This window comes from Rathayibacter sp. VKM Ac-2759, assembly GCF_009834225.1.
Lineage (GTDB): Bacteria > Actinomycetota > Actinomycetes > Actinomycetales > Microbacteriaceae > Rathayibacter.
In genome coordinates, this window is record NZ_CP047176.1 from 2,501,306 (window position 1) to 2,557,726 (window position 56,421).

Here is a 56,421-nt window from a genome sequence, read left to right on the forward strand (position 1 = left end):
GATCGCGATCGCGACGGCGATCACCTCCTGGGACGTGACGGTCTCGTCGACCGACACGGCGACCGTGTCGGAGTCGACGAGGCGTACGTCGAACCCGGCGTCGCGGGCGCGGGTGACCGCCGCCTCCGCTCCGCCCGGCACCACGACGGCGACGGTGTCGAAGAAGTCGTCGTGCCGGAGGGTGAGGCCGGCGTCGGTCAGCAGGCGCGCGAGGAGCGCGGCCTGCGAGTGCACGCGCTCGGCGATCCGGGCGAGCCCGTCCGGTCCGTGGTAGACCGCGTACATCGCCGCCATGACGGCGAGGAGCACCTGCGCGGTGCAGATGTTCGAGGTGGCCTTCTCGCGGCGGATGTGCTGCTCGCGCGCCTGCAGCGAGAGGCGGTACGCGGGGTGGCCCGCCGCGTCCTGGCTGACGCCGACGAGCCGGCCGGGGAGCTGGCGCTCGAGTCCCTTGCGCACGGCGAGATAGCCCGCGTGCGGTCCGCCGAAGCCCATCGGGACTCCGAAGCGCTGGGAGGTGCCGACGGCGACGTCCGCGCCGAGCTCGCCCGGCGAGCGGACGAGGGTGAGGGCGAGCAGGTCGGCGGCGACGACCGCGAGGCCGCCGTGGGCCTTGACCGCGGCGAGCACCTCGGACGGGTCCCACAGGAGGCCGGAGGCCCCGGGGTACTGCACCAGGGCGCCGAACGCCTCCGGGACCTCGTCGGCCGGGGTCTCGGCCAGCGGCAGCTCGACGATGCGGATGCCCACCGCCTCCGCCCGGCCGCGCAGCAGTGCGAGCGTCTGCGGCAGGGCGTCGGAGTCGACGACGAAGACGTCGGTGCGCGCCTTCGAGGCCCGACGGGCCAGCAGCATCGCCTCGACGACGGCGGTGCCCTCGTCGAGCATCGAGGCGCCGGCGGTGTCGAGACCGGTGAGGTCGGAGACCATCGTCTGGAAGTTGATCAGCGCCTCGAGGCGGCCCTGCGAGATCTCGGGCTGGTACGGCGTGTAGGCCGTGTACCAGCTCGGGTTCTCGAGGACGTTGCGCTTGATCACGGCGGGCACGTGCGTGCCGTGGTAGCCGAGGCCGATGAGCGGGCGGCGCACCGTGTTGCGCGAGGCGAGCGCGCGCAGCTCGGCGAGCGCCTCCGTCTCGGTGGCGGGGGCGGGGAGGACGGGCTCGAGCTCGCGGACCTGGATCGAGTCGGGCACGGCGGCGGCGACCAGGTCGTCGACGGAGTCGTAGCCGAGGGCCGCGAGCATGGTGCGCTGCGCGTCGGCGTCGGTCCCGATGTGGCGCGACTCGAAGTCGCCGGGGGTGCGGGGGGTCGACATCTACTCTCCGACCAGCTCGCCGTAGGCAGCGGCGTCGAGGAGGCCGTCGGGGAGCGCGTCGAAGCGCACCTTGATCAGCCAGCCCTCGCCGAAGGGGTCGGAGTTGACGAGCTCGGGGCTGTCGACGACGCCGGTGTTGGCCTCGAGGACCTCGCCGTCGACGGGGGCGAAGAGCTCGCCCACCGACTTCGTCGACTCGATCTCGCCGACGACGCTGCCGCCCTCGACGCGGGTGCCCGCCTCGGGGAGCTCGACGAAGACGACGTCGCCCAGCTTGTCGGCGGCGTAGGCGGTGATGCCCACGATCGCGGTGTCACCGTCGACGCGGATCCACTCGTGATCGGAGGTGTACTGCAGCTCGGAGGGAACGGCCATGTCAGATCTTCTTTCTCGAGTAGAAGGGGAGCTCGGTGACGGTCATGGGGAGGCGGCTGCCGCGGATGTCGACGGACAGCGTCGTGCCGGGCTGCGCCTGGGTCGGGGCGACGTAGGCCATCGCGATCGGGACTCCCAGCGTGGGCGAGAGCACCCCGCTGGTGACGACTCCGATCGGGTCGGTCGCGTCGGCGGAGGCGTAGACGCCGTAGTCGGCGCGGGCGGCGCGCCGGCCCTCGCCGACGAGGCCGACGAGCACGGGCGCCTCGCCGGAGGGCCCCTCCTCGCTGGCGGCGCGGCCGACGAAGTCGATCGGCTTGCCGAGGGCGACGACCCGGCCCAGTCCGGCCTGCGCGGGGAAGATCTCGCGCGAGAGCTCGTGCCCGTAGAGGGGCATGCCCGCCTCGAGCCGGAGGGTGTCGCGCGCGGCGAGGCCGGCGGGGACGAGGCCCGCGCCGGCACCGGTCTCGGCGAGCGCCTCCCAGAGCGACGGAGCGGTCTCGGGGGCGACGTAGATCTCGAAGCCGTCCTCGCCGGTGTAGCCGGTGCGCGCGATCAGGATCGGGTGCGCCTCGAACGTGCCGGGGACGGCGCGGTAGTAACGGAGCTCCTCGAGGAGGCGGGCGGCGTCGTCCGTGTCGAGCACCGACTCCGCGCCGCGCTCGGTCTCGATCGCGAGGCCCTGCACGTTCTGCAGGATCTCGAGCGAGCGCGGGCCCTGGATCGCGATCAGCGCGACGTCGTCGCTCTCGTCGAAGAGCTCGCACTCGAACATCGCGGTGCGGTCGCGGAGCTGCTCGGCCACGACGTGGCGGTTCGAGGCGTTGGCGACGACCATGAAGCGGTCCTCGCCGGTGCGGTAGACGACGAGGTCGTCGATCACGCCCCCGGTGCGGTCGAGCAGGAGGGTGTACTTGGCGCGGCCGACGGGGACGGCGGAGAGATCGCTCGCGAGCGCGTAGTCGAGGGCGTCCACCGCCTCCGGGCCGACGACGAGGATCTCGCCCATGTGCGAGAGGTCGAAGAGGCCGGCCGCGGTGCGGACGGCGTGGTGCTCGGCGAGGTCGCCGGAGTAGCGCACCGGCATCTGCCAGCCGGCGAAGTCCGTGAAGGACGCGCCGGCGGCGACGTGCACCTCGTGGAGGGGCGAGTAGAGCGGCTCTGCGGCCTCGGCCACGGGGGTGGCGTCGGGAGACACGGCGCCTGCGTCGGCGGTGCTCTCGGCTGCGGTGGTCTCGCCGGCGGGGGTGTCGGACATGGGAGTTCTCCGTTTCGTCGCAGTGCCGTATCCGCGTCCGCGCTGGTCGGCGATGCGTGGCACAGCAGTGCCGTGGGAACTCCCCCTCTGTCGTGGTGCCTGAGAGATTCGCGGCGCCAGCTGAGGACGTCCGCTTTCACCATGGGCGGATCCGTCGGCGGATCGCTTTCCAGAGTGGCCAGTTCGACGCGGTACAAGACCTGAGAGATTGGCGGGGAGGCTTGCTCCTTCGGTGCCGACCGGAGTCGGCTCTCCCGCGTCGCGTATGCGGCCCGGTATTCGGTTGTGCGGTCAGCCTAGCGAAGGCGCGCACGCGGTGTCCCCCTCCGCCGGATGCCGCGTGAGGACGTCCCCGTCGGTGTGACGCGTGCGCAAGCGGCATCCGGCGAAGACCGCCTGAACGGTTTGGTGTTCGGGTCGAGATGACACTAAGCTCGTTCCAGCACTTAGGGTCACGACGACTTTTAGTAGGGACACCCCGTGGATCGAGACGATCAGCCGCAGCTCGCGGTGTCGACCGTGATCTTCGCGCTGCGCCCGCACCCCGAGACGGGGGCGAGCACGGTGTGGATCCCGGTCGTCCGCCGCATCCGCGAGCCGTTCGAGGGGCTCTGGGCACTGCCCGGCGGGCCGCTCCGTCCCGACGAGGACCTCGCGGAAGCGGCGCGCCGCACCCTGCGCGCCACCACCGGCCTCGCGCCCCGCTACCTCGAGCAGCTCTACGCGGTGGGCGGCACGGACCGCTCCCCCGGCGAGCGCCGCGTGGTCTCGATCGTCTACTGGGCGCTCGTGCGCACCTCCGAGGCCGACGAGGCGATCGACGACGAGAACGTCACCTGGCTCTGCACCGATCTGCCCCTCGAGCTCGCGTTCGACCACGGCGTGATCGTCGAGTACGCGCTCTGGCGCCTGCGCAACAAGATGGAGTACTCCCGCATCGCGCACGCGTTCCTCGGCGAGACGTTCACGCTCGCCCAGCTGCGCGAGGTGCACGAGGCCGTGCTCCAGAAGCCCCTCGATCCGGCGAACTTCCGCCGCACGATCGAGGCCTCCAAGACCGTGGTACCGACCGAGCAGCGGCTGACGGGCACCCGTCACCGCCCGCCCCGGCTGTACCGCTACGACGGGTCCGTGGCACTCGTCGACAACGGGCCGCTCCCCGTCTGAGCGCCCGTCAGTCCGCACCATCCGAGGAGACACCGTGACATCGGTCGACAGCACCATCCAGCTCATCGAGCGGGGAGCCCCCGGCGCGACCTGCGCCCCCGAGCTCGCCGACGCGCCGTGGTCGTTCGACCTCGGCCTCCCCGCCTACGGTCCCGGAGCGTCGCAGGCCGACCCGATCCCGGCCGAGGCGCCCGTGCAGGGCCGGCTGCCCGAGGAGTACACCTCGGCGAGCGCCGACGAGCTGCACCGCCGCATCCTGGCGGCGAAGGAGACCCTCGGCGACCGCGTCGTCGTGCTCGGCCACTTCTACCAGCGCGACGAGGTGGTGCAGTACGCCGACTTCGTGGGCGACTCGTTCCAGCTCGCGAAGGCGGCGAAGGGCCGCCCCGACGCCGAGGCCATCGTCTTCTGCGGCGTCCACTTCATGGCAGAGACCGCCGACATCCTGTCGCGTCCGGAGCAGGCCGTGATCCTCCCGAACCTCGCGGCCGGCTGCTCGATGGCCGACATGGCCGACATCGACTCCGTCGAGGACGCGTGGGCCGAGCTGACCGAGCTCTACGGCACCGAGCCCGATGCCGACGGCCGCGTGCCGCTCGTCCCGGTGACCTACATGAACTCCTCCGCCGCGCTCAAGGCGTTCTGCGGCCGCAACGGCGGTGTCGTCTGCACGTCCTCGAACGCCGCGACCGTGCTCGAGGACGCGTTCGCGCGCGGGCAGCGGGTCCTCTTCTTCCCCGACCAGCACCTGGGCCGCAACACCGCCAAGGCGATGGGCGTGCCGCTCGAGCGGATGCCGATGTGGAACCCGCGGAAGCCGCAGGGCGGCTCCGACGCGGCGACCCTGCTCGACGCGCAGGTGATCCTCTGGCACGGGTTCTGCTCGGTGCACAAGCGCTTCACCGTCGCGCAGATCGAGAAGGCCCGCGTCGAGCACCCGGGCGTGCGCGTGATCGTGCACCCGGAGTGCCCGATGGCGGTCGTCGACGCGGCCGACGAGTACGGCTCGACCGACTACATCGTGAAGGCCATCGAGGCGGCACCGGCCGGCAGCACCTTCGCGATCGGCACCGAGATCAACCTCGTGCAGCGCCTCGCCGCGCAGTACCCCGAGCACACGATCTTCTGCCTCGACGACGTCGTCTGCCCCTGCTCGACGATGTACCGCATCCACCCGGGCTACCTCGCCTGGGTGCTCGAGGGGCTCGTCGAGGGCCGCGTGCTCAACCGCATCAGCGTCGAGGAGTCCGTGCAGATCGAGGCCCGCGTGGCGCTCGAGCGGATGCTCGCCGCCGTCCCGCCCGCGGGCCCCGTCGCGGCGGCCTGACATGCGCCGCGTCGTCGTCGTCGGCAGCGGGATCGCCGGACTCGTCACCGCCCTGCTGGCCTCGCGCCGGCACGAGGTCGTGCTCGTCACCAAGGGCGAGCTCGCGGAGTCGAACACGCGCTACGCGCAGGGCGGGATCGCGGTCGTCGCCTCGCCCTCCGACTCCGTCGCCCTGCACGTCGAGGACACGCTGACCGCCGGGGCGGGGCTCTGCTCGCGCTCGGCGGTCGAGGTGCTCTGCGGGGAGGGCCCGGCGTCCGTCGCGGCCCTGCAGGCGTGGGGCGTCGGGTTCGACCGCGACGGCGGCGACCTGGCGCGCGGGCTCGAGGCGGCGCACTCGCGCCCCCGGATCCTGCACGCGGGAGGGGACGCGACCGGCGCCGCGATCGAGGAGGCGCTCGTCGCCGCGGTGCGCGCCGCCTCCGCCGTCACGGTGCTCGAGTGGACCGCGCTCGTCGACCTCGTGCGTCCCGCGGACGCGGTCACCGGGGTCGACGTCCTGCGCGGAGGCCGGGTCGAGCGGATCGACGCGGACGCGGTCGTGCTCGCGACCGGAGGCGCCGGGCGGCTCTACCGGCACACGACGAACCCGGCCGTCGCGACCGGCGACGGGCTCGCGGCGGCGATCCGCGCGGGCGCGCAGACGGCCGATCTCGAGTTCTACCAGTTCCACCCCACGGCGCTGGCGAGCGGGTTCCTCGTCTCGGAGGCGGTGCGCGGCGAGGGCGCTGTGCTGCGCGACGCCGCGGGCGAGCGCTTCATGGCGGCGGTCCACCCCGACGCCGAGCTGGCCCCGCGCGACGTCGTGGCGCGCGCGATCGCCGAGCGGATGCGACTCCAGGGCGGGCTGCCCGTGCACCTCGACGCGCGGGCGATCCCCGCGGAGGTGCTGGCGCGCCGGTTCCCGACGATCTCGGCCGCCTGCCGCGCGGGCGGACTGTCGCTCGCCCACGACCTCATCCCCGTCACTCCGGCTGCGCACTACTGGATGGGCGGGATCGCGACCGACCTCGACGGGCGGACGAGCCTCCCGGGCCTCCTCGCGGTCGGCGAGGCCGCGTGCACCGGCGTGCACGGGGCGAACCGACTCGCCTCGAACAGCCTGCTCGAGGGCGTGGTCTTCGCGCGGCGCGCGGCCGCGGCGCTCGATCGCGAGCCCGTCACCGCCTCCGCCGCCCCTGCCGCCCGGCCGGTGACGCCCCTGGCCCTCGACCGCGCGGCGCTGCAGGCCGCGATGTGGACGGGCGCCGGGCTCTCCCGCGACGCGGCAGGGCTCGAGGGGGCGCGCGACGCGCTCGGCGCCGGCACTCCCGCTCCCCTCACCCTCGAGACGCTCGAGGACGCGAACCTCCGCACCGCCGGTCTCGCGCTCGTCGACGCCGCGCTCGCCCGCGCCGAGTCGCGCGGAGCGCACCACCGCACCGACCACCCCTCCACCTCCGCGACGGCCTACCGCGTCGCCGGCACCAGAAAGGTCGCCGTCCCGTGCTGACCCGTCAGAGCATCGAACGCCTCGTCACCCTCGCCCTCGAGGAGGACGCCCCCTGGGGCGACCTCACCTCGGACACGCTGATCCCGCCGGACGCGACGGCGTCGGCGCAGCTCGTCGCCCGCGAGCCCGGCGTCTTCAGCGGCGGTGCCGTGCTGCTGGGCACGTTCCTGCAGGCCGACTCGCGGATCCGCGTCTCCGGCATCGCCGAGGACGGCGCGCGCTTCGACACCGGCACGGTGCTCGCCACGATCGACGGCCCCGCCGGCGGGGTGCTGCGCGGCGAGCGCGTGGCCCTCAACCTGGTGCAGCGGATGAGCGGCATCGCCACGCTCACCGCACGCTACGTCGCCGCGGTCGAGGGCACGCGGGCGCGCATCGTCGACACCCGCAAGACGACGCCGGGGCTGCGGGCTCTGGAGCGCCACGCGGTGCTCAGCGGCGGCGGGTACAACCACCGCTTCTCGCTCTCGGACGCGATCCTCGCCAAGGACAACCACCTCGCGATCCTCGCGGAGCGCGGGATCGATCTCACCACCGCTCTGCGCGCCGCGCGCGCGACGGTCTCGCACACGACGCACATCGAGGTCGAGGTAGACCGGCTCGACCAGGTCGAGGCGGCGCTCGCGGGCGGGGCCGACACGATCATGCTCGACAACTTCACGCCCGAGCAGCTGGCGCAGGGCGTCGCGCTCATCGGCGGCCGCGCGGTGGTCGAGGCGAGCGGAGGCGTGAACCTCGAGTCGGTCAGGGCCATCGCCGAGGCGGGGGTCGACGTGATCTCCGTCGGCGCGCTCACGCACAGCGTCCGCTCGCTCGACCTCGGGCTCGACATCGCCGTGTCCTCGGCTCCGGCGTGATCTACCTCGACCACGCGGCGTCCTCGCCCGTCCGCCGAGAGGTCCTCGAGGCGATGTGGCCGTTCCTCACCAGCGAGTACGGCAATCCGTCGAGCACGCACTCGCTGGGCGATGCGGCCGCACGGGCGCTGACCGAGGCGCGGAGTCGCGTCGCCGCTTTCCTGGGCGGGCGCGCCTCCGAGGTCCTCTTCACCTCGGGCGGGACGGAGTCGATCAACACGGCGGTCAAGGGCATCGCGCTCGGCGACCCGCGCGGGCGGCACCTGGTGATCTCGGCGATCGAGCACGAGGCGACGGTCGAGTCGGCCGACCACCTCCGGCGGCTGCACGGCGTCGAGGTCTCTGTCGCACCCGTCGACTCCTCGGGCCGGCTCGACCTCGCGGCCCTCGCGGCGCTCCTCCGGCCCGACACGACGCTCGTCTCGATCCTCGCCGCCAGCAACGAGATCGGCACCGTGCAGGATGTGCCGGCGGTCGCCGCGCTCTGCCGCGAGCACCGGATCCCGCTGCACGTCGATGCGGTGCAGGCCGCGGGCTGGCTCGATCTCACCGGGCTCGGCGCCGACGCGGTCTCGATCTCGGGGCACAAGCTGGGCGCACCGAAGGGGGTCGGGGCGCTGCTGCTGCGCAGCCGCACGGCGTTCGAGCCCCTGATCCACGGCGGCGGGCAGGAGCGCGAGCGGCGCTCGGGCACCGAGAACGTGGCCTTCGCCGTCGCCCTCGGAGCCGCCGTGGCGCTCGTCGACCCGGCGCGGGCGGCCCGGATCGCCGCGGTGCGCGACGCGTTCGCGGCGCGGGTCGCGACAGGGGCGCCCCGCGCGGTGCCGACCGGATCGGCGGAGCACCGCCTCCCGTCGATCGCCTCCTACGTCGTTCCCGGCCGCAGCGGCGAGTCGATCCTGCTCGCCCTGGAGGAGCGCGGCGTCGTCGTCTCGAGCGGCTCGGCCTGCGCCGCCGGCCGCGACGAGCCGTCGGCGGTGCTGCTGGCGCTCGGGCTGGAGCCCGCCCTCGCGCAGACGGCCGTGCGCTTCAGCTTCGGCGCCGAGTCGACGGTGGCGGAGGCGGAGAGCGCGGCGGACGCGTTCGCCGCGGTGCTCGCGGGCTGACCCGCGCCTCCGACACGCCGGATGCTCGACGGATGTCGGCCTTTCGGGAATGTCGGAGGTGCCCGGCAGTGTTCTGAGCCTCGTACCACCCGTCGCATCGACGTCACCCAGGCGATGCGCCCCTCACGACGATCCCCTTCACGACCGGAGACGCACCAGTGACCGAGCGCACCCTCACCGACACGCGGCCCGCCGCCTCCGAGCGGGCGACCGCACTCGACCCGCGGAGCCGGCTCGTCATCAGCCTCCTGCTGGTCTCGGCGTTCGTCGTGATCCTCAACGAGACGATCATGAGCGTCGCGCTGCCCGATCTGATGGCCGACTTCGGCATCGAGGCGCACGTGGGCCAGTGGCTCTCGACCGCGTTCATGCTCACCATGGCGGTCGTCATCCCGATCACCGGCTACCTGATCCAGCGGCTGAGCACCCGCACGCTGTTCGCGGCCGCAATGACGCTGTTCAGCATCGGCACGCTCTCGGCCGCGCTCGCCCCGAGCTTCGCCGTCCTGCTCGCCGCCCGCGTGGTGCAGGCCGGCGGCACGGCGATCATGATGCCGCTGCTGATGACCACCGTGATGACCCTCGTTCCGCCGGCGATCCGCGGCCGGATGATGGGCAACATCTCCATCGTCATCTCGGTCGCCCCGGCGGTCGGGCCCACCATCTCGGGCGTCATCCTCAACTTCCTCGGCTGGCGCTGGATGTTCTGGATCGTGCTGCCGATCGCGATCGGCGCGCTGCTGCTCGGCCTCCGCAAGGTCGAGAACGTGACGGAGCCGCGCTCCATCCCGATCGACGCGCTCTCGATCGTGCTGTCGGTCTTCGGCTTCGGCGGTCTCGTCTACGGGCTCAGCAGCCTGAGCGAGGGCGGCGAGGCGGTCGTCGCTCCGTGGGTGCCTTTCGTCGTGGCGGCCGTCGGACTCGTCGGCTTCGTGCTGCGCCAGCTGTCGCTGCAGAAGACCGACCGCGCCCTGCTCGATCTGCGCACCTTCACCTCGGCCAACTTCACGATCGTGATCGTGATGATGGCGATCAGCATGTCGGCCCTCTTCGGCACGCTCATCCTGCTGCCGCTCTACACCCAGAACGTGCTCGGGCTCACGCCGCTCGAGACCGGCCTCCTGCTGCTCCCCGGCGGCCTCCTGATGGGGCTCCTCGCTCCCTTCGTCGGGCGCGCCTTCGACCGCTTCGGCCCGCGCGTCCTGCTCGTGCCCGGATCGATCGTCGTCGCCGCCGCGCTGTGGGGCTTCACCACGCTCGACGAGGTGTCGACCTCGTGGATGATCCTCGGCCTGCACGTGCTGCTCAGCCTCGGCCTGGCGTTCGTCTTCACTCCGCTGTTCACGGCGGGCCTCGGCTCGGTGCGACCGAAGTTCTACTCGCACGGCAGCGCGATCATCGGCACGGTCCAGCAGCTCGGAGGCGCGGCCGGCACCGCCCTGTTCGTCACGGTGCTCTCGATCCAGTCGGCGGCACTGGCCCGCGACGGCGTAGACCAGGTCGTCGCCTCGGCCGGCGGCATCCACTCGGCCTTCGTCTGGGGCGCGTCGATCGCGAGCGTCGCGATCATCGCCGCCTTCTTCGTGCGACGCCCCGCGGAGACGGACGCCCCGCTCCCCGTCGGCCACTAGGCTGCGGTCGCGCTCGGCGCGGCACCGCCTGTTCACCTGCGCGACACCGGACAGCCCTACGGTGACGCCCCGGTCGCCGCGTGGGTCGCGCGGCCGGAACGGAGACGACACGTGGATGAGACGAGCACCGGGAATCCTCAGGACCTCCTCGACGCCGGACCCCTCGCGACACCTCCGCGGACCCTGGTGGACGTGCTGCGCGACACCGCCGAGCGCCACCCCGACGCCTCCGCACTCGAGGACCCGGCCGGTGCGCTGAGCTACCGCGAGCTGCTGGCGCGTGTGGTCGGGGCAGCAGGCGAGCTCACCGCCGCCGGTGTCCGCCGGGGCGACCGGGTCGGCGTCCGGATGGCGAGCGGCTCACGCGAGCTCTACATCGCCATCCTCTCGATCCTCGCCGCCGGAGCCGCCTACGTGCCCGTCGACGCGGACGACCCCGAGGAACGGGCGCAGCTCGTCTTCGGCGAGGCCGCCGTCCGCGGCGTGGTCACCGGCTCCGGGCGCTTCGAGCGGGGCGACGGCGAGCCCGCCCGCCTCTTCGCGGGATCCGCGCCGCACCCCAGCACCGCCTCGATCCCGCTCCTCCAGCCGCCCACGCTCGAGGACGACGCCTGGATCATCTTCACCTCGGGCTCCACCGGCACCCCGAAGGGCGTCGCGGTCACCCACCGCTCGGCCGCCGCGTTCGTCGACGCCGAGGCCCGCCTCTTCCTGCAGCAGGAGCCGCTCGGCCCCGGCGACCGCGTGCTCGCCGGGCTCTCGGTGGCGTTCGACGCCTCCTGCGAGGAGATGTGGCTCGCCTGGCGCCACGGCGCGTGCCTCGTGCCCGCCCCGCGCTCGCTCGTGCGCAGCGGCATGGACCTCGGCCCCTGGCTGACCACGCACGGCATCACCGTGGTCTCGACCGTCCCGACGCTCGCCGCGCTCTGGCCCGCCGAGTCGCTCGAGAACGTGCGCCTGCTCATCTTCGGCGGCGAGGCCTGCCCGCCCGAGCTCGGCGAGCGCCTCGCGGTCGACGGCCGCGAGGTCTGGAACACCTACGGTCCGACCGAGGCGACCGTCGTCGCCTGCGCCGCTCCGCTCGGCGGCGAGGGCCCGGTGCGGATCGGCCTCCCCCTCGACGGCTGGCGCCTCGCCGTCGTCGACGCGGCCGGCGAGCGCGTGGGCGAGGGCGAGGTCGGCGAGCTGGTGATCGGCGGGGTCGGACTGGCCCGCTACCTCGACGCCGCGAAGGACGCGGAGAAGTACGCCCCGGCGCCGACGCTCGGCTGGGATCGCGCCTACCGCTCGGGCGATCTGGTCCGCTTCGAGAGCGCGGGGCTGGTCTTCCAGGGCCGTGCCGACGACCAGGTCAAGCTCGGAGGGCGCCGCATCGAGCTCGGCGAGGTCGAGGCCGCCCTGCAGGCGCTGCCCGGAGTCGCCGGCGCCGCCGCTGCGGTCCGCACCACGAGCGCCGGCAACCAGGTCCTCGTCGGCTACCTCGCCCTGCCCGAGGGGCGCGAGCTCGACCGCGATGCTGCGCTCGCGCGCCTCCGCGAGGAGCTGCCCGCGGCCCTGGTCCCCCTCCTGGCGGTCGTCGCCGAGCTGCCGACGCGGGTCTCGGGCAAGGTCGACCGGGCCGCGCTGCCGTGGCCCCTCGAGGACGACACCGAGGAGGATCCCGCGCTCGACCCCGAGACGGCCTGGCTCGCCGCACGCTGGCGGGAGGTGCTCGGCGTGCCCGTGGACGAGAAGGCCAACTTCTTCGACCTCGGCGGCGGCTCCCTCGCGGCGGCCCAGCTCGTCGCCCGGATCCGCGAGCGCGACCCCGAGTTCACCGTCGCCGATGTCTACGCCCACCCCCGGCTCGCGGCGATGGCGTCCGAGATCGCGAGCCGCGCGACCGGTCTCACCGAGGTCTCCGAGCACCGCATCCTGCCGGTCCCGCGCCGCATGCGGGTGCTGCAGACGCTCCTCGGCGCTCCCCTGCTCGTCCTCGGCAGCGCCCGCTGGCTCACCGGCATCCTCACGGTGACCGCGCTCCTCGACCTGCTGCCGGGCTTCGACTGGCTGCCGACCGTCTGGCTCTGGGCGCTGATCCCCGCGTTCGCCCTGTTCTGCACGCCGTTCGGGCGGATGGGCCTCACCGTCGTCGCGGCCCGGCTGCTGCTGCGCGGGGTGCGGGCCGGCGACCACCCGCGCGGCGGCGGGGTGCACCTCCGACTCTGGCTCGCCGAGCAGATCGCGCACCAGCTCGGCGCGGTGAGCCTCGCCGGTGCCCCGTGGGTCGCCTACTACGCCCGCGCGCTCGGCGCCCGCATCGCCGACGACGTCGACCTGCACTCCCTGCCTCCGCTGACCGGCATGCTCACCCTCGGCCGCGGCGCCGCGATCGAGCCCGAGGTCGATCTCTCGGGCTACTGGATCGACGGCGACGTGGTCAGGATCGGCGCCGTGCGCGTCGGCGCCGGGAGCACGGTCGGGGCACGGAGCACGCTGCTCCCGGGTGCGCGGATCGGCAAGAACGCGCAGATCGAGCCCGGCTCGGCCGTCTTCGGCCGCGTGCCCGCCGGCCAGCGCTGGGGCGGCTCCCCCGCGCAGCGCCTCGGCAAGGCCAACGCCGGCTTCCCCGCCGAGCGCCCTCCGCGGCGCACCGCCTGGGTCTGGGCCTACGGCGTCTCGGCCGTCGGACTCGCGGCCGTCCCCGTCCTCGCCTTCGGCGCGGGCACGGGCGTCGTCGCGATCGCCACACAGGGCTCGAGCGGTCTGGCGGAGGCGGTGCCCCGCGCCCTCGCCGCCCTGGTCCCCGCGGTGGCCGTCACGGGCCTCGTCCTGGCCGCCCTCGTGGTCGCGTTCGTGCGTCTCCTGGGCCGGGGCGTCGACCGCGGCACCTACCCCGTGCGCGGTCGGATCGGCTGGCAGGTCTGGTCGACCGAGCGCCTGCTCGACCAGGCGCGCACGCTCCTCTTCCCCCTCTACTCCGGTCTGTTCACGCCGGTCTGGCTGCGGTTGCTCGGCGCGAAGGTCGGCCGCGACGTCGAGGCCTCGACCGTCCTCCTGCTGCCCGCGATGACGACCATCCGCGACGGCGCGTTCCTCGCCGACGACACCCTGGTCGCCTCCTACGCCCTCGGCGGCGGCTGGATGCGGTTGGCGCGCGCCGAGATCGGCGAGCGCGCCTTCCTCGGCAACTCGGGGATGGCCGCACCCGGGCACACGGTGCCGGCGGGCGGACTGGTCGCCGTGCTCTCCTCCGCCCCCCGCAAGTCGAAGGCCGGCTCGTCGTGGCTCGGCTCACCGCCCGTGCGGCTGCGGCGCACGGTGGTCGAGGCGGAGTCGGCGCGCACCTTCCGACCCGCCGCGCGGCTGCGCGTCGCTCGCATCGTGTGGGAGCTACTGCGGTTCGTACCGGTGGTCGTCTCGGTGGCGGTCGGCCTCGGAGTCGTGGCGAGCCTCCTCGCACTGGTGGAGGCGTTCGGCGCGATCATCGCCACCCTGCTCGGCGGCGTGGTGCTGCTGATCGCGGGCGCCGTGGCCGCGGCCGTCTCGACCGCCGCGAAGTGGCTGCTGATCCAGCGGGTGCGGCCGAGCGAGCATCCGCTCTGGTCGTCGTTCGTCTGGCGGAGCGAGCTCGCCGACACCTTCACCGAGATGGTCGCCGCGCCCTGGTTCGCGCACGCGGCCGCCGGCACCCCCGCTCTGGTCTGGTGGCTGCGCAGCCTCGGCGCGCGTATCGGGCGCGGCGTCTGGTGCGAGAGCTACTGGCTCCCGGAGGCGGATCTCGTCGATCTCGGCGACGGGGCGGCCGTGAACCGGGGCTGCGTCGTGCAGACCCACCTGTTCCATGATCGAATCATGAGCATGGATCTCGTGAGCCTCGACCCCGGTGCGACCCTCGGTCCGCACAGCGTGATCCTGCCGGCGGCGCGCATCGCCGCGCACGGCACGGTCGGCCCCGCCTCGCTCGTCATGCGGGGCGAGCTCGTGCCCGCCGGAAGCCGCTGGAGCGGCAACCCCATCGGCCCGTGGCGCGAGGTCCGCGTCGGCGACTACCACGCGCCCGTCGCGTGAGCCCCGCGCAGACAGGACTCGAGACGGCGGGCGACCCCTACCTCCCCGGGATCGGCAACACCGGCTACCGGGTCGAGTCGTACGACCTCGATCTCGACTACCGCGTCTCGACCAACCGGCTCGCCGCCCGCGCGGTGCTGCAGGTCGTCGCGCTCCAGCCGCTGCGCCGCTTCTCCCTCGACCTGAGCCGTCTGCGGGTCACCCGCGTGCGCGTGGCCGGGCGCAAGGCGCGCTCCGAGCAGACGGCGCACAAGCTCCGCATCACCCCCGCTGAGCCGCTCGCGGCGGGCGAGTCCTTCGTCCTCGAGATCGAGTACGGCGGGCACCCGGCCCCGCGCGCCAGCCACTGGGGCGAGCTGGGCTGGGAGGAGCTGACCGACGGCGTCCTGGTCGCCTCGCAGCCCTCCGGCGCCTCCACCTGGTTCCCCTGCAACGACGACGTCGCCGAGAAGGCGCCGTACCGGATCCGCATCACGGCCGAGGAGGGCTACTCGGCCCTCGCGAACGGCGTGCTCGTCGAGACCAGCGCGCGCTCGGGCCGGCGGACCTGGCTCTACGAGCAGCGCGAGCCGACGGCGACCTACCTCGCGTCGGTGCAGATCGGCCGCTACGTCCTCGAGGACCGCCTGCTCGCCGGCGTCGCGGTCACCCTCGCACGACCGGCCGGGCTGGCGCTGCGCGTCGCCCGCGACTTCGCTCCGCTCAGCGACATGATCACCCTGTTCGAGCGGCTCTTCGGCCCCTACCCGTTCGCCCGCTGCACGGTGGTGGTCACGGCCGATGTGCTCGAGATCCCGCTCGAGGCGCAGGGCATGGCGATCTTCGGCGCGAACCACGCCGACGGCCGGGGCGGCTCGGAGCGGCTGATCGCGCACGAGCTCGCCCACCAGTGGTTCGGCAACAGCGTCGGCGTCGCACGCTGGCGGCACATCTGGCTCAACGAGGGCTTCGCCTGCTACGCCGAGTGGCTGTGGTCGGAGGAGTCGGGCGGCCCCTCCGCCGACGCTCTCGCGCGTCGGCACCACGCGCTCCTGCGCGCCCAGCCGCAGGATCTCGTGCTCGGCGACCCCGGGCCGGTCGCTCTCTTCGACGACCGCGTCTACAAGCGCGGGGCGCTGACCCTGCACGCGCTGCGCCTCCGGATCGGCGATGCCGGGTTCTTCGCGCTGCTGCGCACGTGGACGGCGCGCCACGCCGCCGCAGCCGTCACGGACGAGGACTTCCGCGAGCTCTGCGCCGAGCTGACCGACGGCGTCGACGACCTGCTCGACGCCTGGCTGCTCGACGAGGCGCTGCCTCCGCTACCGAGCGCCCGCTGACGCGAGGGACTCGGCCAGCGCGTCGACGTGCTCCCGGCGCCAGCCGATGATCGGCCCGACGCTGCTGCCCGCGACCGGCCCGAGCGCGACGCTGACGCGGAAGGCCGGGTCGAGCTGCGGCTCGGCGAGCCGGTAGCGGGCCTGGTCGATGCGCGCCTCGGCGCTCAGCCGCGACTCGTGGATCCGCACGCGCCGCGGATCGACCTCGAGCCCGCGTCCGTCGGCCTTGAGCGCCGCCTCGACGCGCGTCCAGTGCAGGATCGGGTCGGCCGGCCGCATCGACCCCATCGAGAACGGAGCGCCGGCGATCTGCGTGATGCGCGCGCCGCGATCGGCCGGGCCGTCGACGGGCTCGATGTCGACGCCGACCGTCCCCGCGCTGCTGACCGCGACCACGACCGCTCCGGCGCAGTGCGCGATGCTGACCGACAGCCCCGCGAGCGCCTCGTCGGCCCCCTCGAGACGCGGGCGGCCGTGCGGTCCGCCGCAGCGCGCGCAGCGGGCGACGACGCTGATCGCCGCAGGGTCGCCGGCCGTCAGCTCGGCGGCGAGCATCCGGAGCAGCACCCGCCCGAAGACGAAGCGCTCGGCGGTCGCCGCGGCGGCCGTGCCCCGGTGGCGCTCGCGCTCGAGCGGCGTCAGGAGGGGCAGCAGCGCGGCGGAGTCGAGGCTCTGCTCCTCGAGCGCCAGCCAGCGCAGATGCACCCCCGGAAGGTCTCGGTACTCGTCGTCCATGTACTCCCCCTCGCCGCCCCCCGGCGGCTCTACCTGGCCGTCGCGGCGTGCTCGCCGCGCTCGTGGACGTCGGCCGCGGTGCCGACGATGAGCGGATCCGGGCCCGAGACGACCTCGTCGTCGCGTCCGTCGTAGTCGTAGAGGCTCAGCACGTAGCGCATCGCCTCGAGTCTCGCGCGCTTCTTGTCGTTGCTCTTGACGATCGTCCACGGCGCGTCCGAGGTGTCGGTCGCGGCCATCATCGCCTCCTTCGCGGCGGTGTAGTCGTCCCACTTGTCCAGGGAGGCGAGGTCCATCGGCGAGAGCTTCCACTGCCGCACCGGGTCGATCATCCGGATCGTGAACCGCGTGCGCTGCTCCTCCGCCGAGACCGAGAACCACAGCTTGACCAGATCGATCCCCTCGCCGACGAGCATGCTCTCGAACAGCGGGGTCTGCCGGATGAACTCGTCGTACTGCTCGGGAGTGCAGAACCCCATCACGCGCTCGACACCGGCGCGGTTGTACCAGGAGCGGTCGAACAGCACGATCTCGCCCGCGGCCGGCAGGTGCGAGACGTAGCGCTGGAAGTACCACTGGGTGCCCTCGCGCTCCGTCGGCTTCTCGAGCGCGACCACGCGGGCGCCGCGCGGGTTGAGGTGCTCGGTGAAGCGCTTGATGGTGCCGCCCTTGCCCGCGGCGTCGCGCCCCTCGAAGACGACCACGAGGCGGCGGCCGTGCTTCTTGATCCAGTTCTGCAGCTTCAGCAGCTCGATCTGCAGGAGGCGCTTGCCCGCCTCGTACTCCTCGCGCGACATCCGCTCGTCGTACGGGTAGCCCTCGCGCCAGGTGTCGATCTGCGTGCCGTCGCGGCGGAGCAGGACGGGGTCGTCGTCGTCCTCGTCGAGGACCACGAGATCGCGGGCGTCCTCGGGCGTGAGCGTGCGGAGGAGCTCGGGTGTGGGTACCGGCGACGCGGTCGCCGAAGGGAGCGTGGAGACCTGCTGCGGAGCGGAGTCGGGAGTGGCGGGCACGGAGGGACGCTAGAGCGCCCGTGCGACGCGCCGGTGAACGGAGGGTGTCCCTCGCGCGTGCGCGCACCCGGACGTACCCTCGTCGCATGTGCCGGAACATCCACACTCTCCACAACTTCGAGCCCGCCGCGAGCGATGAGGAGGTGCAGGCCGCCGCCCTCCAGTACGTCCGGAAGATCAGCGGCACCACCAGGCCGTCCAAGGCGAATCAGGAGGCGTTCGACCACGCCGTCGCCGAGATCGCCCACATCACCGGTCACCTCCTCGAGGACCTCGTGGCGACGGTGCCGCCGAAGGACCGCGAGGTCGAGGCCGCCAAGGCCCGCGAGCGCTCGGCGAAGCGCTTCGCGACGGTCTGAGCGTCAGAGCGCGTGCTGCCCGGCCACTAGCCGATGTAGTACACGAACCCACGACCTGACCGCCCGACCTCTGTCGCGAATCGCACTGCTCGGTTGAGGAAGTGGGAGACGTACTCCGCGTCGTCGTTCGTCGGATCTGCGACGTCGAACTCCCGCTGCAGCTCGACGAGGTCGTCGGCGATCACGGCGATCTCCTCGGGCACGAGGGCCCGTACCCACGGGATCCACCCGTACCCGTCCGGGGTCACCCGGCCTCGAACATCCGGTGGGCAGGGCGCGGACTTCCGCCAGGGGCGCGACCAGCCGTCAGCGCCTGCAGAGGTGCCCACGCCTTGTCGAGGTAGACCATGTCGCGCTCGGGCACGGACTGCACGAAGGTCGCCACGGCCGTCGAGACACCGTGGGGCATGCCCCAGGCGTCGGCCAGTGGATCATCGCTGATGATGCTCCTAGGGTCGGCCAGTGCCGCCTCGGTCCTGTCTGCGTTGAATGCGTATGCGTAGTACCTGATTCCCATGCGCCGATCCTCCCGACCTTCGACCAGCCGCACTGCGGAGAAGGCGTCGACGGGGGACGGAGCGGGAAGAACGGCCGGTGTGGAGGAGCCTGGAGCGGCCTCATCCTGGCGGAGGTTGGACGCGTCTCCCTCCTCAGGGCGGCGATCAGGTACGCACGATCGGAACGTCGTCCTCAGCTGCCTGCGAGTACGACTCCTCGCGCGCGTCAGAACGCAGCGGGCGGCAGGTCCGTCTCGCCGGCCTCGATCGCGTCCACGATGCGCACGGCCACCGACTCCGGGCTGTGTCCCGCGCCGAACCTCGGGGCCGAGCCCGCGAGCGGATGCGTCGACAGCTCCGTCTCGGTGTGCCCGGGCCGCGCATCGAGCAGGAGGACGCCCGCGCGCTTGTACTCCCGCGCCGAGGCCTTCACGAAGGAGTGCAGGGCGGCCTTCGACGCCGAGTACGCGGCCAGACCGGCGGTCGGCGCCTCGGCGACGACTCCACTGATCGTGACGGCGAACGGCGCGCGCCCCTCTCCCGCGGACTGCGACAGCGCCTCGAACGCGGCCGTCAGCAGCCGGATCGGCGCCAGGGCGTTCACCTCGACGAGCTCCTCGAGCACGGCCGGGTCGAGCTCGGCCGACGGGCCGAAGGCGACGACCCCGGAGGCGACGATCACGCCGTCGAGGCGGCCGTGCCTCGCGAGCACCTCCCCGATCACCCGCCGCGGAGCGTCCTCGCCGCGGAGGTCGGCCACCAGCGGCTCCGCGCCCAGCGCTGCGGAGTCGCGTCCGGAGCGGACCGCCTGCGCCCCGCGCGACTCCAGCTCGTCGGCGATCAGACGGCCGAGCCCGCCGGAGGCTCCGAGGACGAGGACGACGGCACCATCGAGTCGAGTCATGCTCCCGAGCCTAGGCGGGGGGTCTGGCGCGGATCGCCTCTACCCTCCCCGGTCCGGGGCACCTAGCCTGAGCGCCATGTCGACCCCTGAGACCCGCGCCACGCTCCGCCGTCTCTCCGAGGTCCTCGAGGATCCGGCCCCCATCAACCACGGCCACGCCCGCTACGTCCGCCGGCTGATCACCAGCGCCTCCCTCGCCGAGGCGCCGACGTGGAGCGGCTCGGGCGCCACCGAGCACATCGCGGCGATCGCCCCCGACGATGCGGCGGAGGATCCGGCGCTCTGAGGCCCACCACTCGTCCCGCGACCGCCTCGTAGACTCGATCGGCCGAGAGAACGGGGAGCCGGTGGACGAGGACGTGCGCGCTCCGGCGGGCTGGTACCCCGAGGGCGGCGCGATGCGCTGGTGGGACGGCGCACGCTGGACCGAGGACCGCATGTCCGCGAAGGACGGCTCGCCCGCAGACGTCCGACCGCCATCGCCCGCGCGCACTGTCCTGCGCCTCCCGAACGCCGACGGCACCCCGACCGTCGATGCGATCGACGAGGCCGAGCGGATCGAGGAGATCGCCGACGCCCTCGGCCGGCCGGTGCGCCCTGGCGAGGTCGTCGAGGAGTCGCTCGACGTCGAGCTCATCCCCGAGCCCGACCACCCCACCGGCGCGCCCGCCGTCTCGGTCCGCGCGCGCGGGCGGGTCATCGGCTACCTCCCCGACGCGGCGTCCTACCGGCCCGCCATCGACCGCATCGTCGCGAGCGGAGTCCTCCCCGTGACGGGCGCACGCCTCCGGGTGGAGCGTGGGGAGGAGGGGCTGCGCGCGTCCCTCCGCCTCGCACTGCCGTCGCCCGACCTCGTGGTGCCGCTGAACGCGCCCCCGACGTCGCCCTACTCCGTGCTGCCGTGGGGCCGCGGACTGCAGGTGCTGCGCGAGGACGAGCACTTCGCGCAGCTGACCGGCCTCGTCGAGGGCCGCGGCCTGGTGCTGGTGACGCTGCACCTGCTCCCGAGCGAGCTGGTCGAGGTGCGGCTGGACGGCGCCCGGGTCGGCGAGCTCTCGACCGGCACCTCCCCGCACTTCGCGCCCACCGTCCGTCACCTGGAGGGTCTCGGCCTCACGGCCACCGCCTACGCCGCGCTGCGCAGCTCGCCTCTGAAGGCCGAGCTGACGCTCCAGGCCGCGCGCGCCTCCGAGTTGCCCGCGCCCTGGGTCGACGGACCGGCCGTGACACTGCCCGCACTCGTGCCGACGGCCGCACGGTACGACGTGCCCGACGCCTACGTCCGTCCGCTGCGCCGCTCCTCCCGCACCTCGGAGGCGGTCACCCGCTCGACCCGCCGCGTCGTCGCCTGGGTCGTCTTCGGCGTCGCGACCCTCGTCGGCCTCTCGAGCTGGATCATCGGCGACGTGCTGAACTGAGTTCCGGCTCGCAGAAACAGGTTCGGCTCGCAGAATCCGCGAGATCCTGCGAGCCGAACGCGATTCGACGAGCCGAAGCTCGGCCGAAGCGACACCTACACGTTGAAGCGGAACTCCACGACGTCGCCGTCCTGCATCACGTAGTCCTTGCCCTCGATGCGGGCCTTGCCCTTCGCGCGGGCCTCGGCGATCGAGCCCGTCTCGACGAGGTCGTCGAACGAGATGATCTCGGCCTTGATGAAGCCCTTCTGGAAGTCGGTGTGGATCACGCCGGCCGCCTGCGGAGCGGTCCAGCCCTTCCCGATCGTCCAGGCGCGCGTCTCCTTCGGGCCGGCCGTCAGGTACGTCTGCAGCCCGAGGGTGTCGAATCCGATGGTCGCGAGCTGGTTCAGGCCCGACTCGGTCTGACCGGTCGACTCGAGCATCTCGGCGGCGTCGGCGGCGTCGAGGTCGATGAGCTCCGACTCCAGCTTCGCGTCGAGGAAGATCGCCTGCGCGGGAGCGACGAGCGCGGCCAGCTCGGCCTTGCGCGCGTCGTCCGTCAGCACGGCCTCGTCCACGTTGAACACGTAGATGAAGGGCTTCGCGGTCAGCAGCCCGAGCTCGCGGATCGGGTCGAGGTCGATCGAGGACGCCGACAGCGGCTTGCCCTGGTCGAGGAACTCGCGGGCCTTCTTGGCCGTCTCGACGACGATCGGCTCGATCTTGCGGCCCTTCAGCTCCTTCTCGTACCGGGCCTCGGCCTTCTCGAGGGTCTGCAGGTCGGCCAGCACCAGCTCGGTGTTGATCGTCTCCATGTCGCTCGCGGCGTCGACCTTGCCGTCGACGTGCACGACGTCCGAGTCCTCGAAGCCGCGGATGACCTGGGCGATCGCGTCGGCCTCGCGGATGTTGGCGAGGAACTTGTTGCCGAGCCCCTCGCCCTCGGACGCGCCGCGCACGATGCCGGCGATGTCGACGAAGGAGACGGGGGCGGGCAGGATGCGCTCGGAGCCGAAGATGCCGGCGAGCACCTCGAGGCGGGCGTCGGGCAGGTTCACGACTCCGACGTTGGGCTCGATCGTCGCGAACGGGTAGTTCGCGGCGAGCACCGTGTTCTTGGTCAGCGCGTTGAAGAGCGTCGACTTGCCGACGTTGGGGAGTCCGACGATTGCGATAGTGAGAGCCACGGGCGACCATCCTACGCGGGGCCGCGTGCCGCGGGCGGCGGTGTCGGAGGTGCATGAGAGGGTGAGGCGTGCCCATCGACTTCACCGCCATCGACTTCGAGACCGCCAACTCCCACGGGGCCTCGGCCTGCTCGGTCGGGCTCGTGAAGGTCAGGAACGGCCACATCGTCGACCGCGCCGGCTGGCTCATCCGCCCGCCCTACGGCTTCGACGACTTCCTCGAGTGGAACACGCGCATCCACGGCATCCGCAAGCACGACGTGCACGGCGCCGCGTCCTGGAGCGAGCAGTTCGCCGATCTGGTCGCCTTCGCCGGCGAGGACGTCTTCGTGGCCCACAACGCCGGGTTCGACATGGGCGTCATCCGCGCCGCCTGCGCCGCGACCTCCCTCGCGCATCCCGAGTACGACTACCTCTGCTCGCTGCAGCTCGCCCGCAAGACCTACGAGCTCGACTCCTACCGCCTGCCCGCCGTGGCGATGGCCGCCGGCTTCGAGGACTTCCGCCACCACGACGCGTCGGCCGACGCCGAGGCGTGCGCCGCGATCGTCGTGCACGCCGCGCAGCGCCACGGTGCGGGCAGCATGGCCGAGCTCGGCGACCTCGCCGGTGTCACCGTCAAGCGCCTCCGTCCCAAGGCTCCCGTCGCCGCCTGAGCCGCGCGCTCACTCCCCCGCGCGCGGGTCGCCGAACCAGTTGCTGAAGATGCGCCAGAAGTTGCGGTTGCCGTAGGCAGAGCAGGCGTCGCCCTCGCCGTAGAGGTTCTCGAGCGCCGCCGCGTTCGGCTGGTACGGCGTGTAGTAGTAGAGCCCCGCCGTGGCCGCGTTCTCGATCAGCACGGGAGCCGTCCCGCAGGCCGCGTCGGGCGAGTACTGGATCTCGCTGGTCTCGCCGACCGGGTACCAGTCGAAGCTGCTGTCCGGGTTCCGGTACCGCTGGAACTGCCACGCGGCTCCGTAGACCTGCCCGAAGAAGCCGAAGTAGTCGCTGTCGCAGTCGGCCGTGTCCGGACAGCCGTAGCCGGTCGCGCTGCGGAACTGCCGCTCGCTCGGCGACGGGTCGGTCACGAGCGACTGCTCCTTCTGCAGCAGGACGAGCAGCACGGCGGGACTCACCTCGCACGCGACGGCCACCGAGCCGATGATCTCGGCGGCGGAGCGGTCCGGCCCTCCCCGGTAGGCCGCGCACTGCTCGTCGGCCGCGACGTCCGCGGTGTCCTCCGCGTAGTCGCGCAGGCACGGCACCTCCGCGCCCTTGCACTCCGGGACCCGCGCGTCGAGGAACGCCTGGATCGTCAGGGGGCCCAGGGCGTCACCGTCGAAGAAGACCTCGTCCGACACGATGTCGCCCGGGTCGAAGCCGGAGCCGTCCACTCCGCCGGCCAGGTCCGTCCACATCCGGATGCTGACGGGCTCCGGGTCCGGCGCTGCCGTCGCGGTGAGATCGGTCGCCCCCGCGAGCAGCAGGGCCACGACGACCGCCACGAGAACGCAGAGGCCTCCCCGCCGGCGCCGGGCGTCGGTCGGGGAGGCGCTCATCCGTCCACGCTAGCGGCAGACGGCGAGGCGATCAGCCGCAGGACTCGAGGCGCGCCACCGAGTCGGACAGCGTCCCGGTGCCGCCGAGCAGCACGACCTTCTTGGCTCCGAGGGCGCTGATGTCGTCGAGCACGGCCTGCGGGACGCAGGTCGGCGGGACGGCGAAGAGCGGGCTCTTCGTGAATCCGGCGGCGGTCGCTCCCGCGAGGGCGTCGGGGAAGTTCTCGCCCGTCGCGAGGTAGACGGTGCCCGCCGTGCGGAACGCGGCGCGGTTGAGCTTCTCGGAGGTGTCGTAGCGGTCGGCCCCGCCGATCCGCGTGACGGAGGCGACGGGCACCGAGCCCGCGATGCCGTCGCTGACCGAGAGGGCGCTGCCCGCGATGGTGAGCGTCTTCACTCCGAGCCCCGACAGGATGCTCTTCGTGGTGGCGTCGGCCGTCGGCAGCCCGCCGTTGACGAGCACCACGGGAGCCCGCACCGATCCGGCGGCCGCACTGGCTCCCAGGGCGTCGGGGAACTTCTCGCCGGTCGCGAGCCACGCCTTCGACGATCCCTGCGGGAACGCGTACTGGATGATCTGCTTCGACGTGTCGTAGCGGTCGACGCCGCCGATGCGCTGGATCGACCGCGTGTACTGCGCGAGGTCGTTCTTCAGCGCGTCGCTGACGCTGAGCGCCGAGCCGACGACGATGATCTTCGCGGGCTTGAGGCGGGTCAGCTCGTCGCGCACCGACTGCGCCATCGAGTCGCGGTCGACGAGCAGGAGCGGACCGCCCTGCTTCGCGGCGGCGGGGGCGGCGCTCAGGGCGTCGGGGAAGTTGCCGCCCGTGGCGACGTAGGCGACCGGCACGTTCGCGCCGAAGGTCGCCTTCGAGATCTCGACGGCGGTGCCCTGGCGGTCGCTGCCGGCGAGGCGGCTCACGGCCACCGAGCCGTTGCTCGAGCCGTTGCTCACGCTCGAGCAGCCGAGGTCCTTCGACCCCGGAGCCTTCGAGTCGCCCGAGCCGGTCCAGAGGTTCCAGGCGACGGAGGCGGCGCTCACGCACACGGTGTACGTGCCGAGAGCCGAGGCGGGCACCGTCGCCGTGAAGCCGTGCGCGCGGCCGGCAGCGGGGTACTCGCCGGGGATGTCGCCGCGGTCGCCGCCGGCATTCTGGGTGCGCACCGCCTTCGAGCCGTCGGGAGCGGTGACGGTCACCGTGGTCGAGATCGCGGTCTGCTGCGTGGTCGGGTCGACGGCCCAGCCGGACGCGGTCAGCGTGCCGCCCGAGATGCGCGGCGCGTCCACGCGACCGGCAGGAGCGACGCCGGCGTTCGCGAGCGTGCCGTTCCAGTCGCTGAAGATGTACCAGAAGTTGATGTTGCCGTAGGTGGCGCAGGCCTGGTTGCCGCTGTTGGTGAGCGCGTAGTCGTTGGGCTGGTACGGCGTGTAGTAGTAGAGGTTCGCCGTGGCCTGGTTGCGGATGGTCACGGGCGACGAGCCGCACGAGGTGTCGGGGTTGTAGAGGATGCTCGGCGTCGTGTCCTTGGCGTACGCGGTGAAGTTCGAGCCCGATCCGGGCGGGTTCGCGTACTTCTTGAACTGGCGCGCCGCCCCGTAGACCTGGGTGAAGAACCCGGCGGAGCCGTTGTCGCAGCCGGTCGAGTCGGGGCAGTTGAAGCCCGTGGCGCGGTTGTAGAGGCGCTCGGTGGGGCTGGTCGTCGAGACCAGGCTCGTCTCCTTCTGCACCAGCACGGCGAGGACCAGCGGGTTGATGCCGCACGCCAGGCCGACGCGGGTGAAGATCGACGCCGCGGACTCCTGCGAGCTGCCGCGGTACTCGGTGCACATCGCGTCGGCGGCCTTGGTCGGCGTCTGCTGGCTGAACGCCTTGAGGCACGGGACCCCGTTGGGGGTGCCGGAGCAGTTGCGGCCCTTGTCGTCGAGGACCGCCTGCATCTGCGAGACGGTGCGCGAGTCGCTGTCGAAGAAGTTCGCGTCGCTGAAGATGTACCCGGCTCGGAAGCTCTTCGTGCTGCTCGCCTCGTACTGCACCTTCTGGTCGGGCAGACCGGTCCCGTCGTCGATCTGGAGAGACGACCCCGCCGTCCCCGGGTCGACGAGGACGGACGCCGGCGGCGCGACGTCCTCCGCCGCGGAGGCGGACGAGATCGGGACGAGAGCGGTGCCGAGCCCGACGGCGACGGCGAGCGCGGCGGTGAGCAGGCGCGATGATCGGCGGTGATTCCCCATGATCGGGAAGCCTACGGGGAAGCACCGACACCACCGCTCCCCGGCCGTCACACCCTTCCGAGGGGCAGGACGGCCGATGTCGGAGGTCCGTGATGTCATCGGCGGCATGGACACCTCCTTCGTCATCGGCCTCGCGGTCGGCGCCCTCCTCGCCTCGATCGCGGCGTTCCTCCTCGTGCGCTCGCGCACGCCGGATGCCGCTCTCTCCCTCGAGCTCGCCACCGCGCGCGCCCGTGCCGAGGGGATGGAGGAGCGGCACGAGGCCGTCGTCGAGCAGCACCGCGAGCACCTGGGGTCGGCCCGCGATCAGATCCGCGAGCTCCAGGAGCAGCTGCGCGTCGTCGCCGAGCGCGAGCGGCACGACGCGCGGATCCTGCAGACTCTCTCCCCCGTCGCCGAGAGCCTGCGCGGCATGCAGGAGTCGGTGCGCCGGCTCGAGAGCGAGCGCGCGGCGCAGTTCGGCGCGATCACCGAGCAGCTCGAGGGTCAGCGCGCGGCCGGCGAGCGGCTGCGCTCGACGACCGAGACACTCGCCTCGGCGCTGCGCTCCAGCGCCAGCCGCGGTGCCTGGGGCGAGACGCAGCTGCGGAACGTCGTCGAGGCGGCCGGTCTCACGCAGCGGGTCGACTTCGACGTGCAGTTCGGCCTCGAGGGCGAGGCCGGGAGGGGCCGTGCCGACATGGTCGTCCGCCTGCCGGGAGGCAAGGCCCTCGCCGTCGACGCGAAGGTCCCGTTCGACTCGTACCTCGAGGCGAGCGCCATCCCCGCCGGGGCGGGCAGCGACGAGGAGGCGCGCCGCACCGGGCTCCTCCGCGCCCACGTCCGCGCGCTCCGCGGTCACATCGACGCCCTCGCCGGGCGCGAGTACTGGAGCGGTCTGCCCGCCAGCCCGGAGTTCGTGATCGCCTTCATCCCGAGCGAGCCGCTGCTCGCCAGCGCACTCGACGCCGACCCGAGCCTGCTCGAGTACGCGTTCCGCAAGCGCGTGGCGCTCGCCTCCCCGGTCACCCTCTGGTCGGTGCTGAAGACCGTCGCGTACACGTGGCAGCAGGACGTCCTGACCGACGACGCGAAGCGACTCCTCGATCTCGGCAAGACCCTCTACGCGCGGCTCGGCACACTCGCCGACCACGCGGAGGGGCTGCGCCGCTCGCTCGAGAAGACCGTCGACTCCTACAACGCCTTCGCCGGCTCGCTCGAGAGCCGCGTGCTGGTGACCGCGCGCCAGTTCGACTCGCTCGACGAGTCGCGGGTCATCGCCCCGCTCGGAGGCGTCACCACGTCGCCGCGCCGCCTCACCGCCGTCGAGCTGCTCGACACCGCCGCCCTAGACGACGAGCGCAGCGCCTGAGACCGGTCCGCGTCACCGGGACGCCGGTCCCCGGCCGAGCCGCCACGTTCTCCGTGGCGTCTCGGCGGGCGGACCGGCGTCTCGCTCCGGATGCCGAGCTTCCCCGCTAGAGCCACTTCTCCGCGAGGTGCTGCGCGGTCACGCGGCGGATGGTGCCCGAGCGCGAGCGCAGGACGATCGACTCCGTCGTGATGATGTGCCCCTCCTTGCGCACGCCCTTCACGAGCCCGCCGTTCGTGACGCCCGTCGCGACGAAGTAGGTGTTGTCGCTGCGGACGAGGTCGTTCGCGTGCAGCACGCGGTCGAGGTCGTGCCCGGCGTCGATCGCCCGCTGCCGCTCGTCGTCGTCCTTGGGACGGAGGATCCCCTGGATCACTCCGCCGAGCGCGCGGATGGCGCACGCCGTGATGATGCCCTCGGGGGTGCCTCCCGTGCCGACGCACATGTCGACCCGCGAGTCGTGCCGGGCGGCGTTGATGCCGCCCGCCACGTCGCCGTCGAGCAGCAGCCGGGTCCCGGCGCCGGCGGCCCGGATGTCCTCGATCAGCCGGGTGTGCCGGGGCCGGTCGAGGACCGCGATCCGCATCTCGTCGACCGGCTTGCGCTTGGCACGCGCGAGGGCGCGGATGTTCTCGCCGATCGGCCGCTGGATGTCGATGATCCCGATGCCCTCTGGCCCGGTGACGATCTTCTCCATGTAGAAGACCGCCGACGGGTCGAACATCGCCCCGCGGTCGGCGACGGCGATCATCGAGAGGGCGTTCTGGCGGCCGGCGGCGGTCAGCGAGGTCCCGTCGATCGGGTCCACCGCGATGTCGGCGGCGGGCCCGGAGCCGTTGCCCACGTGCTCGCCGTTGTAGAGCATGGGCGCGTTGTCCTTCTCGCCCTCGCCGATCACGACGACCCCGTCGAAGTTCACGGTGCCGAGGAACGTGCGCATCGCGTCGACGGCGGCACCGTCGGCGGCGTTCTTGTCGCCCTTGCCGATGAAGGGCACGGCGCGGATCGCCGCGGCCTCGGTGGCGCGGACGAGCTCCATTCCGAGGTTCCGGTCCGGGTGGAGATACAGAGAGTCGTTGTCGGTCACAGCGCGGAGTCCTTCGCATTCGATTCGTGCAGACGGCGTCGTCGCAGGACCCGCTGTCGCGGATCCCCATCCCGGGTCGAAGCCTACCGGAGGCGTCCCTCGCGCCCCCGGGGACGCCGCAGCCCCGCCTCGCTAGACTCGTCGGCGGCGCGGGCCTCGCCCGACCCCTCCCGTTCATCCGTCAAAGGAGATGCCATGCCCGTCGCTACCCCGGATCAGTACGCAGAGATGCTCGACAAGGCGAAGGCCGGCGGATACGCCTACCCCGCCTTCAACGTCTCGTCCTCGCAGACCATCAACGCCGTCCTCCAGGGGCTCACCGAGTCCGGCTCCGACGGCATCATCCAGGTCACCACGGGCGGCGCCGACTACTTCGCCGGTCACACCGTGAAGAACCGTGCGGCCGGAGCGATCGCCTTCGCGAAGTTCGCCACCGAGGTCGCCAAGAACTACCCGGTGACCGTCGCGCTGCACACCGACCACTGCCCGCAGAACGCGCTCGAGGGCTTCGTCTACCCGCTGATCGCCGCCTCCGAGGAGGAGGTCAAGGCCGGTCGCGAGCCGCTGTTCCAGTCGCACATGTGGGACGGCTCCGCGGTGCCCCTCGACGAGAACCTCGCCATCGCGAAGGAGATCCTCCCCCGCGTCAAGAACATCAACGCGATCCTCGAGGTCGAGATCGGCGTCGTCGGCGGCGAGGAGGACGGTGTCTCGCACGACATCAACGAGCACCTCTACACGACGCTCGACGACGCGATCGCGACCGTCGAGGCCCTCGGCTTCGGCGAGCAGGGCCGCTACATGGCCGCGCTGACCTTCGGCAACGTGCACGGCGTCTACAAGCCGGGCAACGTGCGCCTGCGCCCCGAGCTGCTCCGCGAGATCCAGGACGGCCTGCAGCAGAAGTACGGCACCGCCGCCCTGCCGCTGGACCTTGTCTTCCACGGCGGCTCCGGCTCGACCGACGAGGAGATCGCCGAGGCGGTCCGCAACGGCGTCGTGAAGATGAACATCGACACCGACACGCAGTACGCGTTCAGCCGCTCCATCGCCGACACCGTCCTCAAGAACTACGACGGCTTCCTCAAGGTCGACGGCGAGGTCGGCAACAAGAAGATCTACGACCCGCGCGCCTGGGGCAAGATCGCCGAGACCGCCATGGCCGCCCGCGTGGCCGAGGCGACCCGCCAGCTCGGTTCCGCCGGGCACTCCGGAAAGTAGGACACCACTCCGTGACGAACGCCGACGACCAGCCGGGCCGCGCCGAGCGCCCGAAGCCCCAGTACGGCGAGTACGCACCGCCCGGCTGGTCGTGGCAGCCCGCGGAGGACGCGGTCGTCGTCCCGGACCCGCGCGGCTCCGACTCGGAGCCCCGACCGGCCAAGACGCCGGCCCGGCCGGCGGCGGCGCACCCCGTCGACCGTCTGCTCACGATCGTGCTGCTGGCGCTCGGCGTCTTCTTCGCCGTGCCGACCCTCCTCGACCCGTCGAGCTTCGCGACGACGCTCGAGGAGCTGTACCGGAGCCAGGGCATCGGCACCTACGCCTCCCCCGACCTCGCCCGGGCCCTCGGTGTCGTCCTCGCCCTCGCGCAGTCGCTGATCGTCGCGTTCGCCGTCTGGATCTCGATCCGTCGGCTCCGCGCCGGCAAGCGCACCGTGCTGGTGCCGATCCTCGGGATCGTCGCGACCGTGGTGCTCTCGATGGTCGTCGCCGCGATCGCGATCCTCGGAGACCCGACCTTCGGCGAGTACGTCAACCAGATGTCCGCGCAGGGCTCCGCCGGTCTCGACACCTGAGCGATCGCCCACGCGAAGAGGCCGCCCTCCCTCGGGAGTGGCGGCCTCTTCGCGTGCGGGGTGCGGGAGTCAGCTCGCGGCGCTGATGCGTCCGCCGACGCCGCGGGCGTCGCGCTTGCCGGCGACGTCCTTCCGCAGCTCCTTGGGGAGCGAGAACATCAGGTCCTCCTCCGCCGTCTTGACCTCTTCGACATCGCTGTAGCCGGCGGCGGCGAGATCATCGAGCACCTCGCGCACGAGCACCTCGGGCACCGAGGCGCCGCTGGTGACGCCGACGGTGCGGATGCCGTCGAGCCACTCCTGCTTGATCTCGCTCGCGTAGTCGATGCGGTACGACGCCTTCGCGCCGTACTCGAGCGCGACCTCGACGAGGCGGACGGAGTTCGACGAGTTCGCCGAGCCGACCACGATCACGAGCTCGGCGCTCGCGGCCACCTTCTTGATGGCGACCTGGCGGTTCTGGGTGGCGTAGCAGATGTCGTCGCTCGGCGGGTCCTGCAGGTTCGGGAAGCGCTCGCGGAGGCGGCGCACCGTCTCCATCGTCTCGTCGACCGAGAGCGTGGTCTGCGAGAGCCAGACGACCTTGTCCGGGTCCTTCACGTGGATGTTGGGGACGTCGTCGGGGCTGCCGACGAGCGTGACGTGATCGGGAGCCTCGCCCGCGGTGCCCTCGACCTCCTCGTGTCCCTCGTGGCCGATCAGGAGGATCTCGAAGTCGTCGCGCGCGAAGCGGACCGCCTCGCGGTGCACCTTGGTGACGAGCGGGCAGGTCGCGTCGATGGCCTGCAGGTGGCGGTCGGCCGCTCCCTGCACGACGGCCGGCGAGACTCCGTGGGCGCTGAACACGATGTGCGAGCCCTCGGGGACCTCGTCGACCTCGTCGACGAAGATCGCGCCCTGGCTCTCGAGGGTCGAGACGACGTGCACGTTGTGCACGATCTGCTTGCGCACGTAGACGGGGGCGCCGTAGTGCTCGATGGCCTTCTCGACGGCGACCACCGCACGGTCGACTCCGGCGCAGTAGCCGCGCGGGGCGGCGAGCAGGACGCGCTTCGGCCCGTCGACGGGGACGTCGCGCAGACGTCCTGCGGCGCGGGGCATGCGCGGCATGGGCAGACTGATCGAGGCTTCACTCACCCCACGATCCTACGGGCCGGATCCTGTGCGGAGCCGACTCGTGCAGAACAGCCGCCTCCTCCACAGGTGGCGTCCGGTCGGCCGTCGGCGCGGCCGCTCGCTCGGGCGGCCACGGTGTCGGAGGCATCCCGTACCGTGGTCGGCGCGGGCCGGCCCCGCGCTCCCCCGCCCGATCCAGCGAAGGCACCGATGACAGACGCCCCTCCCACCGCCGACGCCCCGTGGCCGGTCGGTCTGCTCGCGAGCAAGATCAAGGGCTGGATCGAGCGCCTGGGCACCGCGTGGGTCGAGGGAGAGATCACGCAGTGGGGCGTCTCGGGCGGCAACGTCTACGGCAAGCTCAAGGACCTCTCGGGCGATGCCACGGTCGGGTTCACCGTGTGGTCCTCCGTGCGCTCGCGCCTGCCGGCCGATCTCGCGCAGGGCGACCGCGTGATCGCGCTCGTGAAGCCCAACTACTGGGTCAAGGGCGGCACCCTCTCGATGCAGGTCTTCGAGATGCGGCACGTCGGGCTGGGCGACCTCCTCGAGAAGCTCGAGCGGCTGCGCAGGCAGCTCGCGTCGGAGGGGCTCTTCGAGGCGGGCCGCAAGAAGCCGCTCCCCTTCCTCCCGCACGGCGTCGGCCTCATCACGGGCAAGGACTCCGACGCCGAGAAGGACGTCCTCCGCAACGCCCAGCTGCGCTGGCCGGCCGTGAGGTTCCGCGTGGTGCACGCCGCGGTGCAGGGCGATCGCACGGTGCCCGAGGTGCTCTCGGCCCTCCGCACCCTGGAGGCGGACGAGGGCATCGACGTGATCGTGATCGCCCGCGGCGGAGGCGACTTCCAGAACCTCCTCGGCTTCAGCGACGAGCGGCTCGTGCGCGCCGTCGCCGCCTGCTCGACTCCCGTCGTGAGCGCGATCGGCCACGAGGCCGACCGCCCGCTCCTCGATGACGTGGCCGATCTGCGCGCCTCCACGCCGACCGACGCGGCCAAGCGCGTCGTCCCCGACGTCTCCGACGAGCTGCTGCGCGTGCAGCAGGCGAGGCTCCGGATGACCAGCCGGGTGAGCGGGCTCGTCTCGCACGAGGTCGACCGGCTGTCGCAGCTGCGCACCCGTCCGGTCCTCGCGCAGCCGCACGTCCTGGTCGATCGCCACTCCGAGGAGCTGACCCGCTGGGTCGCGCGCGGAGCCGAGCTCGTCGAGCGGCGGATCGAGCGCGCCCACCTCGAGGTCGAGCGCCTCCACGGCCACCTCCGCGCGCTCTCTCCCCAGCACACGCTCGACCGCGGCTACGCGATCGTGCAGAACGCCTCCGGGCACGTGGTCCGCGCACCCAGCGATGCGGCGGCGGGCGAGTCCCTCGTCCTCACCCTCGCCGAGGGCGCCGTGTCGGCCCGCTCCGAGGGCGCGGCCGCCGACCCCGCCGGGCGCGGCTGACGCCGCAGACGCCGAGTCACCCTCCAGCACCGATCGATAGGATCATCCCCATGCCCGACGCCCGCACCGACTCCTCCGCCTCGGAGGGCACCGACCCCGGCGCCTCGTCGGCCGGCACCGCCGACCTCAGCTACGAGCAGGCCCGCGACGAGCTCGTCCGCGTCGTGTCCGAGCTCGAGCAGGGCAACTCGACCCTCGAGCGCTCCCTCGCGCTCTGGGAGCGCGGCGAGGCGCTCGCCGCCCGCTGCGAGGAGTGGCTGATCGGGGCCCGCGCGCGCCTGGACGCGGCCCGGTCCGGCGGATCGAGCGCCGGATGAGCCGCCAGAAGCCGCCCCGCGTCGTCGCCGAGCTCGGCCGCCCCGAGACACCGGCCGAGATCGCGGCCCGCAAGGCCGAGAACTCCCGGCTCTACCGCCAGCGCAAGACCGTCAACAACCTCGTCTTCTCGCTTCTCGCCACCGTCGGCGTCGTCGCCCTCATCGTGCTGGTCGTCCCGCGCGGCGACGGCACGGAGCGACCCGCTGTCGACGTGCCCCTCGTCGCCTCCCAGCTGCAGCTCGGCGAGACCGAGACGCTCGTGGTCCCCGAGATGCCCGAAGGCTGGTCGGCCAACGCCGCCGAGCTGCGCACCGACGGAGGGGTCGACTACTGGTACGTCGGCCTGCTGACCCCGAAGGCGGGCTACATCGGCGTGAGCCAGGGCTTCGACGCCGACGAGAACTGGGTGGGCTCGCAGCTCGACCGCGCCGCCGCGACGGGCGTCGAGCAGATCGACGGCCGCGAGTGGACGGTCTACGACCGCCGCGACTCCGGAGCCGACACGGGCAACACCCCGTACGCTCTCGAGACGACGGAGGGGTCGAGCACCTACCTCGTCTACGGCACCGCGGCGACCGACGAGATCCGCGAGGTCGTCGACGCCATCGCCCCGCAGATCGGCCAGGAGGAGACACGATGAGCCACGACCTGAGCGACCAGGACGCACCCCAGACCATCCCCGTCCCGCGCGAGTCGCGCCCGCCCGCGTGGGTGTGGAAGGAGATGCTGCGGGGCAACCAGCGCTTCGTCGCCGGAGAGCCCCGGCACCCGCGGCAGAACGTCGAGCGCCGCGCCGAGCTCGCCGCCGAGCAGAAGCCGCTCGCCGCCCTCTTCGGCTGCAGCGACTCGCGCCTGGCCGCCGAGATCATCTTCGATCTGGGCCTCGGCGATCTCTTCGTCGTCCGCAACGCCGGTCAGGTCATCGCCGACTCGATCATCGGCTCGCTCGAGTACGGCGTCGCCGTGCTCGGGGTGAAGCTGATCCTGGTGCTCGGCCACGACGAGTGCGGCGCCGTGAAGGCGGCGATCGCGTCCCAGGCGGCCGACGCCGAGCGCCTCCCGCCGCACATCGAGCACCTCATCGAGCCGATCATCCCCGCGGTCCGGCGCATCGTGGGCCCGCAGCCCGACGGCCGGGTCCTCGTCGATCCGTCGGCGACCGATGCCCTCGCCGTCGGCCGGGAGCACCTGCGCGACACCGTCGCCGAGCTGCTCCAGCGCTCCCCGCTCATCGCCGACGCGGTCGCCGCGGGCGAGCTGGCGGTCGTCGGCGCGAACTACCGCCTCTCGGACGGCACCGTGATCTCGGACGTGGTGCTCGGCATCGACCCGCCGCAGCTGAGCCCCTACCGCTCGGAGCAGGAGCGGACGCTCACCCCCCTCCAGACGGTGGCACCCGACGACACCCCCGTCCCCTAGACAGACCGACAGCCCGACGAGACACAGAGCAAAGGACGAGCACAGCGTGGTGGACAACTCCCCGACCGATTCCGATTTCCGCATCGAGCACGACACGATGGGCGAGGTGCGGGTCCCGCGCTCGGCGCTCTACGCGGCGCAGACGCAGCGTGCGGTCGAGAACTTCCCGATCTCGGGAGCCGGCCTCGAGCCCGCGCAGATCGCCGCCCTGGCCCGGATCAAGAAGGCCGCGGCCCTCGCGAACGCCGAGCTCGGAGTCCTCGACGCCGACATCGCCGGTGCCATCGCGGACGCGGCCGACCTGATCGTCGCCGGCGGCTACGACGAGCACTTCCCGATCGACGTCTACCAGACCGGATCCGGGACCTCCTCGAACATGAACATGAACGAGGTGCTCAGCACGCTGGCCACCACCGCGCTCGGCCGCACCGTGCACCCGAACGACCACGTCAACGCCTCCCAGTCCTCCAACGACGTCTTCCCGACGTCGGTGCACGTGGCCGTCACCGGCGCGCTGATCGAGAGCCTCATCCCCTCGCTCGAGCACCTCGCCGAGGCGCTCGAGGCGAAGGCCGAGCTGTGGTCCGAGGCCGTGAAGTCGGGCCGCACCCACCTGATGGACGCCACTCCCGTGACGCTCGGACAGGAGTTCGGCGGCTACGCCATGCAGATCCGGCTCGGCATCGAGCGCGTCCGCTCGGCGCTCCCCCGTGTCGCGGAGGTCCCGCTCGGCGGCACGGCCGTCGGCACCGGCATCAACACGCCCGCCGGCTTCCCGCAGAAGGTCATCGCCCGCCTCGCGGAGGAGACGGGCCTGCCCGTCACCGAGGCGCGCAACCACTTCGAGGCGCAGGGCGCCCGCGACTCCCTGGTCGAGGCCTCCGGCGCGCTCCGCGTGCTGGCCGTCAGCCTCACCAAGATCAACAACGACCTGCGCTGGATGGGCTCCGGCCCCAACACCGGGCTGGGCGAGCTGCACATCCCCGACCTGCAGCCGGGCTCGTCGATCATGCCCGGCAAGGTCAACCCGGTCATTCCGGAGGCGGTCCTCATGGTCTGCGCCCGCGTCATCGGCAACGACGCCACCATCGCCTGGGCCGGCGCCTCGGGTGCCTTCGAGCTCAACGTCGCCATCCCGGTGATGGGTACGGCGCTGCTCGAGTCGATCCGCCTGCTGGCGACCTCGGCGACCCTCCTCGCCGACAAGACCGTCGTCGGCCTCGAGGCCAACCTCGAGCGTGCGCGCGCCCTCGCGGAGTCGTCGCCGTCGATCGTCACCCCGCTCAACAAGGTCATCGGCTACGAGGCCGCCGCCAAGGTCGCGAAGAACTCGGTCGCGAAGGGCATCACCGTCCGCGAATCGGTCGTCGACCTCGGTTTCGTCGAACGCGGCGAGGTGACGGAGGAGCAGCTGGACGCGGCCCTCGACGTCATGTCGATGACGCACCCGGGGTGAGTCGTCTGGTCCTGTCTGCGCGAGCGCAGACAGGACCGCGGTCGGCGGAGCGCATGGAGGATTCCGCAGAGCGTGGTGCGAACGGCTGGGCGCTCTGACCGCTGATCGATCAGCCCTCGCAGAGGGCGTATCGAGATCCCGCGGGATCACGACGCAGGGCGGCGGGACCAGCCGGGCGCGCGCTCGGGGCGCGGGCCCACCCCGACGAGGAGGGCGGGGAAGACCGCCAGGGCGGGCAGCGCGCGCAGGAGCACGACGAGCGGGCGCGGCGGGCCGGACAGGCGGCCGCTCAGCGCCGGCATGATCAGGCGCGCGTGCAGCACCCGCTGCAGCGCCTGGACCAGTGCGGCCGGAACAGCGCGGCGGTGCTGCACGCGGGCGAGCAGACCATCGCCTCCGCACTCGAAGACGCCCCTGCTCAGCGGGCCGGCGAGCAGTCGCGCGGTCGCGACCGCGTCCTGCACGGCGAGGTTGATGCCGACTCCTCCGACCGGGGACATCGCGTGCGCCGCGTCGCCGATGCAGAGCACCCCGGGTGCCGACCAGCGGCGGAGGCGGTCCAGCCGGACGTCGAGGTGCTTCACCTCCTCCATCGAGGCGATCGACTTCACATCACCCGCGACCTCGGGGAGCAGCGCCGCCGCCTCCGCTCGGAACGACTCGATCCCCCGACCGCGCACCCGGGCGTCGGTGCCCTTCGCTCCGAGCCGCGCGACCTGGAGGTAGCCCCTCCGCGGGATCGCGATCGCCACCCGTCCCGCCGCCAGGCGCGGCAGCAGCGACTCGCCCACGTCGCGCCGCGTCGGGATCCGATACCACCAGACGTCGAAGCCCACCGCGGCCTCGCGCGCCACGAGCCCGACCGACCGGCGCACGGCCGACCACCGTCCGTCGCACGCCACGGTGAGATCGGCGAGCAGCCGCCCCGGCCCCGACTCCGCCGTGTACTCCACGCCGACGACGCGATCGCCCTCACGGACGACCCCGGTCACCTCGTGCTCGGTCAGCAGGGTGAAGGACGGCTCGGTCGCGGCCTCCTCCGCCAGCAGGGCGAGCAGGTCCCACTGCGGCACCATCGCGATGAAGGGATGGCGCACTGGGAGCCGCGAGAAGTCCGCCACGACCATCGGCGCACCTCCGGTCGGCACGCTCACCCGCTGGATCCTCGAGTGAGGCAGCGCGTCGAAGCGGGGGAAGAGCCCGAGGTCGTCGAGCAGACCCAGCGTGGTCGGGTGCACCGTGTCGCCGCGGAAGTCGCGGAGGAAGTCGGCGTGCTTCTCGAGGACCGTCACCGCGACCCCGGCGCGGGCGAGGAGCAGCCCCAGCACGAGCCCGGCCGGCCCGGCCCCGACGATCGCACAGGTCGTCCGCGTCTCCCGAACCATCGGACCCTCCTCCCGCGACCGCCGACTTCCGGTCTAGCACCGCGTGCCCCGACGGGCCAGAGTCTCATCCGGCTGCGAGGACGATCCAGAACGCGGCGAGCTGGAAGGGGCCGAACGCGATCCGGGAGCGATCACCCGCGAGGACCAGGGGCAGCGCCCAGAGCCCCGCCAGCAGGAAGGCCAGGCCCGCTCCCGCGATCGTCTGCTCCGCGCCGAGCGGGAAGGCCAGCCCGACTCCGAGCTTGACGTCGCCCATCCCGAGCCCACCGGCCAGGTGCAGCGCACCGAGCCCCAGCGCCACCGCCGCGGCGACGGGCACCTGCTCGGGCTGCTGCACGATCCCGACGACCAGGATCGGCACGGTGAGCATGTTCGGCAGCAGGCGCCTCCGGACGTCCGCGAGCACGAGCGGCACCGTCAGCACCGCGATCACGAGCGCCGCCCCACCCGCCCCTCGGTGCCCGACGAGAACGACCAGGGCACCCGCGCCGAGCACGACGGCGACCGCATCGAGTGCCGCGCCCTGTCGCATCCGGCGACCCTAGACCGCCCCGGCCGCCCGCCGCCGGAGTTGTCCACAGCCTCAGTCCCGAGGAGGCAGAGGCCCCAGCCAGGCGTTCGCGAAGGTCGAGTGCGCCGACTCGTCGTCGGAGGGGTGGAAGAGCCCGGCGAGCACGTCGCGGTAGAGCCGCGACAGCTCCGAGCGGCGCGAGTAGGCCGAGCCTCCGGAGGCGCGCACCGCGCTCTCGACGATGCGCAGCGCCGCCTCCGTGGTGCGGATCTTGACGCCGACCAGCGACGGGAACCAGCGGGCGCCCCGGTCGACGAGCCCGTCGACATCGGCGGCGGCCGAGCGCAGCGGCGCCTCGAGTCCGTCGAGCAGGATCGCCGCATCGGCGATGCGCCAGCGGATGTCCGGATCCTCGGACAGCGGCCGCCCGCCCGCCTTGAGCGACGTGCGACGTCGCGCCGCCTCCACCGCGAGCGTCAGCGCCCGCTGCGCGATCCCGAGGTACACGGAGGCGATCAGCAGCTCGAAGTTCGCGAAGATCGCGAAGACGAGCGGGTCCGCGGAGGGGCCGACGGGCAGCGAGCGGAACATCCGCGCCGCGGGCACCTCCACACCGTCCAGCACCGTCGTCCGGCTCTGGGTGGCGCGCATGCCGAGCGTGTCCCAGTCGTCGTGGACCCGGAGACCCGCGACGGGTGACCCCGGTGTCTCGCGATCGATGAACCCGTGCACGAGGCGCGGCTCGGGCCCGCTGTCGTCGCGCCCGAAGACGCCCAACCGGGTCCAGGCCGGCGAGAGCGAGGTGAAGATCTTGGTGCCGGTGAAGCGGTGGGAGCCGTCGGGCTGCGGCTCGGCCCGCGTCAGCGAGTCGAAGAGGACGAGGTCGTTGCCCGCCTCGCTGTTGCCGAAGGCGAAGACGTGCCCGTCCGCCGCATCCCGCAGCACGTGCGTCAGCGAGTCGTCGCCCCGCTCGCGCAGGACGCGCGCCACGCCCGTCCAGACGAGGTGCATGTTGATCGCCAGGGCGGTCGCCGGCGCAGCGGTCGCCAGCCGGGTCTGCTCGGCCGCGACCTGCTCGAGGCCGAGTCCCGCGCCGCCGAGCTCCTCCGGCACGAACAGCGCCAGGTAGCCGATCGCCCGCAGCTCCTCCAGATCCTCGGCGAAGAAGACGTTGCGCTCGTCGTAGTCGGCCGCGCGGAGTCGGAAGCGCTCGAGGAGCGCGTCATCGAGGATGCTCACCGTCCCACGGTACGCCGCGCGGGGCACCACGGAGCTGCGGAGTCCCGGGGCACCGGACCCGATCACCTCGAGGGAGCCCCACCGTCGTCGCGGCGTCCCCGGGCTCAGGCGGACGACGAGACGACCGCGACTCCGATGACCACGGCGAGGAGGAGGGCTGTCGACCCGAACCCGACGAGCAGCGCGAACGTCGTCGGGCGGGTCTCGCGGAAGCTCATCGTCCCCGGGATCAGCTCGTCGACCTGCCTGGCGCTGAGCACCTCCCACGGAGGGGTCGTCCCGTCGGCGACGGAGGGAGAAGCGGCTTCCGCGCCCGTCGCCTGCCGACGACGATCGGGGCGGCGTCCGCCGGCCGAGGACGGGAGTCGCGGACCAGCGGCGCCGACCACCGCCTCGAGCGCGTCGATCTCCCACTCCGCACCACGGAGCCGGATCGAACGAGTCCGATCCGACAGGAACAGGATCAGCGAGGGAGGGAGGCGGACCGCCTCGCTGTTCGGACCGGGTGCCACCCATGCGAGAAGCGCCCTCAACGACGGGTCGGCGCGGTCGAAGGCGGTGACCCCTCCTCGAGCGTTCGTGTACTCGATGGTCTGAGGCGAGATCCGGAGGATCGCTGCGGAGTGGAATCGCCGGTTCCGGACCAGGAGGACACCGACGACGATCGCCGAGACGACCGCGGCGACGCCGAGGAGGCCCAGGTAGGCGAACAGCGCACCGCGTCTGTCGTCGGCCATCAGGACGCCCCCCGCCGCACCTGCCAGGAGGACCACGGCGGGGAGCACCGCGGCCGGCCTCAGACGCACCGACTCCTGCTTCTGCCGGGCCCTGGACGGCCGGAACTCCTGGAGGGGTCCGGGTACCGGGCGACCCGCGTCGCGAGACCCCATCAGACCGAGCACACAGGGCCGTCGGGGGTCCGGCCGGCTCCTTCGAGGACGTCGTCGGAGATGCCGCGCATGGGGCGATGCTACTGCCGACGGTCCCGTCCGCAGCGGGCGAGGGACCTCGGGAGGACCGCGGGGAGGATCCGGAGCGGATCACTCCCCGCGCGTCACGCCTACGCCAGCTCGTTCGACTCCAGCATCTCGGTGACGAGAGCCGCGATCGCCGAGCGCTCCGACCGCGTCAGCGTGACGTGCGCGAAGAGCGGGTGCCCCTTGAGCGTCTCGATGACGGAGGCGACGCCGTCGTGCCGCCCGACGCGCAGGTTGTCGCGCTGGGCGACGTCGTGCGTCAGCACCACGCGCGAGTTCTGGCCCACGCGCGAGAGCACGGTGAGGAGCACGTTCCGCTCGAGCGACTGCGCCTCGTCGACGATCACGAACGCGTCGTGGAGCGACCGCCCGCGGATGTGCGTCAGCGGCAGCACCTCGAGCATCCCGCGCTCGATCACCTCGTCGAGCACGTTCTGCGAGACGAGGGCCCCGAGGGTGTCGAAGACCGCCTGGGCCCAGGGGTTCATCTTCTCCGCCGCGTCGCCGGGCAGGAAGCCGAGGTCCTGGCCGCCGACCGCGTAGAGCGGGCGGAAGACCATGATCTTCTTGTGCTGGCGCTTCTCGAGCACGGCCTCGAGGCCGGCGCAGAGCGCCAGCGCCGACTTGCCGGTGCCGGCGCGGCCGCCCAGCGAGACGATGCCCACCTCCTGGTCGAGGAGCAGGTCGATCGCGAGCCGCTGCTCCGCCGAGCGCCCGTGCAGGCCGAACACGTCGCGGTCGCCGCGGACCAGCGTGATCTGGCGCTTGCCGGTCACGCGGGCGAGCGCCGAGCCGCGGTCGGAGTGGACGACGAGGCCGGTGTTGACCGGGATCTCGGCGACCTCGTCGGTGAACAGGCGCTCGCGATCGTAGAGCTCGCTCATCGCGTCTCCGGCCAGGGTGATGTCGTCCATCCCCGTCCAGCCCGACTCGGGGGCGAGCTCGGCCAGGTACTCCTCGGCAGCGATGCCGATGGAGGCGGCCTTCACGCGCATCGGCATGTCCTTCGACACGACGGTCACGAGGGCGCCCTCGGTCTGCAGGTTCATCGCGACGGCGAGGATCCGCGCGTCGTTGTCGCCGAGCTGCAGACCGCTCGGCAGCACCGACATGTTCGAGTGGTTGAGCTCGACCCGCAGGGTTCCGCCGTTGCCGACGGCGATCGGGAAGTCGAGCCGCTCGTGCTTGATGCGCAGCTCGTCGAGGTGGCGCAGGGCCTGCCGGGCGAAGTAGCCGATCTCGGGATCGTTGCGCTTGCCCTCGAGCTCGCTGATCACCACGACCGGCAGCACGACGGCGTGCTCCGCGAAGCGGAACATCGAGGACGGATCGGACAGCAGCACCGACGTGTCGAGGACGTAGGTGCGCTGGAGCTGATCCGTCGGAGCCGCGGAGTCGCGCTGCGCTCGGCGGTGGAGGCCGCCCTGCGCTGCGGTCTGCGGATCCATGCCCTGGGGAACTGTCACGTCGACTCTCCACACTCGGGGGCGCGGGCCCCCGACTCATGCTGCGAGCCGGCCCCTTGGGTGCAACTGGTGCACCGCGCAGTTCCCTTCGGTGGTCTGCGCGATATCGAGCCGTACTTGTGTGGCCGTCTCGACCAGGCGCTGTACCTGATGTCTCGAACCTAACCCCGCGAATGACAGCCGTGTGCTTTCTTGCGCTACGAACGTGTAACCAGTATGTGAACGGGCGTCGGCGGACGAGCCGTCAGTACTCCACCACGGTCGCCGCCGAGATGAGCGCCGACCGCAGGACGGCCAGGGTCTCGTCGGAGGTGCTCGCGTGCGCGCTGAAGCGCACGGTCGTGGGCCGGAGCCGCGCCGTGACTCCGTGCGCCGCGAGCGACGCCGTGAGCGGGGCGAGCTCCTCCGGTGCGGGCTCGACGACCACGATGCCGGCGCGACTGCGCTCGTCGCGCGAGCCGACGACGGCCAGGCCGAACTCGTCGGCGAGGTCGATGACCGCGCTCACCCGGTCGGCGACGCGGGCGGCGACGACGGGGACGCCCACCGCCGCGATGTCCTCGAGCGCGGCGGCGAAGCGGGCCTGCGCGATCGGGTCGGGGTTCGTGATGCTGAACGCGCCCGCACCCGATCGCGGCGCGGTGACCTCGTCCCACGGCTCAGGAGCATCGGCGCCGGTCCACCCCGAGAGCACCGGGTCGAGGCGGGTCAGCGCGCGGTCGCCGAGCGCGAGGAACCCCGTCCCCCAGCCGGCGCGCACCCACTTCTGGCCGCCCGAGACGACGACGTCGGCGAGCTCGTAGGCCGCGTCGACGACTCCGAAGCCCTGGATCGCGTCGACGATCAGGAGGCGGTCGCCGATGACATCGCGGATCCCCTCGAGGTCGGCGACATGACCGGTGCGCGAGTCGACCAGGCTGAGGGCGACGGCGGCGACCTCGGGCGCGAGCTGCTCCCGGACGCCCTCGGGCGTCACGTGCCCCGGAGTCCCCTCGAGCCACACCGGCCCTGCAGCGCCCCGCAGTGCGGCTGCGCGCGCCGCGGCGAACGGCAGGCTCGGGAACTCGCCCGGCGACAGCAGGACCGCCCCCGGCACTCCGAGCAGCGCGTGCATCAGCCCGGTCGAGGTGTTCGGCTGGAAGACGACCTGCTCGGCCGGGAACCGCAGGAGGGCGGCGACGGCCTCGCGCACCCGCGCGTCCTGCTCGGACAGCGTGTCGAGAGTCCCGGCCCGCGCCCGGGCGAGCAGCTCGGAGGCGGCGCTCTGCTCGGCCGCGGCGGTCGCCGAGATCGGCCCCACCCGCGCGAAGTCGAGGTAGCCGGTCTCCTCGCCGAAGGTGTCGAGGTAGGCCGCGAGTGCGGGATCGTGCACGGTCATGCGGGCCCTTCCGGTGTGGTCGATCAGCTGCCGAAGCGGCGGTGGCGTCCGGCGTAGTCGCGCAGGGCCCGGAGGAAGTCGACCTCGCGGATGTCGGGCCCGAGCGCCTCCATGAAGTAGAACTCGCTGTGCGCGCTCTGCCAGAGCATGAAGTCCGAGAGGCGCTGCTCGCCGGAGGTGCGGATCACCAGATCCGGATCCGGCTGCCCGCTCGTGTACAGGTGCTCGCCGATCAGCTCCGGGGTCAGCAGGCCGGCGACGTCCTCGATCGACGAGCCGCGCTTGCCGTGCTCGTCGAGGATGCTCCGCACGGCCTGGGCGATCTCGTGCCGACCGCCGTAGCCGACGGCGAGGTTGACGTGCAGCCCGGTGTGCGTGGCGGTGCGCTCCTCCGCGCTGTCGAGCGCCGCCACGAGCGAGGCCGGCAGGCCGTCGTCGGAGCCGACGTGCTGCACCCGCCAGTCGGGCTGCTGCGACACCTCCTCGGCGAGATCGGCGATGATCGCGATCAGCTCGGTGAGCTCGGAGGTCTCGCGGCCGACGAGGTTGTCCTGCGAGAGCAGGTAGAGCGTGACGTGGCGGATGCCGAGCTCGTCGCACCACTGCAGGAACTCGTGCACCTTCGCGGCGCCGGCCCGGTGCCCGTGCGCGGCCGTCTCGAGGGCGCGCTGGCGAGCCCAGCGGCGGTTGCCGTCGATGATCATCGCGACGTGGTTCGGCAGCGACCCGGGAGCGAAGCTCGACCGCAGGCGCTTCTTGTAGACGCCGTAGAGGAGGTCCCTCCCCACAGGCAGTCTCGACTTCGGCACAGGGACACGGTAGTCGATGGGGGCGACCGCTCAGGCACCGCGGGCCCACCGGGAGCACGACGTATCCTGTGCCGTATGACCGCGACGCCCCCCTCCCCCGAACCCGCCGAGGCGGAGGCGCGCGCCGCCGATCGCGCCGTGGCGCGGGACGACGCCGCGGGCCCCGACCTCCCGAACCTGCCGCTCGTCGAGGACGAGATCGAGCACGGCACCGCCTCCGAGGCGAAGCCGACCTGGCGCGGCTGGATCCACGCCGGGCTCTTCCCGCTCGCGATCGTCGCCGGCGTCGTGCTGATCACGGTGGCCGAGGGCACGACCGCGAAGTGGGCCGCCGCCGTCTTCACGACGACGTCCCTGCTGCTGTTCGGCAACTCCGCGCTCTACCACCGGTTCGACTGGGCGCCGCGGACGAAGGTGATCCTGAAGCGGATCGACCACGCCAACATCTTCCTGCTGATCGCGGGCACCTACACTCCGCTGGCGGCGCTGGCCCTTCCGCCCTCGCAGGGCACGCTCCTGCTGGTGCTCGTCTGGGCCGGGGCGCTGCTGGGGATCGGCTTCCGCGTGTTCTGGATCTCGGCACCGCGCTGGCTCTACGTGCCGCTCTACCTGCTGCTGGGCTGGGCCGCCGTGATGTACCTCGGCCCGCTGTTCGAGGCGAGCGCCGCGATGATGGTCCTCGTGCTGGTCGGCGGGCTCTGCTACACCGTCGGCGCCATCGTCTACGGGATCAAGAAGCCGAACCCGATCCCCGGGGTCTTCGGATTCCACGAGATCTTCCACGCGCTCACGGCGATCGCGTTCGTCTGCCACTGGACGGCAGCGCTGCTCGTGTGCCTCGACCCCGCCTACAACGCGGGCTAGCCTCAGCGCTCGGAGGCGTCGCGGTCCCGCTCCTCGGCGTCGAGCCGCTCGGCCACCTGGGCGCGGTACGTGGTGCGCCGGACGCGCCGGACCATGTCGAGCGCGAGGAGGACCGCCGCCCCGGCGATGACGAACATCACGAGGAAGCCGAAGAGGCCCGGCGTCACCGTGTCCTCGTTGAACTCCGGTCCCGGAGTCGGCATCGGGGTCGCCTCGGACGCCCTGACGAGCGCCGAGGCGACGGCGTCGAGTCCGGAGGAGAGCGCCGCGGGGATCATGCGTTCGCTCCGGTGCTCGTGCCGAGGTCGATTCCCGCGAACAGATCGGTCTCGGGGGTCGGCGCCTCGACGCGGCTCTCGATGAGCTGGAAGTCGTCGGTCGGCCAGGCGGCGTCGATCGCCTCGTGCGGGAGGAAGAAGAAGGCGTTGTCGGGAGCGACCTGGCTGGCGTGGGCGCGCAGCGCCGCGTCACGGCGGTCGTGGTAGCCCGAGATCGTGATCTGCGTCGTGGCGAGGTAGGGCGTCTCGTCGCCCCAGCGCTTCATCTCCTCGAAGGTCGCGAGCCGCGGATCCTCCGGGTCGAGCGAGCGCAGGTGCTCGGCGATCGCGTGCAGCTTCTGGCTGCTGAACACGCGGTCGTAGTACAGCTTCGACACGGTCCACGGCTCGCCCAGATCCGGGTACTCCTCGGCGATGCCGGCGGCCCGGAACGCCTCGACGGCGACCTGGTGCGCGCGGATGTGATCGGGGTGCGGGTAGCCGCCGTTCTCGTCGTAGCTGATGATCACGTGCGGGCGGAAGCGGCGGACGAGGCGCACGAGCGGCGCGGCGGCGATCCGCAGCGGCAGGCCCGCGAACGAGGAGGCGTCGACGGCGCCGTCCTCGGGCATCCCCGAGTCGACGAAGCCGAGCCAGGTGTGCTCGATGCCGAGCGCCTCCTGAGCGGCGGCCATCTCGTACCGGCGGAGCCCGCCGATGTCGCGCTCCGCGTGAGCGCGGGCCGGGAGCGCCTCGTTGAGGATCGAGCCGGCCTCGCCTCCCGTGCACGAGACCACCATGACCTCGGCGCCGCGATCGGCGTAGGCGGCGAGCGTCGCCGCGCCCTTGCTCGACTCGTCGTCGGGATGGGCGTGAACGGCGAGGAGGCGCGGAGCGTCCCGCACCTCCGAATCGACGGTGACCTCGACGGCCTGGGACACGATCGCTCGATTCCTCGGGGTTTAATGGGATCGACGCGGCAGCCCGCGCCATCCGTCCAGAGTAGACGCAACACCCGGGGAGTTCCGTGGCCGCCCGCACGTCCGAGACCGCCGAGCTGAGCGACGACGCGACGCTCGATCCGGACGAGGTCCGCGCAGCAGGACCGCTCGCCTCCCGCTACGGACGCACCGGTCGCACCCGGCGCGGCAACCGCTGGCTCTTCGGCGGCGTCGCCCTCGCCTTCGTCGCCGTCTTCGCCGCCTGGGTGATCTGGGCGGGGCTCGACGGAGCGCGTGACGGCGTCGATGTGCAGGACACGGCCCACACGGTGGTCGACGACCGCACCGTCGAGGTCTCCTTCGATCTGACCGCTCCGACCGGCACCGAGGTCGCCTGCGCGGTCCAGGCGCTCAACGAGCAGTCGGCCGTCGTCGGCTGGCTGGTCGTGGAGTACCCGGCCTCGACCGAGCGCTTCCGCTCGTACACCGAGACCGTCCGCACGACCGAGCTCGCGACGACAGGTTTGATCTCGTCCTGCTGGCTCCCGTAGGGTTGCCGGGTGCCCTGACGGACTCGTCGGGGCCTTGTCTTTTCCACCGCCGCCGGAACATCGGTCGACACGGCTGCCGGGCGCGGATGCGCTCAGCGGTACCGTGCGGCCCCGCGAACGCGGCCGTCATGTGAGGAGCCCACCGTGGCAGACCAGCCTCAGGTCACCTGGATGACCCAGGAGTCGTACGACCGCCTCCAGGCGGAGCTCACCGAGCTGTCCACCGCCGGACGCGAGGAGATCGCGAAGCGGATCGAGGTCGCCCGGGAAGAGGGCGATCTGAAGGAGAACGGCGGCTACCACGCCGCCAAGGACGAGCAGGGGAAGATGGAGGCGCGGATCCGCCAGCTCACCGCCCTGCTGCGCGACGCCGAGATCGGCACGCCGCCCGAGAGCCACGGAGTCGTCGAGGCGGGCACCATCATCACCGCCGAGATCGCGGGCGACGAGTCGCGCTTCCTCCTCGGCAACCGCGAGATGGCCGGCGAGAGCGACCTCGACGTCTACAGCCCGCAGAGCCCGCTGGGCGCCGCGATCATGGGCCTCGCCGTCGGCGACTCCACGAGCTTCACCGCCCCGACCGGCCGCGAGATCACGGTCAAGGTCGTCGACGTCGAGACCTGGAACGGCCACTGATCGCGTCCTGGTGGTCCGTCCGCGGCGTCGTCGTCGGGCGCGATGGACCACCCGGGCCGCGAACAGGGAGCGCCTGTCCCGCCCGCTCGCTGGTCGAGTAGCCGCCGCAGGCGGCGTATCGAGACCCACCGGCTCCAGCAGATCGGCGGTCCGATGACCCTTCTGACGCTGGCGGATCTCGATACGCCCGCTGCGCGGGCTACTCGATCAGCGGGCACTGCGACGAGCGCTGGGGCAGACGTGGACCGCACACTCGATCAGCGAGCAGCGACAATCCCGCGGGCGGGCGAGCACGCCGGGATCAGGCTCCCGACAGCCTCGGGTGGTAGCCGGCCTCGGTCAGCACCTGGAGGACGCGGTCGGCGTGCTCGGGGCCGCGCGTCTCGACGCTGATCTCGAGCTCGACCTCGCTGATCTGCAGACCGCGGCCGTGACGGGTGTGCAGCACCTCGACGACATTGGCGTTCGCCTCCGAGATCAGCTCGGCGATGCGCGCGAGCTGGCCGGGGCGGTCGGGCAGGCCGATGCTCATCTTGAGGTACCGCTCGGAGGCGGCGAGGCCGCGGCTGATGATGCGCTCCATCATCAGCGGGTCGATGTTGCCGCCCGAGAGGATCACCGCGGTGCGGCCCGCGTCGCGGACCTTGCCGGTGAGGATCGCGGCGATGCCGACGGCTCCGGCCGGCTCGACGACGAGCTTCGCGCGCTCGAGCAGGACGAGCAGTGCTCGGGCGATGTCGTCGTCCTCGACCGTCACGACCTCGTCGACGAGCTCGCGGATGATCTCGAAGTTCAGCAGCCCCGGCTTGGCGACGGCGATGCCGTCGGCGATCGTCGGTGTGATCGTGATGGCGGTGGCCTCGCCGCTCGCGAGCGAGAGCGGGTACGGCGCGGCGTTGGCGGCCTGGACCCCGATGACGCGGAGGGTGCGTCCCTCCTGCGCGGCCTTCTGCTTCGCCGCCGAGGCGACGCCGGCGATGAGTCCGCCGCCGCCGATGGGGACGACGATCGTCTCGACGCCCTCGGCCTGCTCGAGGATCTCGAGGCCGAGGGTCCCCTGGCCCGTGATCACGTCGGGATGATCGTAGGGCGGCACGAACACCGCCCCGGTGCGCTCGGCGAACTCGGCAGCGGCCGCGAGCGCCTCGTTGAAGATGTGCCCGCTGAGCACCACCTCGGCGCCGTAGTCGCGGGTGGCGGAGAGCTTGGGCAGCGCCACCCCGATCGGCATGAAGATCGTGGCCTTGATGCCGAGCTCGCGCGCGGCGAAGGCGACGCCCTGGGCGTGGTTGCCGGCGGACGCGGCGACGACTCCGCGCGCGCGCTCCTCCGGAGACAACCGAGACAGGCGGAACACCGCCCCGCGGATCTTGTACGACCCCGTCCGCTGGAGGTTCTCGCACTTGAGGAACACCGGCGAGCCGAGGACCTCGGCGAGGAAGTTGCTCGTCTCCATCGGGGTGGAGGCGATCACGGGCGCGATGACGGTTCGGGCCGCCTCGAACTCGTGGAGGGTGGGACCGACGACGCGGCTAGTCTGCATGCTCTGCGGCTGCTCTCTCGGGGGATGGGGTCGGCGAGCGCCAGGCACCGCTCGCGACGTACTTGACCATGACGTTCAGGGTGGCGACGAACGGCACCGCGAAGAAGGCGCCCGCGATGCCGGCGACGATCGATCCTCCGGCGACCGCGAGCACCACGGCGAGCGGGTGCACCTTGACGGCGGAGCCCATGATGAGGGGCTGGAGGATGTGGCCCTCGAGCTGCTGCACGCCGAGCACGACGATCAGCAGGATCAGCGCGATCAGCGGCCCGTTGTAGACGAGCGCGATGAACACGGCCAGCGCGCCCGTCACGACGGCGCCGATGACCGGGACGAAGGAGCCGAGGAACACCAGCACGCCGATCGGAATGGCGAGCGGGACGCCGAGGAAGAACGAGCCGAGACCGATGCCCACCGCGTCGACGAAGGCGACGAGGATCTGCACCTTCACGAAGTTCGTGAGCGTGATCCAGCCCGCGCGACCGGCGCCGTCGACCGCGGGGCGGGCCCTGCGCGGGAAGAGGCGGACGACCCAGCTCCAGATGTTGGGACCGTCGATCAGGATGAACAGCGTCGAGAACAGCGTCAGCAGCACGCCGGTGAGCACGTGGCCGACCGTCGAGCCGACGCTGAGCGCCCCGCTGACGAGGACGCCCGAGTCCTGCTGCAGGGCCGTGAGCGCCTGCTGCGCGTACTGGTTGATGTCGCTCTCGGTCAGGTGCAGGGGGGAGGCGAGCAGCCACGACTTGAGGTCGTCGTACGACTGGACCGTCTGCCGGCTGAGATCGTCGAACCCCGCGTAGACCTGCGTGACGACGAGGAAGAGCAGCCCGCCGATCACCACGATGATCCCGAGCTCGGACAGCACGATCGCCGCCCACTTGGGCCAGTGGTGCCGCTGGAGGAAGTTCGAGAACGGGACGAGCAGCGCCGCGATCACCGTCGCGAGCAGCAGCGGGATGACGATGAGCCGGAGCTCGATCACCAGCAGCGCGAAGACGGCGAGCGCCGCGACCACGACGAGGACGCGCCAGGACCAGGCCCCCGCGATCCTCATGCCGTCGGAGACGAAGACGCCGTCGGACGCGGCGGGAGAGGACGCGGGGCGGGCCTCGACGGCACGCGGCGCATCGCGCGTGACGCGCGAGCCGGAGGTGCGGCGGGACCGGCCGATTCTCATCTGCTCAGACTATGCCCCGGTGCATTCCGCACGCGGAATCGGCGGCTCTCACGACGCTGCGCGGACGGCGACAGGGCGCAGCGCCAGCACGAGGCCGACGCGCTCGCCGGCCTCGAGCCGCTGACCGGCCGCGTGCTGGACGACGAGCTCCTCCCCCTGCTCGGTCCGCACCGTCGAGCGCCGGACCGGTCCGAGGAAGCTGGACGCGACGACGACCGCAGGCAGCGCTCCGGGGGCACCGTCGGCCACGATGTCGATGTCCTCGGGCCGCAGGAACGCCGACACCGCACCGTCGGCGACGCCGGGGTCGACCAGCGGCAGGCGCGATCCGAGCACGGCGACCGCTCCCCCGGTCACCGTCCCCGCGACCGCGTTCGAGAGCCCGACGAAGTGGGCGACGAACGGCGTCGCGGGGCGCGCGTAGAGATCCTCCGGAGCGCCGAGCTGCTCGATCCGCCCGGCGTTCATGACGGCGACCCGGTCGGCGACGGCGAGGGCCTCCTCCTGATCGTGGGTGACGAAGAAGGTGGTGATGCCGATCTCGGTCTGGATGCGGCGGATCTCGTCGCGCAGCTGCACGCGGACCTTGGCGTCGAGCGCCGACAGCGGTTCGTCGAGCAGGAGCACCCTCGGCCGCGTCACGAGCGCCCTGGCGAGCGCGACGCGCTGCTGCTGACCGCCCGAGAGCTGGTGCGCGTAGCGGTCGCCGAGGGCGCCGAGCCCGACCAGGTCGAGCGACTCCTGGGCGAGGACGCGCCGCTCGCGGGCGGCGACCCCGCGGGTGCGCAGGCCGAACTCGACGTTCTCGCGCGCCCGGAGGTGCGGGAACAGCGAGTACGACTGGAAGACCATCCCCATGTCGCGGCGCGCGACCGGCACATCGGCGACGTCGTCCTCGTCGACCAGGATGCGACCGGAGTCGATGCGCTCGAGCCCGCTCAGCGCGCGGAGCGCCGTGGTCTTGCCGCAGCCGGACGGCCCGAGCAGCGCGATGAACTCGCCCGGGGCGACGTCGAACGAGACCCCGTCGAGGGCGCGGGCCGCGCCGTAGTGCCGGGCGACGTCGACGAAGCGCACGCGCGCTCCGGGAGCGGAGGTGGTCACGAGGTGCCTTTCGACGGGGCGCGGTCGCCGAGCGGCAGGCCGATCCGCGCGAGGCGGCCGATCCCGAGCAGAAGCGCGAACGCGAAGAGGAGGGAGAGGAGCGAGAAGATCACGGCGACGTAGGCGTCGGACTTCGAGACCTGCACGAGGCCGGTCTGCAGGGTCGTGCGGCTGAGGAGGGAGGCGATCGTGTACTCGCCGAGCACCACCGCGACGGTGATCAGCGCGGCGGCGACGAGTCCCCGGCGCAGGTTCGGGAGCAGCACCCGCGTCAGCACCGCGAACCAGCCGGCGCCGAGCGAGCGGGCCGCCTCCGAGAGGGTGATGGCGTCGAGCCCCGCGAGATCCGCCGCGACGGCGCGGTACGCGTAGGGCAGCACGAGCACGCCGTAGGCGAGGGCCAGGGTCCACGGGGCGGAGCCGACCAGCCGGGTGACCACGGAGTAGACCGGGGCGAGCCCCACGACGAGCACGATCGCGGGGACCGTGAGCGGGAGCAGGCAGACCAGCTCCAGCGCGCGTCGCAGGCGCGGGAGGCGGATCTCGACCAGGAGCATCGTCGGCACCAGCAGGACGAGCACGATCAGCGCGGTGACGACGGCGAGGATCAGCGAGTTGCCGATCCCCTGGAAGAGGGAGCGGTAGCCCCGCTCGTTCTCGGGGTCCAGGATCGCCGTCCAGTGCGAGAGGTCGTAGCCGCCGGCACCGCGGAGGGTGAACTCGGCCATCGCGATCAGGGGGACCGCGAAGACGATCCCGGTCACGACGAGGACCGTGCGGGACAGGAGGCGCCGCGTCACCGCTGCCACCTGCGCGCCCGGCGCTGGAGCAGCGCGTACCCGGACATCAGGACGATCATCACCACGAGCATCCCCAGGGCGAGCGCTCCGGCCAGGTTCTCGCGGCCGAGGACGGTCTCGCTGACGAGGGCGGCGCGGATCTGGAGCGGCACGATCTGCGCGCCCTGGCTGATCAGCGCGGCGGCGGTCGCGAACGACGAGAACGCGTTGGCGAACAGCAGCAGCATCGAGCCGAGGAAGGAGGGGGCGAGGACGGGGACCGCCACGCGCCACCAGTAGCTCAGCGCGCCTCCGCCGAGGACCGCGTTCGCCTCGGCCCACTCGGGCCGGAGCCCCTCGAGCGCGGGCAGGAACGTCAGGACCATCAGCGGCACCTGGAAGTACAGGTAGGGCAGCACGAGGCCGGGCATCTGGTAGAGCCAGACGCCGTCGGCGTAGAGGTCCACGCCGGCTCCGGCGAGGAGGGTCGTGACGAGACCCTGGACGCCGATGGTCGCGATGAACGCGAAGGCGAGCATGACGCCTCCGAACTGCGCGAGGACGCTGGCCGCCGCATCGACGACCGTGCGGAGCGGACCCCGCGGATCGGCGCCGAGCAGGGCGAGGCAGACGACCGCGCCGAGGACTGCGCCGACCACGGCGGTGAGCGCCGAGAGGCCGAGCGACGCGCCGAAGGCCGACAGGACGACGGGATCACCGAGGGCCGCGACGTTCGCGAGCGTCGGCCGGCCGTCGCCGTCCACGAAGCCGGTGCCGACCGCGAGGACCGTCGGGACCGCGAGGAACAGCAGGACGTAGACCGCGAACGGCGCGACCCCGAGAGTCTCGGGGAGGCCGCGCCGCCTCCGGGGCGCAGCGGCCCCGGAGACGGCGCGGAGGGAGGCGGAGGTCACTGGATCGCCGCGGCCCACTTCTCGGCCAGCAGGGCCGAGGCGGCCTCGGTCTGCTCGGAGGTGAACTGGACGAGGTCGGCCGGGGCGGCACCGACGGCGTCGAGCGCCTCCTGGTCGACCGTGCCGGCGTCGACCATCGCCGCCAGGCGCACCGGGTAGGCACCGGCCGCGAGGTAGAGGTTCTGCGCGGCGTCCGAGTACAGGTACTCCTGCCAGAGGCGCGCGGCGGCCGGGTGCGGCGCGTCGGCGTTGATCGCCTGGTTGTAGTAGCTGCCGACGGCGGTGCCGGGGAGGACCGTGGTGGTCCACTCGCGGGTGCCCTCGTTCGCCTTCGCGGCGGCGAGGTTGTTGTAGCTCCAGTCGAAGACGACCGGGGTCTCTCCGGAGGCGATGGTCGCGTCGGTCGGGTCCAGCGGCAGGAAGTTGCCGGCGTCGTTGAGCTTCTCGAAGAAGTCGATGCCCGGCTGGACGTCGTCGGCCGAGCCGCCGGACTGGACGGCGGCGAGCTGCACTGCCGCGGCCGCTGCTCCCGCCTGCGTGGGGTCGCCGTTGATCGCGACGGAGCCGCGGTAGTCGGCGCCGAGCAGGTCGTCGAGCGATCCGGGCGCCGGCACGGCCTCGGAGTCGTAGCCGATCGACATCAGGCCCGTGTAGTCGTTCACCCAGAGGCCGGTCTCCTCCTTGTTGTCGGCCGGGATGTCGTCCCAGGTCTCGACCTGGTACGGCGCGAAGAGGTCGGTGTTGGCGAGGGCGACGGCGGCACCGAGGTCGAAGACGTCGGGCGCGGTGTCCTGTCCGGCGAGGTTCTCCGCCGTGCTGATCTCCTCGGCCGACGAGACGTCCGGGTCGGCCGAGTTCACGGTGATGCCGTACTCGTCCTCGAAGCCCTGGATGAGCTCGCCGTAGTTGGCCCAGTTGTCGGGCAGCGCGATGACGTTCAGCTGGCCCTCGGCCTTCGCGGCCTCGATCAGGGCGTCGAGACCGCCGAGGTCGGCGGCGGAGGTCGCGGTCGAGGCGTCCGCGGACGACGACCCGTCGGAGGAGGCGCCGGCGTCGCCGGAGCAGGCGGTCAGGGTGAGGGCGAGGGCGGCGGTCGCGGCGGCGAGCGCGCCGGCGCGCGGGAAGCGCTGGATCTTCAAGGGTCCTCCAGGAGTCGGGTGGGCGGACCCGGCGGGTCGCCTCCGGAAACGTAGGAGCGCCTCTCGACGCGGCGGGGCCGCGGAGGTGAACCGGACGGGAACACCGGGCGGCGGGGCGGCGGCGGCGATGTCGGAGGCGTTCGCTAGCGTGGAGCGCACCATGACCGAGCAGCTCACTCCCGCGCTCGCGCGCCGCATCGCCCTGGCCGCCCAGGGCTTCGGCGCCGCGCCCGCGCCCCGGGTCGGCACGCGGCAGATCCTCGGGGTGATCGACCGCATCCGCCCGCTGCAGCTCGACTCGGTCAACGTCTTCGAGCGGAGCCACTACCTCCCCGTCTTCGCGCGCCTCGGCGCCTACGACCGGGGGCTGCTCGACGCGGTCGCGTTCTCGCCGAAGGGCCACTACCTCGAGTACTGGGCGCACGAGGCGGCGCTGATCCGCCGAGCCGACGTCCCCCTCTACCGCTGGCGGATGGAGCACTACCGCCGTGTCCGCCTCCCGGAGCACGAGGGCTGGGCCGCCGAGAACCGCTCGACGCTCGACTGGCTGCGCGCGGCGCTCGCCGACGGGCCGCTGCGCGCCTCCGAGATCGAGCACGAGGCCAACACCCGGACGGGCCCCTGGTGGGGCTGGTCCGACATGAAGCGCGGTCTCGAGGTGCTGTTCCGCTGGGGCGAGGTGGTGACCGCCGGGCGCACGCGCTTCGAGCGGTCCTACGCCCTCGCCGAGCAGATGCTGCCCCGCGAGGTGCTCGAGGCCGAGGTCCCGCCCGACGACGCGATCCGCGAGCTGGTGCGGCGCGCCGCCCGCGCGCACGGCATCGGCACCCTCGGCGATCTGGCCGACTACCACCGGCTGCTCCAGGCGCGGACCCTCGCGGCGGTGCGCGACCTCGTCGATGCGGGTGAGCTCGCGCCGGTCGAGGTCCGCGGCTGGGAGCGCGCGGGCCGGCCGATCCCGCTCTGGCTGCACACCGAAGCGAGACGTCCGCGGGCCCTCCGTGCCGACGCCCTGCTCTCCCCGTTCGATCCCGTGGTCTGGCACCGCCCGCGCGCCGAGCTGTTCTTCGACTTCCACTACCGGATCGAGATCTACACTCCGGCGGCCCAGCGCGTGCACGGCTACTACGTGCTGCCGGTGCTGCTCGACGACGTCATCGCGGCGCGCGTCGATCTCAAGAGCGACCGGCAGAACCGGGTGCTGCGCGTCCAGGCGGCGTGGCTCGAGCCCGGCGCCCCCGCCGACACGGCGGAGCGGCTCGCCGCCCTGCTGGTCGAGGCCGCGCGCTGGCAGGGGCTCGACGCCGTCGACGTCGTCGGTCGCGGCACGCTCGCGCCCGCGCTCCTCGCTGCGCTGTCGGTCCACCACGCGGAGGTGGTCGCATGAGCGCCGTCACCCCTCAGCGCCAGGGGACGATCGCACTCGCCCTCTCCGAGAAGTGCGTGGCCCTCCTCCTCGAGCGCGGCACGGTGAAGGGCGTCAGCTCGATCGATCTCGCGCACGCGGCGGGGATCTCGCTGCGCACCTTCCACCGCTACCTCGGCGGCAAGGAGGACTGCGTGCGCCCCGTGCTCTACGCGGCGATCGCGGCGATGGGGCGCGCGCTGACCGCCCGCCCCGCCTCCGAGCCGCTCAACACCGCGCTCGGCGCCGCCTTCGCCGCCGCGGCGTCGGGCCAGCAGCTGGAGCGCACCCTCCGCCTGATCCCACTGCTGACCGAGACACCCGCCATGCGGGCCGTCTGGGCGCAGTCGCTCCACGACGGCGAGACCGCCCTCACCCCGTGCATCGCCGAGCGGATGGGCCTCGCCCCCGCTCAGTACCCGCGCGCCGCCGTCCTCGCCACCGTGGTGCTCGCCCTGGTGCGCCGCGCCCTCGTCGACGCCGTCGCCACGGGCACCGACCCCGCACCGGTCTTCGACGAGTACCTGACGACGCTCGACGGCGGACCGCTCGCGGCGGTGACTCCGCCCGCGGCGTCGGCTCCGCCCGCGGCTGCGGCTCCACCCCCGGCTGCGGTGGAGGAGTACGACATCTAGAAGCGCGAGCCCATCTCGCTGAGGCGTGCGACGCGGTCGGCGATCGGCGGGTGCGTGGCGAAGAGGCGCGAGATCGCGCTCGGCTTCGCCGGGTCGGCGATCCACAAATGGGCCATGGAGGTGTTCTGGCGGCGCATCGGCCTGCCCGCCGACTCGAGTTTGAGCAGGGCGCTGGCCAGAGCATCCGGGTGGCGCGTGGTGAGCGCGCTCGTCGCATCCGCGAGGTACTCGCGCTGGCGCGAGATCGAGAGCTGCACGACGGTCGCGACGATCGGAGCGAGCACCATCGAGATCAGGCCGACGACGAGCAGCACCGGGTTGCCTCCGCCACCGTTGCCGTTGCGGTTGCCGCCGAAGAAGGCGAAGCGGAGGAAGACGTCGGAGAGGAAGCCGACGGCGACGACGAGCCCGAACACGATCATCGAGACGCGGATGTCGTAGTTGCGGACGTGCCCGAGCTCGTGCGCCATCACGCCCTCGAGCTCGGCGTCGTCCATGATCGCCAGGAGCCCGGTGGTCGCCGCGACGACGGCGTGCTCGGGGTCGCGTCCCGTCGCGAAGGCGTTGGGAGCCGGATCGTCGATCAGGTACACCTTCGGCATCGGGGTGCCCGTGGTGATCGAGAGGTTCTCGACGATGCGGTAGAGCCGCGGTTCGTCCGACTTCTCGATCGGCACGCCTCCGCTCAGGGCGACCGCCTGGCTCGCGGCGAAGAAGTACTGGAACACGGCGTAGGCCGCCGCGACGATCAGGACCACGACGACGATGGTCGTGCTGCGGTAGATCGCGGAGGCGAGCGCGCCGAGACCGCCGATGATGCCGAGGAAGAGCACGAGGATCAGGACGGTGTTGCGCTTGTTCCTCGCGATCGCGCTGTACACCGGGAGCCTCTAGAACTGGACGCGCGGGGGCTCCGAGATCGCGGCGAGATCGCCGACCTCGAAGAACTCGCGC

55 protein-coding genes and 1 riboswitch (2 of these 56 only partly in view) are annotated in these 56,421 nt (G+C 72.5%); of the genes, 25 read left to right on the forward strand and 30 right to left on the reverse strand.

The features are described 5' to 3' along the window. The 3 genes in view from gcvP to gcvT are tightly spaced (at most 1 nt apart) and all read right to left on the reverse strand, a layout consistent with a single transcriptional unit that may run on beyond the window. Positions 1-1,317 carry the 5' end (the start) of an aminomethyl-transferring glycine dehydrogenase gene (gcvP, locus tag GSU68_RS11575; RefSeq protein ID WP_159908459.1) on the reverse strand. 1,572 nt of this gene lie to the left of the window's left edge, so only the first 1,317 of its 2,889 coding nucleotides appear in the window; its start codon is at positions 1,315-1,317; its stop codon lies off the left edge, out of view. Then, the gene (gcvH, locus tag GSU68_RS11580) at positions 1,318-1,692 is read right to left on the reverse strand and encodes a glycine cleavage system protein GcvH (RefSeq protein ID WP_159908461.1); all 375 of its coding nucleotides are present in this window, start codon (positions 1,690-1,692) and stop codon (positions 1,318-1,320) included. 1 nt (position 1,693) lies between these two features. Then, positions 1,694-2,950 carry a glycine cleavage system aminomethyltransferase GcvT gene (gcvT, locus tag GSU68_RS11585; protein ID WP_159908463.1) on the reverse strand — a complete coding sequence of 419 codons (1,257 nt, stop codon included), beginning with the start codon at positions 2,948-2,950 and terminating at the stop codon, positions 1,694-1,696. Positions 2,951-3,129: 179 nt separating this feature from the next. After that, a riboswitch (glycine riboswitch) is annotated at positions 3,130-3,217 on the reverse strand. A gap of 213 nt (positions 3,218-3,430) precedes the next feature. Between gcvT and GSU68_RS11590 the strand changes: the two genes are divergently transcribed. The 8 genes from GSU68_RS11590 to GSU68_RS11625 all read left to right on the forward strand — a co-directional run bounded on the left by GSU68_RS11590 (position 3,431) and on the right by GSU68_RS11625 (position 15,899). After that, complete coding sequence (locus GSU68_RS11590) at positions 3,431-4,117, forward strand: NUDIX domain-containing protein (protein ID WP_159908465.1); 687 nt, start codon at positions 3,431-3,433, stop codon at positions 4,115-4,117. Between the two features lie 34 nt (positions 4,118-4,151). Beyond that, positions 4,152-5,444: a quinolinate synthase NadA gene (gene nadA, locus GSU68_RS11595; protein WP_159908467.1), complete on the forward strand. Its 1,293-nt coding sequence runs from the start codon at positions 4,152-4,154 to the stop codon at positions 5,442-5,444. Position 5,445: 1 nt separating this feature from the next. Then, a complete protein-coding gene (gene nadB, locus GSU68_RS11600; RefSeq protein ID WP_159908469.1) occupies positions 5,446-6,936 on the forward strand; it encodes an L-aspartate oxidase in 1,491 nt (496 codons plus the stop codon). After that, positions 6,930-7,793, forward strand: a complete 864-nt coding sequence (nadC, locus tag GSU68_RS11605; protein WP_159908471.1) for a carboxylating nicotinate-nucleotide diphosphorylase — start codon at positions 6,930-6,932, stop codon at positions 7,791-7,793. The genes nadB and nadC overlap by 7 nt, the downstream gene beginning before the upstream one ends. Beyond that, positions 7,790-8,899 (forward strand): cysteine desulfurase family protein, encoded by a 1,110-nt coding sequence (locus tag GSU68_RS11610; protein ID WP_159908474.1) that lies wholly within the window; start codon positions 7,790-7,792, stop codon positions 8,897-8,899. Before nadC ends, GSU68_RS11610 begins: the two co-directional genes overlap by 4 nt. A 158-nt stretch (positions 8,900-9,057) precedes the next feature. Continuing rightward, on the forward strand, positions 9,058-10,530 hold the full coding sequence (locus GSU68_RS11615) for a DHA2 family efflux MFS transporter permease subunit (protein ID WP_159908476.1): 1,473 nt from the start codon (positions 9,058-9,060) through the stop codon (positions 10,528-10,530). Positions 10,531-10,641: 111 nt separating this feature from the next. Next, on the forward strand, positions 10,642-14,580 hold the full coding sequence (locus tag GSU68_RS11620) for a Pls/PosA family non-ribosomal peptide synthetase (protein WP_159908478.1): 3,939 nt from the start codon (positions 10,642-10,644) through the stop codon (positions 14,578-14,580). Next, positions 14,577-15,899 (forward strand): M1 family metallopeptidase, encoded by a 1,323-nt coding sequence (locus GSU68_RS11625; protein ID WP_159908480.1) that lies wholly within the window; start codon positions 14,577-14,579, stop codon positions 15,897-15,899. Before GSU68_RS11620 ends, GSU68_RS11625 begins: the two co-directional genes overlap by 4 nt. Here the strand turns inward: GSU68_RS11625 and GSU68_RS11630 are convergent. After that, on the reverse strand, positions 15,882-16,634 hold the full coding sequence (locus GSU68_RS11630; protein ID WP_159908482.1) for a hypothetical protein: 753 nt from the start codon (positions 16,632-16,634) through the stop codon (positions 15,882-15,884). The genes GSU68_RS11625 and GSU68_RS11630 overlap by 18 nt on opposite strands. Before the next feature lie 29 nt (positions 16,635-16,663). Further along, on the reverse strand, positions 16,664-17,527 hold the full coding sequence (ppk2, locus tag GSU68_RS11635) for a polyphosphate kinase 2 (protein WP_159910262.1): 864 nt from the start codon (positions 17,525-17,527) through the stop codon (positions 16,664-16,666). A 206-nt stretch (positions 17,528-17,733) separates the two neighbouring features. Between ppk2 and GSU68_RS11640 the strand changes: the two genes are divergently transcribed. Beyond that, positions 17,734-18,006: a DUF2277 domain-containing protein gene (locus tag GSU68_RS11640; RefSeq protein ID WP_159908484.1), complete on the forward strand. Its 273-nt coding sequence runs from the start codon at positions 17,734-17,736 to the stop codon at positions 18,004-18,006. A 26-nt stretch (positions 18,007-18,032) separates the two neighbouring features. On the opposite strand, the gene GSU68_RS19690 is transcribed toward GSU68_RS11640, so the two are convergent. The 3 genes from GSU68_RS19690 to GSU68_RS11650 form a co-directional block, all read right to left on the reverse strand. Continuing rightward, positions 18,033-18,254, reverse strand: a complete 222-nt coding sequence (locus GSU68_RS19690) for a hypothetical protein (RefSeq protein ID WP_208544559.1) — start codon at positions 18,252-18,254, stop codon at positions 18,033-18,035. Continuing rightward, positions 18,251-18,523 carry a hypothetical protein gene (locus tag GSU68_RS19695; protein WP_208544560.1) on the reverse strand — a complete coding sequence of 91 codons (273 nt, stop codon included), beginning with the start codon at positions 18,521-18,523 and terminating at the stop codon, positions 18,251-18,253. The genes GSU68_RS19690 and GSU68_RS19695 overlap by 4 nt, the downstream gene beginning before the upstream one ends. Before the next feature lie 206 nt (positions 18,524-18,729). Next, the gene (locus GSU68_RS11650) at positions 18,730-19,407 is read right to left on the reverse strand and encodes an SDR family oxidoreductase (RefSeq protein ID WP_159908486.1); all 678 of its coding nucleotides are present in this window, start codon (positions 19,405-19,407) and stop codon (positions 18,730-18,732) included. Between the two features lie 76 nt (positions 19,408-19,483). Here GSU68_RS11650 and GSU68_RS11655 point away from each other — a divergent pair, with 76 nt between their 5' ends. Both GSU68_RS11655 and GSU68_RS11660 read left to right on the forward strand, forming a co-directional pair. Beyond that, positions 19,484-19,693 (forward strand): hypothetical protein, encoded by a 210-nt coding sequence (locus GSU68_RS11655; RefSeq protein ID WP_159908488.1) that lies wholly within the window; start codon positions 19,484-19,486, stop codon positions 19,691-19,693. Between the two features lie 61 nt (positions 19,694-19,754). After that, positions 19,755-20,825 (forward strand): DUF2510 domain-containing protein, encoded by a 1,071-nt coding sequence (locus GSU68_RS11660; protein ID WP_159908490.1) that lies wholly within the window; start codon positions 19,755-19,757, stop codon positions 20,823-20,825. 95 nt (positions 20,826-20,920) lie between these two features. On the opposite strand, the gene ychF is transcribed toward GSU68_RS11660, so the two are convergent. Beyond that, entirely contained in the window at positions 20,921-21,994 is a 1,074-nt protein-coding gene (gene ychF / locus GSU68_RS11665) for a redox-regulated ATPase YchF (RefSeq protein ID WP_159908492.1), read from the reverse strand. A 68-nt stretch (positions 21,995-22,062) separates the two neighbouring features. Here ychF and GSU68_RS11670 point away from each other — a divergent pair, with 68 nt between their 5' ends. Further along, a complete protein-coding gene (locus GSU68_RS11670; RefSeq protein ID WP_159908494.1) occupies positions 22,063-22,650 on the forward strand; it encodes an exonuclease domain-containing protein in 588 nt (195 codons plus the stop codon). 9 nt (positions 22,651-22,659) lie between these two features. Here the strand turns inward: GSU68_RS11670 and GSU68_RS11675 are convergent, their stop codons facing one another. Then, positions 22,660-23,532 (reverse strand): hemagglutinin, encoded by an 873-nt coding sequence (locus GSU68_RS11675; RefSeq protein WP_159908496.1) that lies wholly within the window; start codon positions 23,530-23,532, stop codon positions 22,660-22,662. Between the two features lie 31 nt (positions 23,533-23,563). Further along, positions 23,564-25,765 (reverse strand): cell wall-binding repeat-containing protein, encoded by a 2,202-nt coding sequence (locus tag GSU68_RS11680; RefSeq protein WP_159908498.1) that lies wholly within the window; start codon positions 25,763-25,765, stop codon positions 23,564-23,566. Between the two features lie 76 nt (positions 25,766-25,841). Here GSU68_RS11680 and GSU68_RS11685 point away from each other — a divergent pair, with 76 nt between their 5' ends. Next, entirely contained in the window at positions 25,842-27,116 is a 1,275-nt protein-coding gene (locus GSU68_RS11685) for a DNA recombination protein RmuC (protein WP_244259254.1), read from the forward strand. Between the two features lie 106 nt (positions 27,117-27,222). On the opposite strand, the gene glpX is transcribed toward GSU68_RS11685, so the two are convergent. Beyond that, positions 27,223-28,155: a class II fructose-bisphosphatase gene (glpX, locus tag GSU68_RS11690; RefSeq protein WP_159910264.1), complete on the reverse strand. Its 933-nt coding sequence runs from the start codon at positions 28,153-28,155 to the stop codon at positions 27,223-27,225. A 243-nt stretch (positions 28,156-28,398) separates the two neighbouring features. On the opposite strand from glpX, the gene fbaA reads away from it, so the two are divergent. Both fbaA and GSU68_RS11700 read left to right on the forward strand, forming a co-directional pair. After that, positions 28,399-29,424 carry a class II fructose-bisphosphate aldolase gene (gene fbaA / locus GSU68_RS11695; RefSeq protein WP_159908500.1) on the forward strand — a complete coding sequence of 342 codons (1,026 nt, stop codon included), beginning with the start codon at positions 28,399-28,401 and terminating at the stop codon, positions 29,422-29,424. A gap of 11 nt (positions 29,425-29,435) precedes the next feature. After that, a complete protein-coding gene (locus GSU68_RS11700) occupies positions 29,436-30,002 on the forward strand; it encodes a DUF6264 family protein (RefSeq protein WP_159908502.1) in 567 nt (188 codons plus the stop codon). Between the two features lie 69 nt (positions 30,003-30,071). Here GSU68_RS11700 and GSU68_RS11705 read toward each other — a convergent pair whose 3' ends face one another. Further along, complete coding sequence (locus GSU68_RS11705; RefSeq protein ID WP_159910265.1) at positions 30,072-31,112, reverse strand: 4-hydroxy-3-methylbut-2-enyl diphosphate reductase; 1,041 nt, start codon at positions 31,110-31,112, stop codon at positions 30,072-30,074. Between the two features lie 216 nt (positions 31,113-31,328). On the opposite strand from GSU68_RS11705, the gene xseA reads away from it, so the two are divergent. Genes xseA through GSU68_RS11730 form a run of 5 tightly spaced genes read left to right on the forward strand, consistent with a single transcriptional unit; the run spans position 31,329 to position 35,754 of the window. Next, entirely contained in the window at positions 31,329-32,561 is a 1,233-nt protein-coding gene (gene xseA, locus GSU68_RS11710) for an exodeoxyribonuclease VII large subunit (protein ID WP_159908504.1), read from the forward strand. A 50-nt stretch (positions 32,562-32,611) separates the two neighbouring features. Further along, entirely contained in the window at positions 32,612-32,878 is a 267-nt protein-coding gene (locus tag GSU68_RS11715; protein WP_159908506.1) for an exodeoxyribonuclease VII small subunit, read from the forward strand. After that, the gene (locus tag GSU68_RS11720) at positions 32,875-33,519 is read left to right on the forward strand and encodes a DUF4245 domain-containing protein (protein ID WP_159908508.1); all 645 of its coding nucleotides are present in this window, start codon (positions 32,875-32,877) and stop codon (positions 33,517-33,519) included. The genes GSU68_RS11715 and GSU68_RS11720 overlap by 4 nt, the downstream gene beginning before the upstream one ends. Further along, positions 33,516-34,298 (forward strand): carbonic anhydrase, encoded by a 783-nt coding sequence (locus GSU68_RS11725; RefSeq protein WP_208544561.1) that lies wholly within the window; start codon positions 33,516-33,518, stop codon positions 34,296-34,298. The genes GSU68_RS11720 and GSU68_RS11725 overlap by 4 nt, the downstream gene beginning before the upstream one ends. 46 nt (positions 34,299-34,344) lie before the next feature. Beyond that, a complete protein-coding gene (locus GSU68_RS11730; protein WP_159908510.1) occupies positions 34,345-35,754 on the forward strand; it encodes a class II fumarate hydratase in 1,410 nt (469 codons plus the stop codon). Positions 35,755-35,900: 146 nt separating this feature from the next. Here GSU68_RS11730 and GSU68_RS11735 read toward each other — a convergent pair whose 3' ends face one another. The 7 genes from GSU68_RS11735 to GSU68_RS11760 all read right to left on the reverse strand — a co-directional run bounded on the left by GSU68_RS11735 (position 35,901) and on the right by GSU68_RS11760 (position 43,498). After that, positions 35,901-37,139 carry an FAD-dependent oxidoreductase gene (locus GSU68_RS11735; RefSeq protein WP_159908512.1) on the reverse strand — a complete coding sequence of 413 codons (1,239 nt, stop codon included), beginning with the start codon at positions 37,137-37,139 and terminating at the stop codon, positions 35,901-35,903. A gap of 64 nt (positions 37,140-37,203) precedes the next feature. After that, entirely contained in the window at positions 37,204-37,671 is a 468-nt protein-coding gene (locus GSU68_RS11740) for a prepilin peptidase (protein WP_159908514.1), read from the reverse strand. Positions 37,672-37,722: 51 nt separating this feature from the next. Further along, positions 37,723-38,889, reverse strand: coding sequence for an acyl-CoA dehydrogenase family protein (locus GSU68_RS11745; RefSeq protein WP_244259255.1), 1,167 nt, complete (start codon positions 38,887-38,889; stop codon positions 37,723-37,725). 104 nt (positions 38,890-38,993) lie between these two features. Beyond that, positions 38,994-39,626, reverse strand: a complete 633-nt coding sequence (locus GSU68_RS19885) for a hypothetical protein (RefSeq protein WP_244259256.1) — start codon at positions 39,624-39,626, stop codon at positions 38,994-38,996. 323 nt (positions 39,627-39,949) lie between these two features. Further along, positions 39,950-41,314 carry a PhoH family protein gene (locus tag GSU68_RS11750; protein WP_159910267.1) on the reverse strand — a complete coding sequence of 455 codons (1,365 nt, stop codon included), beginning with the start codon at positions 41,312-41,314 and terminating at the stop codon, positions 39,950-39,952. 262 nt (positions 41,315-41,576) lie between these two features. Beyond that, on the reverse strand, positions 41,577-42,710 hold the full coding sequence (locus GSU68_RS11755; RefSeq protein ID WP_159908518.1) for an aminotransferase class V-fold PLP-dependent enzyme: 1,134 nt from the start codon (positions 42,708-42,710) through the stop codon (positions 41,577-41,579). 23 nt (positions 42,711-42,733) lie between these two features. After that, positions 42,734-43,498 (reverse strand): isoprenyl transferase, encoded by a 765-nt coding sequence (locus GSU68_RS11760; protein WP_279631034.1) that lies wholly within the window; start codon positions 43,496-43,498, stop codon positions 42,734-42,736. A 96-nt stretch (positions 43,499-43,594) separates the two neighbouring features. Between GSU68_RS11760 and GSU68_RS11765 the strand changes: the two genes are divergently transcribed. Next, positions 43,595-44,383, forward strand: coding sequence for a hemolysin III family protein (locus GSU68_RS11765; RefSeq protein ID WP_159908522.1), 789 nt, complete (start codon positions 43,595-43,597; stop codon positions 44,381-44,383). Positions 44,384-44,385: 2 nt separating this feature from the next. Here the strand turns inward: GSU68_RS11765 and GSU68_RS11770 are convergent, their stop codons facing one another. After that, positions 44,386-44,661, reverse strand: a complete 276-nt coding sequence (locus GSU68_RS11770; protein ID WP_159908524.1) for a hypothetical protein — start codon at positions 44,659-44,661, stop codon at positions 44,386-44,388. Further along, complete coding sequence (mca, locus tag GSU68_RS11775; protein ID WP_244259257.1) at positions 44,658-45,581, reverse strand: mycothiol conjugate amidase Mca; 924 nt, start codon at positions 45,579-45,581, stop codon at positions 44,658-44,660. Before mca ends, GSU68_RS11770 begins: the two co-directional genes overlap by 4 nt. Positions 45,582-45,667: 86 nt before the next feature. Between mca and GSU68_RS11780 the strand changes: the two genes are divergently transcribed. Together GSU68_RS11780 and greA are read left to right on the forward strand one after the other, a co-directional pair. Then, positions 45,668-46,132: a DUF4307 domain-containing protein gene (locus GSU68_RS11780; protein WP_244259258.1), complete on the forward strand. Its 465-nt coding sequence runs from the start codon at positions 45,668-45,670 to the stop codon at positions 46,130-46,132. A gap of 144 nt (positions 46,133-46,276) precedes the next feature. After that, on the forward strand, positions 46,277-46,768 hold the full coding sequence (gene greA / locus GSU68_RS11785; RefSeq protein WP_159908526.1) for a transcription elongation factor GreA: 492 nt from the start codon (positions 46,277-46,279) through the stop codon (positions 46,766-46,768). A gap of 301 nt (positions 46,769-47,069) precedes the next feature. Here the strand turns inward: greA and ilvA are convergent, their stop codons facing one another. Genes ilvA through GSU68_RS11815 form a run of 6 tightly spaced genes read right to left on the reverse strand, consistent with a single transcriptional unit; the run spans position 47,070 to position 53,421 of the window. Next, a complete protein-coding gene (gene ilvA / locus GSU68_RS11790; protein ID WP_159908528.1) occupies positions 47,070-48,311 on the reverse strand; it encodes a threonine ammonia-lyase in 1,242 nt (413 codons plus the stop codon). Next, on the reverse strand, positions 48,301-49,491 hold the full coding sequence (locus tag GSU68_RS11795; RefSeq protein ID WP_159908530.1) for an AI-2E family transporter: 1,191 nt from the start codon (positions 49,489-49,491) through the stop codon (positions 48,301-48,303). Before GSU68_RS11795 ends, ilvA begins: the two co-directional genes overlap by 11 nt. Before the next feature lie 48 nt (positions 49,492-49,539). Continuing rightward, positions 49,540-50,595 carry an ABC transporter ATP-binding protein gene (locus tag GSU68_RS11800; protein ID WP_159908532.1) on the reverse strand — a complete coding sequence of 352 codons (1,056 nt, stop codon included), beginning with the start codon at positions 50,593-50,595 and terminating at the stop codon, positions 49,540-49,542. Continuing rightward, the gene (locus GSU68_RS11805) at positions 50,592-51,395 is read right to left on the reverse strand and encodes an ABC transporter permease subunit (RefSeq protein WP_244259259.1); all 804 of its coding nucleotides are present in this window, start codon (positions 51,393-51,395) and stop codon (positions 50,592-50,594) included. Before GSU68_RS11805 ends, GSU68_RS11800 begins: the two co-directional genes overlap by 4 nt. Next, positions 51,392-52,288, reverse strand: a complete 897-nt coding sequence (locus GSU68_RS11810; RefSeq protein ID WP_159908534.1) for an ABC transporter permease — start codon at positions 52,286-52,288, stop codon at positions 51,392-51,394. The genes GSU68_RS11805 and GSU68_RS11810 overlap by 4 nt, the downstream gene beginning before the upstream one ends. After that, positions 52,285-53,421, reverse strand: coding sequence for an ABC transporter substrate-binding protein (locus GSU68_RS11815; protein WP_244259493.1), 1,137 nt, complete (start codon positions 53,419-53,421; stop codon positions 52,285-52,287). Before GSU68_RS11815 ends, GSU68_RS11810 begins: the two co-directional genes overlap by 4 nt. Before the next feature lie 166 nt (positions 53,422-53,587). On the opposite strand from GSU68_RS11815, the gene GSU68_RS11820 reads away from it, so the two are divergent. Both GSU68_RS11820 and GSU68_RS11825 read left to right on the forward strand, forming a co-directional pair. Further along, positions 53,588-54,814, forward strand: a complete 1,227-nt coding sequence (locus GSU68_RS11820; protein ID WP_159908538.1) for a crosslink repair DNA glycosylase YcaQ family protein — start codon at positions 53,588-53,590, stop codon at positions 54,812-54,814. After that, positions 54,811-55,467, forward strand: coding sequence for a TetR/AcrR family transcriptional regulator (locus GSU68_RS11825; RefSeq protein ID WP_159908540.1), 657 nt, complete (start codon positions 54,811-54,813; stop codon positions 55,465-55,467). Before GSU68_RS11820 ends, GSU68_RS11825 begins: the two co-directional genes overlap by 4 nt. On the opposite strand, the gene GSU68_RS11830 is transcribed toward GSU68_RS11825, so the two are convergent. Then, positions 55,464-56,348, reverse strand: a complete 885-nt coding sequence (locus GSU68_RS11830; protein ID WP_159908542.1) for a M48 family metalloprotease — start codon at positions 56,346-56,348, stop codon at positions 55,464-55,466. The two genes, GSU68_RS11825 and GSU68_RS11830, sit on opposite strands and share 4 nt — an antisense overlap. 9 nt (positions 56,349-56,357) lie before the next feature. After that, positions 56,358-56,421, reverse strand: partial view of a LemA family protein gene (locus tag GSU68_RS11835; protein ID WP_159856527.1) — the 3' portion only. 503 nt of this gene lie beyond the right edge of the window; 64 of the gene's 567 nt are visible here — the last part of the coding sequence; its start codon lies beyond the right edge, outside the window — the gene reads right to left on this strand; the stop codon is at positions 56,358-56,360.

Bases quoted from the DNA above. Each gene is read 5' to 3' on its own strand.
- gcvH (WP_159908461.1), bottom strand. From the start codon at position 1,692: ATGGCCGTTCCCTCCGAGCTGCAGTACACCTCCGATCACGAGTGGATC.
- gcvT (WP_159908463.1), bottom strand. From the start codon at position 2,950: ATGTCCGACACCCCCGCCGGCGAGACCACCGCAGCCGAGAGCACCGCC.
- nadB (WP_159908469.1), top strand. From the start codon at position 5,446: ATGCGCCGCGTCGTCGTCGTCGGCAGCGGGATCGCCGGACTCGTCACC.
- GSU68_RS11630 (WP_159908482.1), bottom strand. From the start codon at position 16,634: ATGGACGACGAGTACCGAGACCTTCCGGGGGTGCATCTGCGCTGGCTG.
- GSU68_RS11640 (WP_159908484.1), top strand. From the start codon at position 17,734: ATGTGCCGGAACATCCACACTCTCCACAACTTCGAGCCCGCCGCGAGC.
- GSU68_RS19695 (WP_208544560.1), bottom strand. From the start codon at position 18,523: ATGGGAATCAGGTACTACGCATACGCATTCAACGCAGACAGGACCGAG.
- GSU68_RS11650 (WP_159908486.1), bottom strand. From the start codon at position 19,407: ATGACTCGACTCGATGGTGCCGTCGTCCTCGTCCTCGGAGCCTCCGGC.
- GSU68_RS11655 (WP_159908488.1), top strand. From the start codon at position 19,484: ATGTCGACCCCTGAGACCCGCGCCACGCTCCGCCGTCTCTCCGAGGTC.
- GSU68_RS11675 (WP_159908496.1), bottom strand. From the start codon at position 23,532: ATGAGCGCCTCCCCGACCGACGCCCGGCGCCGGCGGGGAGGCCTCTGC.
- GSU68_RS11680 (WP_159908498.1), bottom strand. From the start codon at position 25,765: ATGGGGAATCACCGCCGATCATCGCGCCTGCTCACCGCCGCGCTCGCC.
- GSU68_RS11685 (WP_244259254.1), top strand. From the start codon at position 25,842: ATGTCGGAGGTCCGTGATGTCATCGGCGGCATGGACACCTCCTTCGTC.
- glpX (WP_159910264.1), bottom strand. From the start codon at position 28,155: ATGGAGCTCGTCCGCGCCACCGAGGCCGCGGCGATCCGCGCCGTGCCC.
- fbaA (WP_159908500.1), top strand. From the start codon at position 28,399: ATGCCCGTCGCTACCCCGGATCAGTACGCAGAGATGCTCGACAAGGCG.
- GSU68_RS11705 (WP_159910265.1), bottom strand. From the start codon at position 31,112: ATGCCGCGCATGCCCCGCGCCGCAGGACGTCTGCGCGACGTCCCCGTC.
- xseA (WP_159908504.1), top strand. From the start codon at position 31,329: ATGACAGACGCCCCTCCCACCGCCGACGCCCCGTGGCCGGTCGGTCTG.
- GSU68_RS11715 (WP_159908506.1), top strand. From the start codon at position 32,612: ATGCCCGACGCCCGCACCGACTCCTCCGCCTCGGAGGGCACCGACCCC.
- GSU68_RS11720 (WP_159908508.1), top strand. From the start codon at position 32,875: ATGAGCCGCCAGAAGCCGCCCCGCGTCGTCGCCGAGCTCGGCCGCCCC.
- GSU68_RS11725 (WP_208544561.1), top strand. From the start codon at position 33,516: ATGAGCCACGACCTGAGCGACCAGGACGCACCCCAGACCATCCCCGTC.
- GSU68_RS11735 (WP_159908512.1), bottom strand. From the start codon at position 37,139: ATGGTTCGGGAGACGCGGACGACCTGTGCGATCGTCGGGGCCGGGCCG.
- GSU68_RS11740 (WP_159908514.1), bottom strand. From the start codon at position 37,671: ATGCGACAGGGCGCGGCACTCGATGCGGTCGCCGTCGTGCTCGGCGCG.
- GSU68_RS19885 (WP_244259256.1), bottom strand. From the start codon at position 39,626: ATGGCCGACGACAGACGCGGTGCGCTGTTCGCCTACCTGGGCCTCCTC.
- GSU68_RS11750 (WP_159910267.1), bottom strand. From the start codon at position 41,314: ATGGATCCGCAGACCGCAGCGCAGGGCGGCCTCCACCGCCGAGCGCAG.
- GSU68_RS11755 (WP_159908518.1), bottom strand. From the start codon at position 42,710: ATGACCGTGCACGATCCCGCACTCGCGGCCTACCTCGACACCTTCGGC.
- GSU68_RS11765 (WP_159908522.1), top strand. From the start codon at position 43,595: ATGACCGCGACGCCCCCCTCCCCCGAACCCGCCGAGGCGGAGGCGCGC.
- GSU68_RS11770 (WP_159908524.1), bottom strand. From the start codon at position 44,661: ATGATCCCCGCGGCGCTCTCCTCCGGACTCGACGCCGTCGCCTCGGCG.
- ilvA (WP_159908528.1), bottom strand. From the start codon at position 48,311: ATGCAGACTAGCCGCGTCGTCGGTCCCACCCTCCACGAGTTCGAGGCG.
- GSU68_RS11795 (WP_159908530.1), bottom strand. From the start codon at position 49,491: ATGAGAATCGGCCGGTCCCGCCGCACCTCCGGCTCGCGCGTCACGCGC.
- GSU68_RS11820 (WP_159908538.1), top strand. From the start codon at position 53,588: ATGACCGAGCAGCTCACTCCCGCGCTCGCGCGCCGCATCGCCCTGGCC.
- GSU68_RS11825 (WP_159908540.1), top strand. From the start codon at position 54,811: ATGAGCGCCGTCACCCCTCAGCGCCAGGGGACGATCGCACTCGCCCTC.